Raw genomic sequence first — 57,671 nt, forward strand, 5'->3', positions numbered from 1 at the left:
TAGCGTAGTTAGACGTTTTAGTGCTGAAAAGTAGGCTACCACCGCCCTGGAACGAAATCCAGGGGTGCGCATAATGTATATTATGTTAAATCAGGTGCTATGTCAGATATGTTTATGAGCGTGTTAAACCACTGACTTGCGACTGTGAGAATTTGAGACTTTCCCTTGGGAATTGATCCCATCGCTAAATTACGAGAATCGCATCGCTTTACCCCTATCCCATTGATAATGCTGAGAAACTCTCTCTTAGCGAGAGGACTGGTGCGAATAAATGAGAAAAATGGAGTCAATTCATGGCCCTCTAGCGGGATGCACGGGGTATTCAGGTCCTTGGTGCAGCCTATGACTCTCGAAAAAAGGCTTGCATTAAAAAGGAGAAATTCCCGTTCGAATGTTGCGCTAAAGCGAGAAAAAACCTTTTGACTCTAGCTTACTCTCACGGCAAGCCCGTAATAGATAGGTTTGCTCTTTGCGGCAATTATGAGAAATTCCCGGCTGGATATCGCGCTGTAGGCAATGTCTTCCCGGTAGGACCAATACAGACGCTCAAGATGCAAGGTGAAAAGCTGTCGAAAGCTGGATTCATGATCGCCCAGCAGCTGGTACAACGACGTCGCGATACCGGTGAAAATGAATTTAACGTTGACGCCTCTGTCACCGAGATCTTTGAGGAAATGGGCGAACTTGGCGCGCTCGGAGACAGATTCGATCTGGTCGAACTCATCGATGACCACAACCGGTCGCTCAGAGTGAACCTCCACCACCTCTTCCATGACATCCACGGCGGAAAACATCGAGTCGATGGGCGGAAGGCTGATGCTTTTCACCTGGTCTTTAACCTGTAACTTGTAGAGTTTCAGGTTGACCGTATGTGTGAATTCCAGGCTCCGCCGCCCGCCCGCTCGGCGCAAGATGCGCTCTGCGATTTCCTCGATCGTCTTATAGAAACACGTGTCCTTGCCACAGGGTATCTGGATGGGTTCGTTGTCGCTGCTCTGGTACTGAGCGGCCACCGATGCCGCGAGTGAAGATTTACCTACGCCCCGGTCACCGTAAATGAATACGTGACCGCCTTGATCGAACAAGGCTTCTTCGACCAACTCCAATTCGCGTTCTCGGCCAAACAGCCGTTCAATGGTTTTGATCGGAGAGCGCACTGACAGCTTTGACTGAAGGATCTCGACAAACCGATCCTGGTCCACATTCCGTATAGCCACACACATATCCTTGGTTGATGCCGTTCCTCCGACAGGTATGCGTCTACGGCACCACGTCATGGTGTATGGAACGTCATCCGCTTACCCGAGAGTCATTCAGCCAAGTATGTTGAACCAGAATAGCAATGGCAATACGATGGCTACTTGACGTCGACCTTCGACAGGTTTCTATCGTGCCGAGAAGCCTGGCACTTTCTGGACTCCGTGGATGAGCGTCGCCTGACCGAGGCGAGAGCGTTTGAGCAGGCCTTGAAACCTCAGGTTTGGGTCGCCAGCCAGCGCGTTCATCCTTACGTGTCGAGCCGGCCATATGCTTGGCGACCACAGCGTGACTTAGCCTTGTTGGAAGGGCTCATTTCCTTGAGGTAGCGACCGAGAACTATACGACCCAGGCACCGACCCACTATGGGGCGGTCATTAAATCAAGGCTGAGCAAAGGCTCGAAGGTCTCCTGATATGAAAGCCTCGCATCACGCTCAATGATGATGCCCCCCTGAGACCAGCGAGACTGCGGGCCGTGCCGCGTTCTTCACCGACCGGCTTACTCGTCGGGCGCCTTGTCCTTGTCATCTGGCCACTCCAGTCTTCTCAGTGCGATCGAGGCCTGTGCGTCGCGATTCTCTGCAGAAATCCGTTGCTCCAGGCGGCGGATCAGCTCGCATGCAAAGGTACGGACCGGCTCACGCTCGTCAGTCAGCCATTCATTTAGTCGCGCTTTGCGCTCGTCATACAGCTCAGCGAAGCCATACGCTCCCGACACCACGCCCGAGGCGCTCAGCACACTTTGTGCGCATTTCAGCAAGTCGCTACCCTCTGGCAGCACGGCGACAATCTTTCGAATCAAGGGATACACACTGTCACGCCCCTCATAAGCGTGCAGTAGCGCCAACACAAACGTCAGATTGCTGAGCTCGCGGCCCGCGATTAACACCCGCAGCAGCTCTGCATAGCCACCCGCCACCTCCGGGAAGACCGAGGCCAACAACCTTGCGCCGTCGAATTCAAAGCTGCCTGGAGCGCGGGTGAACCACTCCTGGGCCGCCGTCAGCATCAGGTCAGGCACCAACGCCAGCGGTGCCCGCAACTCGAAGACATTGAACGGTAACCCGTCTGGCCGATCTGGAGCAGCTGCTGGTTCAGCGCCAGGCGCAAATCGACGGCCTGCGCGCGCAGCGCGACGAGCTGCGGACGCAGCGTGACGAATCCCAGGTGCATGCCGCTGAGGCGCGGCAGCATTTGCACGACAGTCGCCAACAGGCAGAGCAGGCGCGCCTTGAGCAACAGCGCTATACCCGCAGCGTGTGAACGGCGCAGCACGGCCCAGGCGCAGAGCGTGGCACTGCCCGAACAGCGGCATCAGGCACGACTCACCGCCCAGCAAACGGGTGAGCAACGGCAGGCCTTGCAGGAGCGTATGCAACGCGTGGAGGAGGAACTGGGGGAGGCGCAGCGTAACGCGGCAGCCCACGAAGCCCGTGCGCAGAACCTGGACGTGCAGTTAGGCCAACTGCGCGATACCCTGCAGCAGAAACGGTGTCAGCGTTCTTGATTGGCGCCACACGATGGGGCGGCTTATCTTCCAGGACTAGCGCCTGTATCCGGAACTCGTTTATGGGACCGAATACATTTGCGCCTCGATCGCCAAGCACTGGCCTGCGGTGGTCGTGCAATTTCTGGGCGACCGGCAGCTCTACGCAAAACGTGAAGACGCACCGTCACGCTACGATGCCTTTCCACGCGTTGCCGTGTGTCAACAGCCTCTGCGGTCTCCTGCTGCGCCTGGATCACTTCCAGGCGGGCGCGGGCTTCCAGTGCCCAGTGCTTCGCGCTTCTCGGCCAGCACCTGCCGCTGGCTATCCAGGCCCCGCTCGGCGACACTTTGAGCCATCAGCGTGACCTGCTGCCAGATGGCCACGAAGGCTTGCGGCACTTCCGCCTCCAGGCCCAATGGCCGACTTTGCCGCGCCGCCGCCCCACTGCTGCTCAAGCAAGGCTCGCGCCCCACGCAGCCGCAGCGCTCCTCAACGCGAAACCCGTCAATGCCTGCCGCTTTACGCGAGCCAACCGCGCATCTGTTGCGACCAATACACCCTTTTCCCGGTACACCTACTACAACCTTGCCCCGCCCTACTCCACATTAGGTCTGATAAGGGAACGTTATCTGACCTTGGGAGTGCCATGGGCGGCAGATACGCTGGCTCACGCCACCACTGTGGCAGCCGAAGCGCTTACCGACGCCTATACGGCGTGGACATTTAAATGGGTCAGTACCGCCCGGCTATCTGCCCATCCTGGAGAGCAGCTCTTCCCTGAGCACAAGCCAAGGCCCGGACGCTCGCTTTGTCTCATCAGCAAGGGGAAAGAAATTAGCTTTGCCGATCACTCGGGCATTCTGGAGGGGGGGGCGCGGAGATGAGCTGACTAAGCTCACGATCGAGAACACGTATGCCGAGCGCTACGTCGAGATCGGGTTCTATCTGGGGTCGAGCAAAGGAGACCGGCAGAACATCGGCCGCGAGTACAAGACGCCATCGTTGAGCAAGCTCTGCCCGTTGGAGGCGTACCTGAACTGGATCGAAGCTGCCGGCCTAACACACGGTGGTGTGTTCAGGGGCATTGATCGCTGGGGTAACATCAACGATCGCCCGCTTGCGGCCCATAGTCTGATTCCTCTCCTTCGCGACACCCTGGATAGGTGTGGCTTGCCGTCCGAGATTTACAGTTCCCACTCTATACGGCGTGGGTTCGCTACATGGGCAGCGAGCTCTGGCTGGGACATCAAGACGCTGATGGAGTACGTCGACTGGAGTGACATGAAGTCAGCACTGCGCTACGTGGAGCCCGCACAACAACTCGGTGGACTCATTAGAAAGCTGGAGCGATGAAGTGACTGGATCTGGCGGGCAGCCGACCTCCATTCGGCTTGGCTGCACCGCGTGCCCATTCAGCGGCAGGGACGAGACGGCCTGAGGCTGATCACCTCGAGTCGCGAAGTCGGTACGGCAAGCAGCGAGTCGCTGGCTGGTCGGCAGCTAGCACTAGAGGCCGCGCCACCTTAAGTCGCGCGACCTACTCCCTCAAATCCAATGTAACCACCTTAGATGGCCGATCAGAGCTTGCAATGCGATCGTGACTCAATCATAGCTAGAGCAAAGCGCTCCCGGTGCTTAACGGATACCCGCATTGCGCAGCGCCGCCGGGGTAAAGTCGGTCATCGTCGGCCGGTAGCTATAGTCCTGGCCACGTTTGTTCTCGTTCTGCAGGTTCGACACGATGTAGCGACCGGCAATCAAGTCGTACACCGTTATGGCGGCATAGTTGGCGGTGCCTTGCACGTAGTCGTTGATCAGGAACCCCTCGCCTACCCGCCACAGTTGGCCTCGCGAATCGTAGTGGTCGATCTCGACGGCTGCCCAAGTGTCTTCGTCGAAGTACATGCGTCGCTTGGCGTAGATGTTGCGCTCATTTGGTCTTACCGTGGCTTCCACCTCCCACACGCGGTGGAGTTCGTAGCGGGTCAGGTCCTGGTTCAGATGGCCGGGCTTGATGATGTCGGCGTATTTGAGTTGCGGCGAGAACAGTTGGTAGTTGTTGTAGGGAATGTAGACTTCCTTCTTGCCAATCAACTTCCAGTCGTAGCGATCAGGAGCGCCGTTATACATGTCGTTCTGGTCGGCCACTCGCAAACCATCGGCAGCGGTGCCCGGGCCGTCGTAGGCAACCTGCGGGGCACGGCGTACGCGGCGCTGGCCGGCGTTATAGGCCCAGGCCATGCGCGGATCCTTGACCTGGTCGATGGTCTCGTGAACCAGCAATACGTTGCCGGCCATGCGCGCTGGCGCCGTTACCGTCTGTTTGGCGTAGAACAGGATATTGGCACTCTTTTCGGGGTTGGCATCCTTCATTTGCCACGGAAACCCGGCACTCTGCTCAATGTTGACGATGGTGTAGCTGCCATTGACCTGCGGCGTGGCCTGGGCCAGGTGCTGGATGAAACTGGTACCGCGATAACGGGTCAGGTGGTTCCACACCACCTCCAGGCCGTTCTTGGGGATCGGGAACGCATAGTAGTGGGACTTTTCGAAATCCTTCAGGCCATAGCCGTTGTTCACCGCCACTGTATTCAAGGCGCTGCTCTTGGCAGCGTCATACACCGACTGCGGTGCAGAGGCGGTTCTTTGGCTCTTGTACACCGGCATGCGGTAGCTGTCGGGATAGCGCTTGAACATCGCCAGCTGGCCGGCGGTGAGTTTATCCTTGTACTGCTCGGCGGTGGCTGCAGTGATGATGAACTGTGGCTTTTCACCGTCGAAGGGGTTGCCGATAAAGTCGTTCTGCACGGGGGCGGCATTGCTCTTCAGCCCGCCGGTCCAGGCCGGGATGCTGCCATCGGCATTGCCCGCCTTTTCGCCGCCCAAGGGGGTCAATGTGGTGCCAAGCGTGGCCGCCTCCTCTGGGCCAACGGCTGCCATGACGCTGCCGGCCAATAAAGAAAAGGTCAACGTGCCTAGGTGCATCATTGTTCTTGTATTCATGCTGTTCTCACCTTGTTTATCGGGTATCAGAAGTTCACACCGAAACTGAGCGCAACGTAGTCGCGATCACCGTTGGTGTTGAAATCACCACCGAAGAAGTCCGTGTAGCTGAGGCTTGCGGTGTAGCGGTTGGCATAATCGGCATCGACGCCAAGGCTGATGGCTTTGAGGCCTTCTTCGAAGTTCGGCCCATTGCCATCGACGTCATGGGACCAGGCGATGTTGGGCGCCAGGTTCACGCCGGCGAACACGTTGGGGTAGTCGAGCCTGCCGCGCAGGCGATAGCCCCAAGAACTGGTGGTATAAAAGCCATGGCTGTTGCATTTTTGCTGCGGGTTGCTCGGCCGCGTTTCCCCGGCCGCCCCACCGGGCACCTGACTGGGCGAGCCGATACAGGTTTGTGGTCCGGTGGGGCCGACACCCTCGCCGGTCTGCAGTTCGCCAGCACCGAAAATCGTGCTGCGACCAAAGCGCAAATCACTGCCATCGCTGTCGCCCAGGCCGTTGATGCGGTTGTAGCCCACCTCACCGACCACGGTCAGGCGGCTGGCCCCCATGACCTGGTCGAAGAACTGCGTGGCCGTCATCTGCGCCTGCAGCACCGGCATGCGTCTATAGCCCTGCAGCGGCGCGCCGGCGTCATTGCTGGCGTCACCGGTGATAAACAGCGGCGAGTTCTTGTTGCCGATTGCCGCCAGGTTGATGTCGGCGCCGTTGAGCTGCAGCGGCATGTTCGGCCGATAGCTGACCTCCCCACCCAACGACGTACCCGCCAGGTTGGTCGAGAAGCTCACACCGTACAGATGGATGTCTTCGGGGTAGACCACGTGGTAGCTGGCAGTACGGATGGAATTGATGATGCCTGGCACCGTCGCCGCCCCAGCGCCCGTGGTGGCAAGTGTGCTCGCACGGGTGAAGTCGAGGTTGGGGTTGCGGCTGTGGTAGTTGAGGAAGTAGGCACCGAACTCAGTGTCGTAGAAGTCGGGGGTGAACCAGTGCACGGCAATACCGAACTGGCCACTGTCCTTGGCATCCTTGGTCTTGGTGCGTGGAATGTAGGCGTTATCCACCCCGCCCCCTTGTGCTGCCGAACCGCCTACGGCCAGGCCCGGACCGCTGTTGCCCGCCACGCCGGGCGGCAAGTCCAGGCCGGCAATCACGGCGCGGTCATAGCAACCTTCCGGGGTGATGTCGTTGCCAAAGAAGGTGCCGCAGTTGTCGATCACCGAACTCTTCCACTCCAACTGGTAGAAGGCATCCATGGTCAGGTTCTCGGAAACTCCCTGGGACACATACAACAGGTTGACCGGGATCAGGCCCTCCTTCACTTCAGCACCCGGACGGCGCAAGGCGGCGACGTCGATGGGGTTGATGCTGTTGATCGAGTTGCCGATGAAGGTACTTTCCCCCCAACTGACCACCTGCTTGCCGAGGCGGACATTGCCCGGCAGTTGGCCGATGCTGTAGTTGTGGTAGACGAAGCTGTCCAGGAACATGGCGCCGGAGGATTTCGCCGCCCGGTCACGACCATGGTCGTCGATGTCGTAGAACGGGCGGCTCTCGTCCATCAGTTCAAAGTCGTACCAGTATTTGCCCCGCACGAAGGCACCACTGTCACCGTACTTGAGCTCAAGGTCATGGACACCCTTGAAGATTTTCGAGAAGGTCTCCCCCTTCTTGAAGTTCAGGCGGTTATCGTCGCTGGTACGCGCCGATGCATTGCCCCGAACCCCTTGTGAGTTGAAATTGGAGATGTAGTCCGGATCGGGGGCGCGCACCGACCAGCTGGCGCCGACCGATAATGCCGAATCGAAACTTCCCTCGATCTCGCCCACGGTGAAGTTGACGGCCTGGGTCTGCGCGCTTATCCCTGCGGCAATTGCAGCGGCTAATAGCTGCGGTCGAAAAACTCCGCGCGTTGTTGTTATTGTCATGCGGCGCTCCACATACGGTTGAAAAAACACCCGCCATCAAGTGCTGGCGCATGACCGATGCTATGAGTCCTGACCGTTCATTTCGCCTACTCATGGGGAGGGGAAAAGGAGTGGGTGGGGTAGTCGCGCTGCATGCTTGCAGACGCAAACGCAAAAGGCCCACTCTGCAGCGGGCCTTTTGCGTGGGGGGGGTAAGCTTTTTTAACGACCGGTGAACTGCGCTGGCCGCTTGTCGATGAACGCCTGGACCCCTTCGGCGGCATCGGCACTTTGTGCGCAAGCCAGCAGCGCGGCGGCTTCTAGATCGAGGTGGGGGGCAATGTCATGACCTGCCGCGCCATCGCACAAGCGCTTGATTCGCCCCAGCGCGCCAGTGGCGCTGCCTGCAAGGCGCCTTGCCAGACGCTCGGCGGCCGCTGGTAGTTCGTGCGCAGGGTACAACTCATCGAACAAACCGAGCGCCTGGCACGCTTGAGCGGTCAGGCTCTCGTTGAGCATCAGGATGCGCTTGGCCGCGGTGGCATTCGCTCGCCTGCTGAGGTAATAGGATGCACCCAGGTCGGGGCTCAGACCGATGGCCGAGTAGCCACCGCGCAGCTTGGCCGTATCACTGGCAAGAACGAAGTCGGCGCAACAGGCGAAGGCGATACCGGCTCCGCCCAGGCTTGCATGCACCACACTGAGCAGCGGCACCGACAGGTTCGCCAGGCGGTTCATCGACGGGTTGAGGATGGCCAGCATTGCGCCAATATGGGCATCGAGGCGGGCACGGTTTTCGACGAACTCGCCGATATCACCGCCAGCGCAGAACAACGGGCCGTTCGCATCCAGCACGACCACCCGTGGCCGCGCCTCAATGACCTGTTCGACCGCGTCATGCCACGCCTGGCAGAACGCCACGCTGAGCGCATTCCCATGCTCTGGACGATTGAGTGTAAGACGGCCTATCCCGTCCTCGACGCGATGGAGTACCAGTGCTTCAGGCTGCATCATTCATGCTCCAAACAAGGGTCAGTCCACGCGCTTCACAGCAGGTAGACGGTAAGTACCGTCAAGCACCGACGAGGCCGGACCATAAAAGCGCAGGGTCAAGTTGAACGGCCCTGGTGGTGCAGGTAGCCAATTGGCGGTGTCTTGCGGTTTGTCTTTCTGGATCAGCACGGTCAGGGAACCGTCGGCCGCAGGTTTCAGGCCAGCCGTTTGGTTGCCGATGCTGTAGCGGCCAAAGCTGTTCTCGACAAACAGCATGTCGCTGCCATACATCGACAGGTTCCAGAACAACGAGGTCGGTGGCTGCTGGTCCTTGGCAAAATGCAGCACATACTTATAGCGACCCTCGAGGGCCGCACCGCCTTCGTCCACCTGGGTATTGGGATAAACCACTTGGTCGGCCAGTTGGGCACCGACAACGTGTTTGGCCAGGGCAGCACGCAAGGCGAAGTCATGCCCTGCGCGGCCGCCTTCGAGGAAGTAGCGCCAGCCGTTGGTGGTTTCGCCCAGGTTGCGCCAGCGCTGGGCAACGATCTGCTCGCCCGCGGCAACCGCACGCGTCAGGCCACGCAGGGTGGACTCATCCAGGGCGCGCCAGTCGAAGCCATTTTGCGGGCTCAAGCCGATCAGGCGTAGCTGCGTCAGCAGTGCATCGTCGCCACCGCCACTGGCCGGAAGGTACTGCTGCATGGCGTGGCCGAGTTGCTCGAAGAACTGCACACTTTCCGGTGCGCTGCCTGCGAATGGCTCAGGGGCCTGCTGCTTGACCGGTTGGTAGCGAAGGCCGTCCTTCTGATAGGCGGACAACGGCATGACCTGAAAACCTTTTTGCGCCTGGACGGCAGCGGCGACATCCTGCTCGTCATTGACAAAAATGCGCACCGCCACCACGCCAGCGGTGGTACGCAGCGGCACCTGGGTCATCTCGTTGGGTACGCTGCCGCGATAATCGGGCCCCGTCACCAGATAGTCACCCGGCGCCGGTCCCTTGATGCCACCCACGTTGTACGTGATCTCATCGAACATGTTGCCGATCTGCGTCAGATACCAACGCGGCTCGGCCAATGCCGGAACGTGGACCACCACCGGCTCCTGGGCAACCTCGATACGTGCATAGGCGTCGATGGTCACGTTGTTCGGGGTGACCACCGTACGATCCTTGGCCGTCTTCAGCGCGTCGTACTTGCGCAAGGTATTCAAACCCACGGCCCCGGCCTTAACCGACTTGGGCGCAGACATCGCGTAGTGGTACAGCGGGTAGCCCCACAGGAACGCCTGAACCCCCAGGGTATAGGCGTTTTCCTCACGCGCTTGGTCGGCGCTCAGGGCTTGCGCTGATTGTGCTGTCGTTTGCGCCTGCGCCAGGGCGGCACAGAGGGAAAATCCAAGGGCAATGGCTGGCAAGCATCGTGCTTTCATACGTACATGTCCTCCATAGGCAGCAACACCTGCGCCGGGGTGGGCACAGGTGCGCGACAGCTTCAAAGCGAACGGGCGATGATTTCCTTCATGATCTCGCTGGTGCCGGCATAGATACGCTGCACCCGTGCATCGGCGTACATGCGAGTGATGGGGTATTCCATCATGTAGCCATAGCCCCCAAACATCTGCAGGCACTCATCCACCACCTGGCACAGGGTTTCCGTAGTCCAGAGCTTGGCCTTGGAGGCGGTAACGGCGTCCATGTTGCCCTCGACCATGCGCTGGATGCAGTGGTCGACGAATACCCGGGCCAGGGTGGCCTGGGTAGCGGCATCGGCCAGCCGGAAGCGGATGTTCTGTTGTTCCAACAAGGGCTTGCCGAAGGTCTTGCGCTCGCGCACGTACTCGGTGGTCAGGCGCACGGCGCGTTCGATCGAGGCGCACGCACCGACCGCACAGCCGACCCGCTCATAGCTCAGGTCGGACATCAGCTGGCGCATGCCGTTGCCCTCCTCGCCGCCGAGCAGATTGGCCGCAGGCACGCGGACATCCTGGAAAGCCAATTCGGCGGTATCGGCATTGTGCTGGCCGAGCTTTTCCAGCACCCGCCCGACACTGAAGCCCTCGGCGTCGGCGGTTTCCACCAGGAACAGCGACATGCCCTTGCTGCCGGCCGCAGGATCGGTCTTGGTCACCAGCATGATCAGGTCGGCCATGCCGCCATTGGAGATGAAGGTCTTCGAGCCGTTGATCACATAGTGGTCGCCCTCGCGCACCGCACGGGTGCGGATACCCTGCAGGTCAGAGCCGCCACCGGGCTCGGTCATGCCGATGGCACCGATCATCTCACCCGAGGCCATCTTGGGCAGGTACTTCTGTTTCTGCTCTTCGGTGCCGTGGTTGAGGATGTAGTGGGCGGCGATATGGTGCACCTGCACACCGAACCCCCAATCGCCCACGGCTGCCTGCTCCTCGAAAAACACCGAGAGGTGGGCAAAGTTGCCGCCACTGCCACCATAGGTTTCCGGCAAGTCGAGGGCCAGCAGCCCAAGCTCACCGGCCTTGTACCACAGCTCGCGGTCGACCCGGTGTTGGGCGTACCAGCGCTCCTGGTGGGGGACCATTTCTTCGGCGAAGAAGCGCCTTACATTGTCACGAAAAAATTCCAGCTCCGGATTCATCCAGGGCGAGTTATAGGGTTGGGTCATCGTCACACAGCCTCTAAACAAGGGGGGTAAAGGGGGCCTCAGGCGCGTTGCCACACCGACGCATGGGCGTCCAGTGCCGCCTGGATCTGCGCCGTATGCTCACCCGCCTGCGGCACCGCACCGGGTGTCACTACTTGATTGTTGAAGCGCGGCGCCACGCGGGTTTGCAGCAGGTCGTCGCGGGTGAAGTAGGTTTCACGGGCAACCAGGTGCGGATGCTCGGCGGCCTCGTGAGGTGCAAGCACCGGGGCGAAGCACGCATCGGTGCCTTCCATCAAGGCGCACCAGAACGCACGTGGCCGGCTGGCGAACAGCTCGGTGAAATGCTGACGCTGCTCGGGCCAGCGCTTGCGGTCCCACTGTGTGGTAAAGCGCGCATCACCTTGCAGGCCGAGCTTTTCCAGCAGTAGCGCATAGAACTGCGGCTCGATCGAGCCGAGGGTAATGAACCCATCGTCTGCACAGCGGTAAGTGGCATAGAACGGCGAGCTGTCATGAATGTTCTGGCCACGTTGCCCGGTGGTGTAACCCACATTGCAGGTCGACAGCATCAACTGCAGCATGTGCGCCGAACCATCGACGATGGCGGCATCGACCACTGCGCCCTTGCCCGTCGTACGGGCGTTGAGGATGGCGCTGAGCAAACCGATGGTCAGGTACAACGCGCCGCCGGCAATATCGCCCAGGGTGGCAAACAACGACGACGGCGGGGTGTCGGGCGTGCCGTTGTGAAACAAGGCGCCCGACAGCGCTGCATAGTTGTTGTCGTGGCCGGCCGCACTGGCCATCGGCCCGTGCTGGCCCCAGCCGGTCATGCGCCCGTACACCAGCCTTGGGTTACGTGCCTGGCACACCTCGGGGCCCAGGTCCAGGCGCTCCATCACCCCCGGGCGCATGCCTTCGACCAGGGCGTCGGCATCCTCGATCAGGCGCAACACCAGCTCGCGACCTTCGGCGGTCTTGAGGTCGGCTATCACCGAGCGCTTGCCACGGTTGAGCAGGTTGACCCGCCCTTCACTGCCGCGCTCGACAGCGATCACCTCGGCACCCAGGTCAGCCAGGTGCATGGCGCAGAACGGCCCTGGGCCGATCCCGCAGATTTCAACAATCTTGATACCCTGGAGCATAAGCCACCTCTGGGTCATGGGAGGAAAGGTCTCAAACACCCCGGAACACAGGTGCCCGCTTTTCTTCAAAGGCCTTGATCGCCTCTTTGTGGTCGGCGCTCAAGAAGTTCTCCTTTTCCAGGGCCAACGAGGTGTCGAGCACCAGGTTCACGGTGTCGCGCAGGATCTTGTTGACCGAGGCCTTGCTGGCCTTGATGGCCAGGCGCGGGCCGTCGGCCATGCGCCGAGCCATTGCCGTGGCGACTGCCAACGTCTCGTCCCCCGCCACCACCTGGTTGACCAGGCCAATGCGCTCCGCTTCGGTAGCGCTCAGGCTGTCACCGGTAAACAGGTACTGCTTGGCGCGTGCTGGACCGACCAACAGCGGCCAAATCGCCGCGCCGCCATCACCGGCAGCAATGCCGACCCGCACGTGTGGGTCAGCGATCTTGGCTGACTCGGCCACATAGATCATGTCGCAAAACAGTGCCAGGGTGGCCCCCAGGCCGGCCGCGTGGCCATTTACTGCAGCGATGATTGGCTGCGGCAGCTCAAGCATGTCGATAACGATCTTGCGTGCCTCGCGAAACAGCTGGTCAAGGCCTTGCTGGTCGATATCGCGGAACCACGCCAGGTCGCCGCCGCCACAAAAGCCCCGACCCTCGCCGGTCAGCACCACAGCATGCACTTCAGGGTCGGCGGCGACATCGGCGAACACCCGCGAGAGTTCTTCATGCAAACCGGCGTTGATTGCATTCATGGCTTCGGGACGGTTCAGGCGCAGAGTGAGTACGCCGCGGTCGAGGTCGAACTTGATGAAGCGGTAGCCTTCGGTATTCATTGTTGTTTTCCTTTCTAGGGCTGGAAGGTTGAGTTGCAATTCAGGCAGTGACACCCGCATCGACCACGAAGTGGCCACCGGTGGCATAGGAGGACTTGTCGGACGCGAGCCAGAGCACCATTTGCGCCTGCTCCTCGGGCTCGCCAAAACGGCGTAGCGCGGTGGTCTTCACCAGGGCCTGGGTGGCCTGTTCGTCAAAGTGGCTGTCGGGGCCGACCACCATCGGGGTCGCGACAAAACCTGGACACAGGGCATTGATGCGAATTCCGTACTTGCCATATTCCAGCGCGGCACTGCGGGTCAGGCCGATAACCCCATGCTTAGACGCCGAGTAGGCAGCGCCCCCGGGCGTTCCCTGTAACCCCATGATCGAAGCAGTATTGATGATCGAACCGCCACGTGCCTTCATCACCCGCAATTGATGGACCATGCAGTTGAAGACTCCGGTCAGGTTGATGTCCAGCACCTTGCGCCATTCTTCCAGCGCGATGTTTTGGGTAAGGCCGACCGTACCGCTGACACCGGCGTTGTTGAAGGCGATGTCCAACTGGCCGTAGCGGTCCAGTGCAGCATCGACCAACTCGGCACAGGCAACCTCGTGCCTGACGTCGGTACGCTGGAAAAACGCCTGGCCGCCGGCTTGCTCTATCTGGGCAACGACCGCAAGGCCTGCGGCCTCGTTCATGTCGGCAACCGCCACGCGGGCGCCTTCCTGGGCGAACAACAGCGCGGTGGCGCGACCAATGCCGGAAGCGCCGCCGGTAACGATTGCCACTTTGTTGTGCAAAAGCGTCATATCACTCTTCTCTCTGGCTACGGATCATGGGGTGCCGGTGTGTGTCAGGCCGAGAACCCGCCATCGACTACAAAATGTGCGCCGGTAGTGTAGGCAGCCCGTGGACCGGCCAGCCACAGGACCATTTCGGCCATCTCCTCGGGGCTTCCCTGGCGACGCAAGGGCGTACTGCGCACGGCGCCGTTGATCATCTGTTCGCTGAAGCCGCTGCCCGGTCCCGCCGTCATCGGCGTCTCGATCAAGCCGGGGCACAAAGCGTTGATGCGCACGCCGTACTTGCCGTACTCCAGCGCCGCACTGCGGGTCAGGCCGATAACCCCATGCTTGGAGGCCGAGTACGCCGCAGCTCCGAACGTGCCCCTGATGCCGGCGACCGACGCGGTGTTGATGATCGAGCCACCGCTGGCTTTCATCGCCTGCAGCTCATGGACCATGCAATTGAACACCCCGGTCAAGTTCACCTCGAGCATTTGCTGCCAGAGGGCCAGGCCCTGGTCTTGCGTCAGGCTCGGCGAGGCGAAGATGCCGGCGTTGTTGAAGGCGATGTCCAACTGACCGAAATGCCGCAGTGTTTCGGCCACCAGCGCTGCGCAGCTCTCGTCGCTGCGTACATCCAGGGCTTGGTAACGGGCAATGCCCCCGGCCTGCTCGATTTCAGCCACCACGTCACGCCCGGCGCGCTCGCTCATGTCAGCCACCATCACTTTGGCGCCTTCCCGGGCCATAAGCAGCGCACTGGCCCGGCCGATACCCGACGCCCCACCTGTCACGATTGCAACCTTGTTGTGTAGATCCGCCATATGCGCTCCTGAGTACGTCAGCGATCGAGCAAGGCTACGGCAGTGGTCAGGGCAGCCCACCCACTCTCGGGGAGTGGACGTCGAGGGGGCCGCGGCTCAACCACGCTGCAGCCTGGGCAGGGCTCAAGACAGCAGCGCCGGCCCTCCCCCCTCCACCCCACTCCCCATGGGCAGGTCCGGCACCGGGGCTGGGTACGTATCTTGGAACGGTGAGTCGGCCTAGCCGCCATTGCCACGCCCTGCCGTGAGCGGGGCATGACCAACCCGTATGGAGAAAGCGATGTCTAAAGCATATGTAGCCGGCGTGGGGATGATCCCCTTCCTCAAGCCTGGGGCCAGCGGTTCCTACATCGACATGGGTGCAGAGGCCTCGCGCCTGGCACTCAAGGATGCCGGCCTGGACTACCCACTGGTACAGCAGGCCTATGTCGGTTATGTATATGGTGATTCCACCTCGGGTCAGTCGGCGCTGTATGAAGTCGGCCTGAGCGGTATCCCGGTGGTCAACGTCAACAACAATTGCTCCACCGGCTCCAGCGCCCTGTTCCTGGCACGCCAGGCCGTGGAAAGCGGTGCAGTGGAATGCGCCCTGGCCCTGGGTTTCGAGCAGATGCAACCCGGCGCCCTGAAAAACCAGTGGGAAGACCGTCCGGGTGTGATGGGCATGTGCACCCAGGTTGCCAACCAACTGACCGCCGACGCCGTGGGCATTCCGATGGCCCTGCAGATGTTTGGCGGTGCCGGTCGCGAACACATGCAACAGTACGGCACCCAGATGAGCACCTTCGCGGCAATTCGTGCCAAGGCCAGCCGCCACGCCGCCAACAACCCCCTGGCGCTGTTTCGCAAGGTGGTGTCGACCGACGACGTCATGAACGACCAGGTGATCTGGCCGGGCGTCATGACTCGCCTGATGGCCTGCCCGCCAACCTGCGGCGCGGCAGCAGCGATTATCTGCAGCGAAGCCTTTGCCAAGAAGCATGGCCTGCGCACCGACGTGGTGATCCTCGCCCAGTCGATGACCACCGACCGACCGGCGTCGTATGAGCCTGCCTCGATGATCCAGATGGTCGGCTTCGACATGGCCCAACGTGCCGCCCGTGAAGTCTACGAGAAAGCCGGTGTCGACCCGCTGGACATTCGTGTGGCCGAAATGCACGACTGTTTCGCCCACAACGAGCTGCTCACTTATGAGTCCCTGGGTTTCTGCCCGGTGGGTGGTGCCGAACGCTTCGTGCTCGATGGCGACAACACCTACGGCGGCCAAGTGGTCACCAACCCGTCCGGCGGCCTGCTCTCCAAGGGCCATCCCTTGGGCGCCACCGGCCTGGCCCAATGCTACGAGCTGACCCATCAGCTGCGCGGCAGCGCCGAGGCCCGTCAGGTCGAAGGTGTCAGCCTGGCCCTGCAACATAACCTCGGCCTTGGCGGCGCCTGCGTCGTGACCCTGTACGGACGTGCTTGATTCACCCCCTATAACCCAGGAGTCAGCTTCATGGCAGACAAAAGTCTGATCGGTCGTTCCCTCGGCGTTACCCACGTCGACGTTGAAAAAGGCCGTTTGCGTTTTTTCGCCAAGGCCATTGGCGAAACCGACCCGATCTACACCGACGAAGCCGCTGCACAGGCAGCCGGTTACCGCTCCTTGCCGGTGCCGCCCACCTTCCTCATGTGCTTGCAAGGTGAAGGTCGCGACGTCGTTGAGCTACTGAATATCTACGGTTTTGACCTGGGGCGCATCCTGCACGCCGAACAAAGCTTCGTGTACCACACCCCCGCCGTTGCCGGCGACGTGCTGACCTTCGACACACGCGTTGTCGATGTCTACGAAAAAAAGGGCGGCGCCCTACAATTCGTGGTCAACGAGACCCGTGTCACCAACCAGGATGGCGTGCACATTGCCGACGTCCGTTCATCTCTTGTCCAGCGCTAAGGAGCCGCCGATGACTACCCTGCTCTATTCGGATATCCAGGTTGGCCAACAGATCCCACAGCTCAAGCTGCAACCGGTCAATCGCACCACCCTCGCGCTCTATTGCGGTGCCTCCGGGGACCACAACCCGATCCACATCGACCTCGATTTCGCCCGCAAGGCACGCATGCCCGATGTGTTCGCCCACGGCATGTTGTCGGCGGCCTACCTCGGTCGCCTGCTGACCAACTGGGCACCGCAGGCGCAGTTACGCGAGTTTTCCATGCGCTTTACCGGCATCACCCAGCTGGGCCACGTGCCGACCTGCACCGGCACCGTTATCGAAAAATTCGAGGCCGCGGGTGAAAAACGCCTGCGCCTGCACATTCGTTGCAGCAACCAGTACGGCGAAGAGAAGCTCGCTGGCGAAGCTGTCGTGGCCCTGGCCTGATCCCCCTACTAACAAGAAACGAGAACAGCACAATGAATAAGCTTGAAGGTAAAGTCGCTCTGGTAACCGGTTCAGGTCGTGGCATTGGCCGCAGTGTCGCGCTGCAACTGGCCGCCTACGGCGCCAAGGTAGTGGTCAATGACCTCGACGCAGGCCCTGCCGAAGAAGTGGTCGCCGAAATTCGCAATGCCGGTGGCGATGCCGTGGCCTGCGTGGGCAGCGTGACCGCAGTCGACTTCGCCGACCGTTTTGTGCGCACGGCAGTCGAGAGCTTCGGTGGCATCGACATCATCATCAACAACGCCGGTTACACGTGGGACAACGTGATCCAGAAGATGACCGACGAGCAGTGGTACGCGATCATCGACTGCCACCTGACCGCTCCGTTCCGCATCCTGCGTGCCGCCCAGCCGGTGATCAGCGCCCAGGCTAAGAAAGATGCCGCCGAAGGCCGTGAAGTGTTCCGCAAGGTGGTCAACATTTCCTCGGTCGCTGCCGGCGGCAACGCAGGCCAGGCCAACTATTCCTCGGCCAAGGCCGGTATCCTCGGGATGACCAAGACCCTGGCCAGGGAATGGGGCCGCCTGAAGGTCAACGTCAATGCCGTGGCCTTCGGTTTTATCGACACCCGCCTGACCCAGGCTCTGGCCGGCAGCGAAAGCAAAACCGTGAGCATCGAAGGCCGCGAGATCAAGGTCGGCGTGCAACAGGCGATGATCGACGGCGCCAGCCAGATGATTCCGCTGGGCCGCCCGGGCACCCCTGACGAGGCGGCAGGTTCCGTGGTAATGCTGTGCCTGCCCGAGGCCAACTATGTGTCCGGCCAGACGCTGGTCTGCGGCGGCGGCCACGGCAGCCTGTAAAGTACCCTCCCTGCGCAGGCTTGCTCAGGCCTGTGCAGGGCACACATAACAACAAGATTCCGAGGTATTCGCCATGCTGGATAATTACCGTTCGCCCTGGCTCGATGACGATGTCGCGCCCTTCGCCGACAGCGTCCGGCGTTTTGTCACCACCCACCTGGCCCCCCTTGAAGAGAGCTGGCGCGAACAGCACCAGGCTGACCGTGCCTCCTGGCTGGCAGCCGGTGAAATGGGCATGATCCTGCCCGATGTTCCGGTCGAGTACGGGGGCTCGGGCGGCACACCCGCCCACCTGGCGGCGGTCCTCAATGAACTGTCCTATGCCGGTGTGGTCGGCCTGGGTTTGGGGATCAACCATATTGTCGGCCACTACATTCTCGATGACGGCACCGAGGCGCAAAAGCAGCATTGGTTGCCAAAGATCGCCTCAGGTGAGGTCATCTGCTCGGTGGCCATGACCGAACCGGGCACCGGCTCCGACCTGCAAGCCGTACGCACCCGCGCCATCCGCCAAGGCGACAAATACATCATCAATGGCGCCAAGACCTTCATTACCAACGGCCAGACCAGCGACATGGTCGCCGTGGTCGCTAAAACCGACGCGGCAGCCGGGGCCAAGGGTATTTCGATTTTCCTGGTCGATACCGCGTTGGCAGGATTCCGTCGTGGCAAATGCCTGGACAAAATCGGCATGAAGTCCCAGGACACCTCGGAAATGTACTTCGACGATGTCGAGGTTCCGCTTGAGTGCCTGCTCGGCGGCGTCGAGGGCAAAGGCTTCTACACGCTGATGAAGCAACTGCCGTACGAACGTGCGCAAATCGCTATCGCTGCGACCGCGACCATGGAACGCGCCCTGGCGCTGACCATCGAGTACACCAAGGAGCGCACCGTATTCGGCAAGCCGGTGCTGGACTTCCAGAACACCCGCTTCACCCTGGCCGATGTCAAGGCCACGGTGCTGGCCTCGCGCACATTCTGCGACCACATCATCGGCCAGTGGTTGGCCGGCAAGCTCGACCCCACCCTGGCGTCGATGGGCAAGTTCTGGCTGACAGAGCGCCAGAGCGAGGTGCTCGACCAGTGCCTGCAGTTCTTTGGCGGCTATGGCTATATGAACGAGTACCCAATTGCGCGCATGTGGGCCGATGCCCGGGTTGCCCGCATCTATGGTGGTGCCAACGAAATCCAGCGTGAACTGGTCGGTCGTTCTCTGTAAGGTCCGGGACGTTCAACGTTTCGCTGCGGCACCTGGCAGGCAAGCCTGCACTGTAGGTGCCGCACGTTGCAGGGGATTGGAAATGAGCGAGTTGAACACCATGCCTTCGAGCGAGTCGACCAGGCAACCGCTGCACACGCGCCAGGTAACCTGTACGGGCTATTTGCGCGACGATGGCCTGATCGATATCGACGGCTATCTGTTGGATACCAAACATCATGACCACGACGCTCACTACAAAGTGATTGCCGCCGGTACACCGGTGCACCAGATGCACTTGCGCCTGACTACCGACTTGCAGTTCGTGATCCACGATGTTCATGCCCAGACACTCGATGCGCCAACACCGTCCTGTGCGCAGATCGCCGAGGCCTACAAGCGCCTGATCGGCCTCAAGGTCGGACCGGGCTTCAAGAAGCAGGTCGCCCAGCGTGTCGGTGGCACCCAGGGCTGCACGCACTTGACCGAACTGCTGGGGCCGATGGCCACCACCCTCTACCAGAGCACCTTCGACCTGATCTGGGACGCCGAGCGCAAGCGCGCCGCCAGCGAGCCGGGCTACGTGATGCCCAGGCCCTGGGTGATCGGCACCTGCCATGTCTACCATCCAGAAGGCGAAGCCGTGCGCAACCGTTGGCCTGACGATGCGCAGACGCCCGTCAAGGTAATAGACCCCACCGTGTAACGTAGCAGGCAAGCCGTCGGCAACCGAGCGCCTGCAAACCAACAGAACAACAACAATAGGGAGTTAGCGATGTACATCACTCAAGGGCTCCACCGTCACTTGCAGAGCCGCCCCGAGGCGATTGCGATCGAAACTAACGGACACAGCATCACCTACGCACAATTCGGCGAGCGCGTCGCCCGCCTGGCCGGTGCATTGCAAGCACTGGGCGTGGCCAGCGGCGATCGCGTGGCCATGTTGTCACTCAACTCGCAGCGCTATATCGAGTACTACCAGGCGGTGCCCTGGGCCGATGCCGTACTCAATCCGGTCAACATTCGTTGGAGCGTCGCCGAGATCGTCTATTCGCTGGATGACTCACAGACCAGCGTCTTGATCGTCGATGATACCTTTGCCCCCCTGGCGGCAAAGTTCCGCGATACCGCCAAGACCGTACACACCCTGATCTACGCCGGTGACGGCGAGCCCCCTGCGGGCATGCTCGACTATGAAACCCTGATCCGTACCCACGCTGCGGTAGACGACGCCCGGCGCCAGGGCGATGCATTGCTGGGCATTTTTTATACCGGCGGCACCACCGGCTTTCCCAAGGGTGTGATGCTCAGCCATACCAATGTCTGCAGCTCGTCCCTGTCGGTGGTGGCGTCGCAGTCCTGCCGTGCCCACGAACGCTATCTGCATGTGATGCCGATGTTCCACCTGGCCGACTTTGCTGCCATCACCGCCTTGTTCATCAGCGGTGGCACGCACTTGGTCATGCCCTCGTTCAACCCGCAGAAGGTCCTGCAAGCGATTGCCGAGCAACGTGCCAGCGAGGTGCTGCTGGCGCCGACCATGATCCAGATGCTGTTGGACTGGCGCGATGGCAACCCGCAGGCTGCGGCGCTGGACATGTCATCATTGCAGACCATCGGCTACGGTGCCTCGCCCATCACCCCGGTGTTGCTCCAGCGCGTACGCGATGCATTCCCTGCGGCCGGCTTGCGCCAGGGCTACGGCATGACCGAACTGGCGCCCTTGGCCACCCTGCTGCTGCCCGAGTACCACTGCGAAGCGCACCAGCACAGCGGCAAGATGTACTCCGCCGGCCTGCCTGCCTTCTGCGTGGAAGTGCGTATCGTCGATGCCGAGGATCGCGAACTGCCACGCGGCAGCGTCGGCGAGATCATTGTCCGGGGTCCGAACGTGATGCTCGGCTACTGGAACAATCCAGAGGCCACCGCTGCAGCCATTCGCAATGGCTGGATGCACACCGGCGATGGCGGCTACATGGATGAGCACGGCTTCGTGCATGTCTGCGACCGGCTCAAAGACATGATCGTCAGCGGCGGCGAAAACATCTACAGCGCTGAAGTGGAAACCGCCATCGCCAGCCACCCGGCGGTTGCCCAGGTCGCGGTAATCGGCATCCCGTGCCAGAAATGGGGCGAAACCGTCCACGCGGTGATCATTCGCAAACCCGAGGCGGGCGTCAGCGAGGCCGACATCGTCGCTCATTGCCGCGAACGCATCGCCGGTTACAAGTGCCCGCGTAGTATCGAGTTCCGCGAAAGCCTGCCCCTGTCGAGTGTCGGCAAGGTGCTCAAGGCCGACCTGCGGGCACCGTTCTGGGAAGGCCACACCCGCGGCGTGGCCTGAAGCACCAGCTACCCCAGCCCTTTTTGTGCCGGCAAGCCTTGCTGCGCACAAAACACGAGTGAGGACAGATCGACATGCAACCAGACCGTAAATCTGCAACCGGACGCAGTAAGTTACTTGCTGCCGGCCTGCTATGCCTGCTCTTGGCGATTGCCGCCTTCGTACCCCTGAAGCCGGTCACGGCGCTGACAGCCGATACACTGCAAACGCGCATGCTGGAACGCCGGGCGACCGAGGCCGCGATCTGGGGCATGCCACTGGCCAACTTCGACGCCATGCGCCAGGCCTACTTGCGTGATGCCGGTGCGAACTACAACGACATCATGTACTGGTCGCGACCTTCGGACTGGAAGAACCAGACCACCACGCCCAACCATTCGACGATCTACGTGATGCTGTTCGTCAACCTCAAGGAGGGGCCGGTGGTGGTCGATATCCCCGCCACCGCCGATGCGGGCCTGTATGGCGCCCTGCTCGACTCCTGGACCATTCCGTTGATCAACGTCGGCAGCATGGGCCAGGACAAAGGCAAGGGCGCACGCTACCTGCTGTTGCCTCCGGGTTACCAGGGTGACGTGCCCGGCGGGTACATACCGGTGCAAAGCACCACTTACAACAACTACAGCCTGTTGCGGGTGATTACCAAGACCACCGAGGCCGCCGACCTAGCCGCCGGTGTCGACTACCTCAAACGACTCAAGGCGTATCCGTTGGCCAACGCCGGCGCGCCGGTCGCCAACCGCTACCTGGACATGGCCGACAAGGTCTACGACGCCATCACACCCTTCGATGGCCGCCTGTTCGACTCGATTGCGCGGATGGTCGCCGAAGAACCGGTGCAACCGCGCGACTTGAGCATCATGGGCCAGTTCAAGGCCCTGCAGATCGGCAAGGGCCTGGACTTCAAGCCAGACGCGCAGCGCCAGCAGTTGCTCGGCAAAGCGGCCAGCGAGGCCCATACCTACCTCAAGGAAGGCTACGCCGCGTCGGGTGAGGCGATCTGGGGCGAGCAACGCCAGTGGCGTTCCTTGGCGGCTCGAAACGTTTCGTACGGCACCAAGCTGACCTTTGTCGACCCGGACAAGGGTTTGTACCTGGATGACCGCGCCTTCGCCTGGTTTGCCATGTTCGGCCCCATCGTGCCGCCGGGCCCGCATGTGTACATGAAGAGCTACACGACCGACCAGGGCATCCGCCTGGATGGCAGCCGCACCTACAAGCTGACCATCCCGGCCAATGCGCCGGTACGCGACTTCTGGGCAGTTGATGTGTACGACGCCAATACCGCAGGCTTCATCCGCGAGGCCAAGGTGGTCGGGCTGGACTCCTACAACCAGCAAATGCGCACCAACAGCGACGGCAGTGTCGACCTGTACCTCGGTCCCAAGCCACCGGAGGGGCTTGAACACAACTGGATCAGCACCCGTGCTGGCCAGCCCTTCTTCACCCTGTTCCGTATCTACGGACCCACGGAAGGCATCGTCAATCGCAGCTGGGTGCTCAATGACATCCAGCAAATCGACTGATAACCGTCAATCTGGTGGTGGGCGCCTTCACCACCCCAACAAGGAAGCCCTCATATGCCAACGCCCCGCACCCTCGCCGCGCTGCTGTGCCTGATGCCCTTGAGCATGACTGTCCAGGCCCAAGGCGCCGATGCGCCCTATGCCTTCAGCAACGGCTACCCCACCGCACAGACCGTGCAGCGGGTCTATGACGACGTCGACTTAAACCGGGCCCTGCAGAGCTACCGGTTCTTCTACCCCAACGTCTCCATGATGCACCTATGGAACGTCAACCTGGCCTTGGGGCAGGTGCCCAACAAGGTCTTCACCCTGTTGCAAGGTACACCGAAAAAACAGGTGTTCACCGCTAACTCGGATACGCCCTATGCGGGTCTGATGATGGACCTGTCCAATGGTCCGATGGTGGTCGAATTGCCCGCCGGGCCGATCATGAGTGTGGTCAACGACCTCAACCAGCGCTGGGTCGCCGACCTTGGCCTGCCAGGGCCGGACAAAGGCCAGGGTGGCAAGTACCTGTTCTTGCCACCGGGCTTCGACGGGCAGGTCCCTGAAGGCTATTTTGTCGCGACACCGACCACCCGGCGCCTGTTGCTGATGCTGCGTGCGCTGCCCAAGGGCGGCGACGAGGCGGCGTTCGCGCTCATGAAGTCGGTCAAGGTCTACCCGCTCGACCACTCCGCCGATTGGCCTGCGCCGCAGTGGATCGACCAGGCAGGCAAAAGCAGCGACATCTCGCCCGTGGCCATTGAAAGCACGCTTGAATACTGGCGTGAACTGCACCAGTTGATCGACAGCGAACCGGCCTTGCCCGAGTACCAAAACTACTACGGTGAGTTGGCTGCACTGGGCATCGTCAAAGGCAAGCCGTTTGCTCCCGATGCGCGCATGCAGCGGATTCTCATCGAGGCGGCGCAACGCGGTAACCAGCAAATGCGCGTGCAGTCGCTGGCAGACCGACGCGACGACCGCCTGGCCTGGCCGGATCGGCGTTGGGAATGGGCAGTATTGCGCCCGGAAAACGGCGCGTTCGAGATCGATGGGCGGGTCGACCTAGAAGCGCGGGAGAAATGGTTCTACCAGGCCTTGATCGCCTCGCCGGCGATGTTTCGCCGTGCTCCCGGTGCCGGCTCGCTGTACTGGCTGGGGAGTCGCGATGACCAAGGCGCATTTCTCGACGGCAGCAAAACCTACCGGCTAAAAGTGCCACAGCCGGTCCCCGCTAGGTTGTTCTGGTCGGTCACCGTGTATGACAGCCAGACGCGCTCGCAGATCCAGAACTCACAGAACCTGGCCGCCTTGCGCTCGATGGTCGAGCTGCAAGGCGCCTCCAACGCTGGCGTGAGCGAATTGTACTTCGGGCCGAGCGCCCCGCCGGGTTACGAGAAGCAATGGATCAAGACCGAGCCGGGAAAAGGTTGGTTCTCGTACTTTCGCATCTACGGCCCCGAGGCGGTTGCATTCAATGGCGGCTGGAAGCCGGGTGATTTCGAGGAGGTGAAATAGAGTGCCTGGGCGCCGCATCGCCGGCGCCCTTATCACACACCTGCCGGATCGTGCGGCAGTTCACCGGCAATGCGTTGTGCATCATCCGCCAGGGATTCGCCAAACAACGGCAGCAGATTACTGGGCTGCACTGCAGGCGCCTCCTCGTGCCCTGCACAACTGTCGATACGGCTCACCTGCCGGTAGATACGCGCTGCCGTGTCGGCCGCCAGCAAGCGTGCCCGCCGGGCCAGACTGTCAATGCACTGGCCCGCTTGCACATACTCGAAACCAAGCTTGTACATCAGCCGCGCCGCCTCCAGTTGCGTGGACAGTTCGGCAAACTGCTGGGCAACCAGGTGTTGTGCGGCAAGCGGCTGGCCAAACTGGCGGGTGTGACGGGCCCGCTTGATCGATGCGTCGAGCGCCACCTGGCCATGGGCCACCCACGCCACCGACTGGTGCAGCTTGACCAGGGCGTCAAGGTCCACCCCCACGGACACCGGATCTTGCGCCCCCGTCAGCCCGCGCTCCTCACGCAGCAGCACCTGGGTGACTTGCACATACATGTGCTTGCGCCCGACAGGCTGGTGGCGGTGACGCAGCTCGACCTGGTCCTTGCCGCGGTCAAGCAGCACCAAATCGGGATGGTGTATGTCGTGTTGCACCGCACACAGCAACACGTCGGCCTGTGGGTGACTGAACGCCAAGGCGCACTCGCCATCCACTTGCCATCCGCCCGCCTGCAGGCTGACCTTCAGGCCTTCCGTGCCGGGCGCCATCCCTACCAGCAAGCGGCCTTCCAGCAGTTGGGCCAGGTAACACGGCGAGACCTTTGGCTGCTTCGCCAGCCAGACAGCGGCCAGGGTGTTGATCAACACCTGCTCTGCCAGCTCGACACTGCCCCTCACCAGTTCCTCGAACAACAGGCCCTGCGTCACCCAATCCACGCCCAGGCCGCCCTGCTCCCGGGCAACGGCCACACCCGGCAGGCCGAATTCGGCCACCGATTGGGTCAGCCCGAGCAACTGGCCGTGATCGATAGCACCGCTGCGCAGCAGGTTGGCCATAGGTCGTATTTCAAACTGGACAAAAGTGCGCATGCTTTGGACCGGAAGTCGCTGTGCTTCAGTCATGTATGGACATGCCATTGGAGATTCCCTCATAGTCTTGATGCTCAAATTAGCGCAGCGACAATCGTGCCCGCCCCACTCTCGTGGAGTGGGGCCGACTTGGATGTGGTCCACCCATAAAAACGACAATCTGATGAAACCGACCTCCATGCTCGTTACCACCAAATTCGCCCCACCTCGGGTATCACGCCACGCCATGCTGCGCGAAGCGCTGATGGCCCGTCTGCACGATGCCCGCAACCACTGCCTAGTGCTGATTACCAGCAGCGCCGGATTTGGCAAGACCACCCTGATGACTCAGTGGCGACTTGAACTGCTCAAGCGAGGCGCCCTGGTGTCCTGGCTCTCGCTCAATGCTGAGGACGACACCCCGGAAACCTTCTGTGCGGGCCTTATCGGGGCCTTGCAAAGGATGGGTGTGGCGCTGGAAGACGATTTGCCGCTGCCCAATCACGGCGACGCCAGTTGGCTTCAGGCGATCTGTACGGCATTGATCAACTCACTTGATCGCGACGGCGCCGAGCAGTACCTGATGATCGATGATTTTCACCACATCAGCAGCCCGACGATCCACGCCCTGGTGCAGGTGCTGTTCGATAACGCGCCGGCGAATTTCCACCTCATCCTGGCCTCGCGCCAGGCTTCTCCGCTGTTGCTCGGCCGGGTGCGGGCCATGGGCGAATTATGCGAGATCGACAGCAGCGAGCTGTCGTTCGCCTTCCGTGAGTCGTTCGACTTTCTCAAGGCGCACCTGGACACTAGCATCGACCTGGACACCGCCCACTCTATGCACGATATGACCAGTGGCTGGCCAATCGGCCTGCAACTGTTGGCGATTGCCATGAAGGCCAAGCCGGGCAAGCAACCGGGTCAACCTTTGCTCAGCGGTACCAACCTCGGCGCCTACCTCTCCGAAGACGTTATCAGCGACCTGTCACCCGTCTTGCTCGCGTTCATGTACAAAACCTCGATCCTGCGCCGCTTCAACAGTGCATTGGTCGCGGAGGTGTGCGAAGTCGACGACGCTGGCGAACTGATCGCGACCCTGGAAGCGCACAACCTGTTCCTATTTGCCGTCGATATGCAGGATCACTTCCAGTGGTACCGCTGGCATCCGATGTTCGCCGAGTTCCTTGGTCAGCGCCTGGCCGACAGCCAGGTCGACGTCCGCCAGCTGCACCTGCGCGCGGCTGCGTGGTTCAACCGTGAAGGGCTCTACCCGGAGGCCATTCGCCATGCCCTGCTCAGTGAAGATTTCGACAATGTAGTGCAGATCATCCAGAACGCCTTGCCCACCGTCAGCAGCCTCAGCCACATGGGCATGTTCATGCGCTGGATCGACCGCGTACCGACGACGCTGCTCGAACACCATCCGCAGTTGATCCTGATCAGCGCCTGGATCGCCGCCATCACCGGACACCTGGAGCGTGCCAGGGCGTTGAGCCGCTCATTGGATGCGGTGCAGTTGTCACCCTTGCAACGGCGCTACATCACCTTGCTTCATGCCGTCATTGCGCTGTTCAGCGAAGATATCGAAACCGCCTTGGCACTGGTGCAGTCAGTGGGCGACGCGCCGTTGCGCCACCCTTTTTTCGATGGCTTTCGTATCGGCATCACAGTGGGAACGCTGGCATTTCTCGGCCGTTTCGGTGAAGCACGTAGTGAATTCAATGCGCCGAATGCGCGTTTCCTGCACACCCATGACAACGAGCTTACACTGATCAACCGTGCAACAATCGCCAGTGTCGCCTGGCTCGAGGGCAACATGCTCGAAGCCGAACGTACCAGCGCCAGTATCCTGGCTGCCGCCGAGACCATGTACGGGCGCCGCTCACTCAGCGCTAGCACCATCGCGACCATTTCGGCGGCCGTGCTGTACGAGAGCGATCGCATCGATGATGCCCGCGAAACATTGGCCAATCGCTTGAATGTGCTGCACTTCTCCGCACCCGAATACATGTACTGCGCCACATTGACCTATGCTCGGCTGCAGTGCCTGCAGGAAAGCGCGCAAGCCGCGCTGGATTACCTGGTGACGCAGGAAGCGCACTTTCGCAACCTGGGCCGGGACCACGGCATCGCCCTGATGCTCGCCGAACAGGTCAGGGTGACCTTGACCACTGGCGATTGGCGCCATGCCCAATCCCTGCAGGCCAATCTAAATGAAGTGGCTTGCCTACCCCAGCCGTCGACACTCTGCCAGTTGAACATCCAGGGCGTGACCGCCTTGTCGCGTGCACGCCTAGCGCTCGCCCGGCAGCGCGCCGAGCAGGCCCTGGAAGACCTCGAGCAGGTACAGGCTATCGCCAATCAGCTGAACCGTGGCGCACTGCTGGTCAAGGTAGACATCCTCATGGCCCTCGCCGTGGCTGAACTTGGCCGCGAGGATGCCGTGCGCGAACACCTCCAGGGCGCCCTCGCCTGCGGCTATCGCCTCGGACTGCTTCGCACCTTCATCGACGAAGGCGATGCGCTGCGGGTATTGCTTCAAGACCTGGGTGAACTGGCCGCCAAGGACGCCGAACTGTACCGGCAACAGCTCCTGTCATGCATGACGCGGGGAAACCCTGCGCGCCCCTGCACCCCGCCCTCTACCCCTGTGCCTAGCGTGTTATTGACCAAGCGCGAGCAGGAGATTCTCGCACTGGTCGAACAGTCGATGTCGAACAAGCGCATTGCTCTAGCCCTTAACATCAGCGTGCAGACTGTCAAATGGAACCTGAAGAACATTTTCATCAAGTTGAATGTATCGAGTCGCTATGAGGCAATCATCGCGACTCGGAAAATCAATCGCTCTGGCTAACGCTGCCCGACCGTAATCGTAATTTCGATCTGCGCCCAGGACAGCTGGCTCAAAGCTTGGCACCTTTTTACAGCAATCAACCCCATGGTGATGGATTTCAAGAAGTTCTCAGAGATCTCGGTACGATGCGGCTTCAGCGAGCTGGTCTCTGTGCTCCATGAGCTTCAACGCCAAGAGCACGAGCGGATCAGATCTGTTGGTTTCTGGATGGAAACAATCATCGCCCCCTTTATTTCATTCACACTTCATGCCCTTGGCCGTCGAAGCAAAATGGAGGAACACCCTCCTCTCTGCCTGAACTGTGGGACTCACTCGCGCCTTTTGTCATTTACCGCTGGAAGACTTCATGAATAAACTGATCCTACCTGTCGCCATCTTCGTTAGCGTGATCATCACTGGAAAAATATCCGAGCACTTCGAGGTGGAGGGCAGCTGGAAAGTCGGCCTGCTTTGCCTGGTGGCCGCCGCCGTCCAGATCGCAGTTACTCGTTACCAGCGCACACAGCGGTCAAAAGCTCAAGGCTAATGAACCCCTTGTATAGCGACATCGACCGCCTCGACAAGAATCTGCGCATGCTCCTGCGTAAACGCCAATAGCGGTCGTATCTTGAGTACGTTTTCGAGCGGGCCGGCGGCACTGATCAGCACACCCTGTTCACGCATTGCATTGACAACTTTGCGCGCCTGCTCGGCTGCGGGTCTCTTCGTCGTACGATCAGTGACGAGCTCAACACCGAGGAACATGCCCGCCCCCCTGACGTCACCGATCAGTTCATGGCGCTGAGCAAGCTTTGTCAGGCCACTCAGCAGATAACTGCCAATGTCATGCGATCGCTGCTGCAGATGTTCTTCCTGGATCACGTCCAGGACAGCCTGGCCTGCGGCACACGAGACTGGGTTGCCTCCAAACGTATTGAAGTAGCGCATGTTCTTTCCGAAATCATCGACCACCTCAGAGCGCCCAACGATACCGGCAATAGGTTGACCATTACCCATGGGTTTACCGAGCGTGACCAGATCCGGACGCACGTTATGCCTCGAATAACCCCACATATTCAGACCGGTACGCGCAAAGCCTGGCTGTACCTCATCGGCGATGTACAGCAGCCCTTCTGCCTGGGCCAATGCAACACCTTCAGCGAGAAAGCCCGCCGGCCCGGGGAGCACGCCATCGCTAGAAAAGATGCCATCGAGCAAAATAGCCGCGGGACGGATGCCGTGCGCTTTCATGTCATCGATCGCGGTACGTACGTCTGCGGCGAAAGTCGACGTCACGTTTTCGGCCCCCAGACGGTAAGCGTCAGGGGCGCGAACGGTACGAACATGCGCCGGGAGCACTATGGCGCGACCGAGCGACGGCGAAAGCTCGGCAATGTCGCCAGTGACACCGTGGTAGGCAAACTGGGTGATGATGACGCCGGTGCCACCGGTGTACTGCTTGGCGATCCGAAGCGCGAGGTCATTCGCTTCACTCCCGGTACAGGTGAACATGACTCGATCCAAATCGCCAGAGAATGTGCCCAACAACTGCTCGGCATAGTCGAGAATCCCCTCCTGCAGGTAGCGGGTGTGCGTGTTCAGCACAAGCGACTGCCGATACATTGCCTCAACCACGCGGGGATGACAGTGACCGATGGACGCGACGTTGTTGTAGGCATCCAGATAACGACGGCCCTGCTCATCGTAGAGCCAAACGCCCTCCCCTCGAACGGTATGGAGCGGTCGTTCGTAGAAAAGACGGTACGCCGGGCCCAACAGACGCTCGCGGCGCTCGATCAAGCGTCGTTCCGTTTCCGAAAGCCGGGCTGCGTCCTCTGAAGTGAAGCCGTTGACCATGCTCATGCTTTGACCTCTCGCAGGCACGCGGAAGAAATTCGATCTTCAATTTCAGATCGAGACAGAGACGACATTGCCTTCAAATTTGCCCACGCGCGCTGGGCGTTTCGCAGGATGTACTGGCGATTCTCAGGATGCAGCTTGGCGCGCCATGAGTTGATGCACAGGGCTAATGCCAACCGCGTGGCCAGCAGTTCCGGCAGCAGCGCCAACTCTTCATGGGTAAGCGGATTGTGTTGGTGGTACGCGCCAATGACATCCAATGCCGGCTCCAGGACATCGCCAACCTGCCCAAGGTGGTATGAAGCGGCCACCGCTACTTCGTTGACCAAGGGTGCGTACACCATGTCACCGAAATCGAGGATGCTGCGCAGAACATCAGGGTTATTGGTATCCACGATAATGTTGTGCGGGTTGGTGTCATTGTGAATCACTTGCTTTCGCAGCTCTGGGATCCAGGGCAAGACGACGGATTCGTACCGGTCAAGACTTTGCTCGACGATGCTTCGCCCCTGACCAGGTTCGATGTGAATCAGCAGCGGCCGAAGGTGCGCGGCATGTTGCATGTCCCAAAGCAGAACATGCCCGGCAGCAGGATGAGTGAAGCCTTCCAGCGCTACGTCAAGCCGGGCAATGGACTGCCCAATTACTCGGCGAAACGCCGTTGTGGTGCGGCTCACGCAATGAAGAGGCATACCGTCTTCAAAAGACAGAAGTCGGGCCAGCATGCGCTGCCCATCAATCTCAACAAAGGTAGCGTATTGGCCTTCAAGCGACGGATGCACGCGTTGAACTGCAAGGTCGGGATCTCGAAGCTCGATTCTTCGCATCGCCTGGTTGTGGAAGTCGACCACATCGGGGTTCTCAAGCGGATGGGAGAGCTTGAGCAAACGAGATGACCCGTCTTTAAGCATCACGCGAAAATTGAGGTCTCGCTCTCCGCCCAATTTCTCGAGTTTGCCGCTTAAACCAAATTGCTGCTGGAGTACTGCGCACGCTTGCGCATCCGAGACCTGCGCTGGAGCAACCTCCAGTAAGCTGTCATCAACCGCTAAATTTTCAAGTGGCATGACTCACGTCCTTATCCGGCAAATCGAATGGCGCCCCGGTTTTAAAGGGCGCCATGTATCACTTATTGGCCCAAGCGTTGAATCGTTCCTCCAGATCCTCTCCATGATCGATCCAAAACTCGGCGTCGGTAGCCCGGGCGTTTTTTAGATTTTCGGGTGCCGTCGGGAGTTTTTCGCCAACACGCTTATCTACCAAGCTCATCGCGTTGGTGTTGCTTGGCCCGTAAGGAATGGCTTCGACGAAATTTTTCTGTTGAACAGGTTCGCTAGCGAACGCGATGAAGCGCTCTGCCAATGCCTTTTTCGCAGAGCCTTTGACAATCGCCCAGTGGTCGAGGTCGTAAAGGCTGCCATTCCATTGCATTGCAAATGACTGGCCTTCCTCCTGGGCAGAGGTCACGCGACCGTTGTAGGCGGAGGTCATGACCACGTCACCGGCTGCCAGCCATTGCAGAGGCTGCGCACCGGAATCCCACCATTGGATGTTGGATTTGATTTCGTCGAGCTTTTTGAACGCGCGTTGGATACCCGCTTCAGTGCCCAGAAGCGTGTAGACGTCCTGGTTGCTTACTCCGTCCGCAAGCAGCGCGAACTCCAGCGTGAACTTCGCTCCGCGCCGAAGGCCGCGCTTACCGGGAAATTTCTTCATGTCCCAAAAGTCGGCCCAGCCTTGCGGGCTAGCGGCGAGCTTAGTGGGATCATAGGTAAGCACAGTCGACCAGATGAAAATACCGACACCACAGTCGCTGACTGCGGCAGGAATGAAATCCTCCTTCTTCCCTATCCGGCTCCAGTCCAACGGCTCGAACAGCCCCTCACTGCAACCCCGGATGAGCTCGGGAGATTCGACCTCCACAACATCCCAACTGGTTTTACCGGTGTCGGCCATCACCTTGATCTTGGCCATTTCGCCATTGTAGTCATCAGCCGTGATGGTCGTGGCGCTCTGGGCTGTAAAGGGTTTGTAGAACGCCTTTTCTTGCGCTTGGCGATTGTTCCCGCCAAAGGAAACAACGGTTAGCTTTTCAGCGGCACTCAGCGGGCCAGCAATTGTTGCAAGTAAAAGTACAGCTGCGATTTTCTTATTCATGCGTATCTCCAGGTCAGCTACGGATCATGGGCAGCTTTAAAGGGATGGCAGTTTTCTTGTAGTGGCAGCAATCGATCGAACGTGACGCATCCCCGGTGGGGACAAAATCCATTAAAACACATAAAAAATATGATGCATCATATTTTGATCTACACTCCTTTCACCAACGACAGGGATTGCGCCATGACTGATCAACGTACTTTGCTTCTCACCGGTGCCAGCCGGGGCATTGGCCACGCGACCGTGAAACATTTCAGCGCCGCGGGTTGGCGAGTCTTTACCGCTTCGAGGCAGGATCTGGGTGAAGGCTGCCCGTGGGCCGAAGGGCTGGCCAACCACATTCACCTCGACCTTGGGAACGTGGAGGATGTACGGAATAGACTTCCAGAAATCAGGGAGAAGCTCGGTGGCCGACTTGATGCGCTAGTCAACAATGCCGGCATTTCACCGAAAGGCTCAGATGGGGAGCGACTGGGGGTTTTGGAATCCGACTATTCGACCTGGCTGAACGTTTTCAATGTGAACATCTTCTCCACAGCACTGCTGGCTCAGGGGCTTTTCGAGGAGCTCAAGACAGCCAGAGGCTCAGTCATTAACGTCACCTCCATCGCCGGTTCACGCGTCCACCCGTTTGCAGGTGTCGCTTACGCCTGCTCGAAAGCGGCGCTATCGGCCCTGACTCGCGAGATGGCGCATGACTTCGGGCCCCACGGTGTTCGCGTAAACGCGATCGCTCCCGGGGAAATCGATACCTCCATCCTATCCGCCGGCACCGCGCAGATAGTTGAGCGCTCGATTCCAATGAAACGCCTGGGTAAGCCCGAGGAAGTCGCCGCACTTGTGCATTTCCTCTGCACGCACGGTGCTTCGTATGTCAATGGCGCAGAAATCCACGTAAACGGTGGGCAACATGTTTGAGTTACTCGATAATCGCTGCTGGTAGCCTCCCCTATCCAGCCGGGCATGTGCCGCACACGAGTACGCGATGAATTACCCTATTGAGAACCTAAAGCACTCCTATCTTGGCAGCGGTATCTACGGCTTGCTCCGCGAAGCGTTGATCACAGGCCGCTTCCAGCCTAACGACCGGCTGCGCATACGCGACCTTGCTGAACAATTGGGTACAAGTGTCACGCCTGTACGGGACGCCATTCTTCAATTGGCGAAGGAGCAGGCGCTGGTTCTCACAACACCGAGAGACATTCGCGTACCCGTGCTGACCTCCAAGCAGTACCTGGAGATTAGAAGCATCCGGCTCTCGCTCGAAGGATTGGCAGCCGAGACCGCCGCGTCGTTAGCGACCCCGCAGCAATTAATGCGGCTGGAAACCTGTATTCAAAACAACCTCGCCGCGATTAAAGACAATGATTTGACCTCAGCATTGACCTTCAACCACGAGTTTCACTTCAACTTGACGCAAATCGCTGACATGCCGGTACTTGCCAGCCTGCTGGACGGCTTGTGGATGCGTACCGGGCCGCTCATTGCTCGCGCCTATGGAAGCTTCAACGAGCGCATGGCGATTGACCATCACTGGGATGTACTCGAAGCACTCAAGAAGCGGGATGGCGCAGGAGCTCGCAATGCCATCTGTAGTGACATCCTTGATGGAAGTCAGAAAATGTTGGAATACGTACAACTTGAGCATGATTGATTACCCTGGATTCTTTGATGCTGGGTAATGGCAGCCTGTACAGGTAACCGCTGCTCAAAAAGCGAGCTGCTGCACGCCAGCGGGCCGCGCACAGGCACACGGCGTGCAGTCCCGCTCCGTCGCCCTGCCAGCGGTGAGTATTGCTGTATGTCCCAGCCAAGCACCCAACCTGCTTGGCCTCCCCTGATGACAACCACTCCTCGAAACCTGTCTGCCCACTTTGCTGGCCTTCACGATACTCGCACATGTAAAGCAACCTGTTCTCGCCGGGTTGCAAAATATTCGATTTTACGTATATTCGAAATAACATATATCTAGGTGCTACGAGATCCACAATCTAATACCTCGTGACAACCCAACACCGAGAACGACCATGACTGAATCGCTGACCCCAACCAAGGTCTTCAAATGCCTCGCCGACGAGAACCGCATTCGGATGATGCTGATGATCGCTCGCGAGGAAGAACTGTGCGTCTGTGAACTCATTTGTGCCCTGGAAGAAAGCCAGCCCAAGGTTTCCCGCCACCTGGCGCAACTTCGCACTTGCGGTTTGCTGGAAGACCGCCGGCAAGGCCAGTGGGTCTACTACCGGTTGCATCCAGCGCTGCCCGTCTGGGTGCGCGAGATTCTGACAACAACGCTGGACGCCAATCGCGAATGGTTGAGCACCAGCGCCAAACGCCTGGACAGTATGGGTGAGCGCCCACTGCGCGTCGCCACCTGCTGCTGATCACTGCCAAGTGGGTAGGCATCGCAACGCTCTGACGCTAAGGTAGATTCACCATGAGCAAAAGCCGACTTTCATTCCTCGACCGCTACCTGACGGTCTGGATATTTCTGGCCATGGGGCTTGGCATCGGCCTGGGCAGCCTGTTCCAGGGGCTGCCAGCATGGCTGAATAGCCTGTCAGTAGGCTCGACGAACATTCCCATTGCGATCGGCCTGATCGTCATGATGTACCCGCCACTGGCGAAGGTGAAATACGAGGAGTTACCACAAGTTTTCAAGGACAAACGCATCCTCACCCTGTCGCTGATTCAGAATTGGGTGATCGGCCCGGTACTGATGTTCGGGCTGGCTGTCGTGTTCCTCTGCGACAAGCCTGAGTACATGACCGGGCTGATCCTTATCGGCTTGGCGCGCTGCATCGCCATGGTGCTGGTGTGGAACCAGATCGCGGGCGGCAACAACCAGTACGTGGCGGGCTTGGTCGCCTTCAATAGCATTTTTCAAATTCTGTTCTTTAGCCTGTACGCCTGGATCTTTCTGGGCCTTTTGCCTCCACTGTTCGGCCTGCAGGGTAGCGTCATCGAGATTAGCTTCCTCGAAATTGCCCAGTCAGTGCTGATCTATCTGGGTATCCCGTTTCTGGCTGGTTTCCTGACCCGCAAGATCCTGATCAGTCGCAAAGGCTCGACTTGGTACCAGGAGCGCTTCATTGCCAAGATCAGCCCACTGACACTCGTGGCGTTGTTGCTGACCATCGTCGCCATGTTCAGTCTCAAAGGCGACAAGGTGGTGCAACTGCCACTGGATGTACTGCGCATCGCCATCCCGCTGACCCTCTACTTCGTGGTGATGTTCTTCGTCAGCTTCGGGATGGGCAAGCTGCTGAAGGCCGACTACCCACGGACCACTGCGCTGGCCTTTACCGCCGCGAGCAACAACTTCGAACTGGCCATCGCCGTGGCCATTGCTACCTTCGGGCTCGCCTCACCGGTAGCCTTTGCCACCGTGATCGGGCCGCTGGTGGAAGTCCCTGTACTGATCTCGCTGGTTGGCGTCGCCTTGTGGCTCAAACGTCGCTGGTTCGACCAAGCATCTGTACCCCTGCCCCAGGAGTAAAATCATGACCGATGACTGTATCCCCAATATCGAACCAGAACTGGTCGATCTGCCATCGCCTGACAAAATGGCGATAGAGCAGACGTCCACACACAAACCGCGCATCCTGCTCCTGTATGGATCGACCCGTGAGCGCGCCTTCAGCCGTTTGCTGACGGAGGAAGCGGCCCGGCTGTTGCAGCACTTCGGTGCCGAGACACGAATCTTCAACCCGTCAGGCCTGCCGCTGCCGGATGACGCGGCCGACGACCACCCCATGGTCAAAGAGCTACGGGACATGGTGCTCTGGTCAGAAGGCATGGTCTGGTGCTCACCGGAACGCCACGGTGCAATGACCGGCGTGTTCAAGTCGCAGATCGACTGGATTCCGCTGAGCATGGGCGCTGTGCGTCCGACGCAGGGCAAGACCCTCGCGGTGATGCAGGTCTGTGGCGGCTCGCAATCGTTCAACGTGGTCAACCAACTGCGCGTGCTCGGTCGCTGGATGCGTATGTTCACCATCCCTAACCAGTCGTCAGTGCCGAAAGCCTATCTGGAGTTCGACGAGGCGGGCCGCATGAAGCCCTCGGCGTACTATGACCGAGTCGTCGACGTGATGGAGGAGTTGGTGAAGTTCACCCTGCTGCTTCGTGACCGTGCCGACTACCTCGTCGATCGCTACTCCGAACGTAAGGAGTCGGCTGAAGAACTGTCGAAACGCGTCAATCAACGATCCATTTGAGCCTTACATCAATCCGTTCAGCACCATCCCCTGCCCCCTTACTAACCGCAATTCGAGAAACACAACATGGCAATCAAAGTAGGCATCAATGGGTTTGGACGTATCGGACGACTGGTTCTGCGCGCGTCCTGGGATTGGCCGGAATTCGAATTCGTACAGATCAATGACCCGGCCGGGGACGCTGAGACCCACGCCCACCTGATCAACTTCGACTCGATCCACGGACGCTGGCACCGTGAAGCCGGTGCAGCAGGCGATTCGGTGGTAATCGATGGCAAGCACATCAAGGTCACGGCCAACAAGGCCATCGCCGACACCGATTGGTCGAGTTGCGACCTGGTCATCGAGGCCAGCGGTAAGATGAAGTCGGTTGCCGTGCTCCAGGCTTACCTGGATCAAGGCGTCAAACGCGTGGTGGTCTGCGCCCCGGTGAAAGAAAAGGGTGCGCTGAATGTGGTGATGGGCGTCAACCAGCACCTGTTCGACCCAACCCAGCACCGCCTCGTCACCGCCGCCTCCTGCACCACCAACTGCCTGGCTCCGGTGGTCAAGGTGATTCACGAGAGCCTGGGTATCCGTCACGGCTCGATCACCACTATCCACGACCTGACCAACACCCAGAGCATCCTCGATACACCACACAAGGACCTGCGACGCGCCCGTGCCTCGGGCATGAGCCTGATCCCCACCACAACCGGTTCAGCTACAGCAATCGCCGAAATCTTCCCCGAGCTGCGCGGGAAGCTGAATGGTCACGCCGTGCGCGTACCGCTGGCCAACGCCTCGCTGACCGACTGCGTGTTCGAGGTGGCGCGTGCAACCACAGCTGAGGAGGTCAACTCGCTACTCCAGGCTGCTGCCGAAGGCCCGTTGAAGGGGATCCTGGGTTATGAAGCGCGCCCATTGGTGTCCATCGATTACCGCACCGATCCACGGTCCTCGATCATCGATGCGCTGTCGACCTTGGTAGTGAATGGTACCCAGGTGAAGATCTACGCCTGGTACGACAATGAGTGGGGCTACGCCAATCGTGCCGCGGAGCTGGCCCGACTGGTCGGCGCGGCGGAGTAAACGGCGATCATGAAAGCGTTGTCAGCCCTGTCTACGCAAGTGCGTCAGTACCTGCTGGTTACCGTTAACTATTGGGCCTTCACCCTCACCGACGGTGCGTTGCGCATGTTGGTGGTTTTGCACTTCCATACGCTGGGCTACACGCCGCTGCAGATCGCAGCGCTGTTTTTGTTCTACGAAATGTTTGGCGTCATCACCAACCTGGTGGGCGGCTACCTCGGCGCCCGTCTGGGCCTCAATCGCACCATGAACATCGGCCTGAGCATGCAGGTACTGGCCTTGTTGATGCTCACGGTGCCGGGAACCTGGCTGACTGCACCTTGGGTGATGGCGGCCCAAGCGTTGTCCGGCATCGCCAAGGACCTCAACAAGATGAGTGCCAAAAGCGCCATCAAACTCTTGGTACCGGATAGCCAGCAAGGCACCCTCTACACGTGGGTGGCCATCCTTACAGGCTCGAAAAACGCGCTCAAAGGGGTGGGTTTTTTCCTCGGAGGTGCACTGCTCGCGCTGCTCGGTTTCAGCATGGCGGTCCTGGCTATGGCGGCAGCGCTCGCATTGATTTGGGCAGGCAGCTTGCTGATGCTGAAAAAGGACCTGGGCAAAGCCAAAGCCAAACCGAAGTTCCGCGATATGTTGTCTAAAAGCCGAGCGATCAACATCCTCTCGGCCGCACGACTGTTTCTCTTTGGCGCGCGTGACGTCTGGTTTGTCGTAGCCCTTCCGGTGTACCTGAGCAGCGCATTAGGCTGGGATTTCTGGCTGGTTGGTAGCTTTCTTGCTACTTGGATCATCGGCTACGGCATCGTACAGTCATTTGCCCCCCGCATTACCGGCAACAAGCGTGGCCAGGTACCGGACGGCCGAGCCGCCTTTTCCTGGGCCATCGCGCTGGCCGGGCTGCCCGCACTGATTGCGCTGGGGCTGACCGCAGGTTGGTCGGCTAAAGTAGTGCTGCTCGGTGGGCTTATGCTATTCGGCGTGCTGTTTGCAGTGAATTCCGCGCTGCACAGCTACCTGATTGTCAGTTATGCCAAGGAAGATGGGGTATCCCTGGACGTGGGTTTTTACTACATGTCCAACGCGTTGGGCCGGCTCGTCGGCACGTTGCTTTCGGGTTGGGTATTCCAAGCCTATAGCCTGCAAGCCTGTTTGTTAGTATCGAGCGCTTTTGTACTGGCTGCCGCGCTTATCTCCATTGCCTTGCCCAAGCACAGTGACACTACACAGCAACCAAGCTGACCAGCGTCCACCGATAACGATCAAATTCGACCGATTTTTCACCACTTCGTTGCGTCAGCGTGGAACTCCTGGCAAATCAACGTCTATGCTGCCTAAGCGTATCCCGATCCTGGTGACGAACCGCGAGGAGCTAGACAATGTTGCGCACGAACATTTCTGCAAGGGCGCTGTCCGGTGGGTTGCTCGATGTGTTGATTCGCGCCGGGCTTATCACGGTGCTGGTGCTGTTCTGCTTCCAGATCTTTCATCCCTTCCTCAATCTGATGCTCTGGGCAGTGATCCTGGCCATTACCATCTACCCGCTGCACAACATGCTTAAAGGCAAGCTGGGTAACAAGGACGGTCGAACCGCGACCCTAATCATCGTTGTCGCCCTGGCCTTGCTGATGGTACCGATATACCTGCTGGGCACTTCGGTCAGTGATTCGATCGAAGGCGCTCTGGCCATACTCAAGTCCGACAGCCTGGAAATTCCGCTGCCGAACGAAAAAATCGCCACCCTGCCGCTCATTGGCAAACCGCTCTACAACTTCTGGATGCAGTCGGCGACCGACATGAGCAGCGTGCTGATGAAGTTGATGCCTTACATCAAGACGATCGGCTTGACCTTGCTGGGCAAGATGGCCGGTGTTGGCGTGGGCTTTCTGTTGTTCATCGGTGCCCTGATCATTGCCGGTGTGCTGATGGCCTACGGCGAAAACGGCGAACGCAGCGCCATCGCCATCACCACTCGCCTTTCCGGCCCCGAGCGCGGCCCGCGCATTACCGAACTGTGTACCGCGACCATCCGCGCGGTTGCCCAGGGCGTGGTGGGTATCGCCTTCATCCAGATGCTGCTGGTGGGGGTTGGTTTCGTACTCATGGGGGTGCCCGGCGCCGGGCTGCTGGCCATGGTCGCGTTGTTGATGGGGATCATGCAGTTGCCGGTGATTCTCGTGACTTTGCCGGTAGTCGCCTATGTATTTGCCACTGAAGGCGCCACGTTTGCCACTATCGTGTTCGGCATCTACAGCCTGATTGCCGGCATGGCCGACAACATCCTCAAGCCATTGATGCTGGGCCGTGGCGTCGATGTGCCGATGCCGGTGATCCTGATTGGCGCCTTGGGCGGTATGGTCAGCGGCGGTTTCATCGGCCTGTTCATCGGGCCGGTGGCACTGGCGGTCGCCTATCAACTGTTCTGGCAATGGGTCGAGGACCAACCGCATATCGATGTACTGGATGAACTCCCGCGCGATGAGCAACCGCGAATTGAGGAAACGAGCGAGCATCCACCAGTCTGAGGAGGGTGCGCTTGATGTCGTGCCCTGCTCGCATGAGCCGACTGCTGCTGTGTGGCGCCCTGGGCCTGAGCGGCTGTGTGCGCTTGGGCCCGGACTTCCAGTCACCGACCCAGCCCTGGGTCGAACACTGGAACACCCAAGCCTTGCAGCTTGCCAGCCAGCAACGTACGCAACCCGATAGCCGGCAGTGGTGGCACGTATTTACCGACCCGGTGCTCGACCATCTGATTGCCGAGGCCGATGCCCACAACGCCGACCTGGAAATCGCCGGCCTGCGGGTGATGGAAGCCCGCGCCCAATTGGGCATCGCGTTAAGTAATCGCTACCCGCAGTTCCAACAGCTCAGCGCCGACAGCTTGTACCTCAAACGTCGCCAATGGGGCGGCGACAATCCGCAGGACAGCCATCTGTGGCAACACAGCGCGGGTTTCGACATCGGCTGGGAACTGGATTTCTGGGGCCGATTCAGCCGCGCCATCGAGTCGGCCGATGCTGCCTGGTTCGCCGCCCAGAGCAATTATGAGAACGTTCTGGTGCTGCTTCGCGCGCAAGTGGCGCAAACCTACTACGCGCTGCGTACCGCCGAAGCGCGCCTGCTCATCGCCAAGAACAACGCCAGACTGCAAAAGCGCAGCTATGAGATCACCGAGCGCCTGTTCACCAGCGGTGATAATGCCGAGCTCGATCTGCAACAGGCCAAGACCCAGTACCTGGGAACCCTGAGCACCCTCCCCGACTTCGAAGCGCAGGTCGCAAGCACACGCAATGCGTTGTCCACCCTGATAGGTCGCCCGCCTGGTGCGATACCGGAACTCTTTACCAATACCGGTGTGGTGCCCCTCGTCGACCGTGCCGTGCTGCAGGCGGTACCGGTCGACCTGCTGTTGCGTCGCCCGGATGTGCGTACCGCAGAAGCGCAAGTCGCGGCTCAGTCGGCGCTGATCGGTGTCGCCGAGGCCGACCTGTACCCCTCGATCAGCCTGTTGGGCAGCATCGTCTGGTCCGCGAGTTCCCTCGACGGCACGTCCAACACCCTGGACTTGATCGGCGGGCCGAGCCTGCGCTGGGACGTGTTCGATCATGGCCGAATCACCAACAACGTGCGCATCCAGGATGCCCGCCTGCAGCAATTGATCATTGTCTACCAAGACAGCGTTCGCCAGGCGGCACGTGAGGCCGACGATGCCGCGACCGGTCTGGTCAAGGCCCTGGAGCGCGACCGTATCCTCAGCGAAGCGTCGATTGCCGCCGAGCGCTCGGTATCCCTGGCCAATACCCAGTACCGTGAAGGCTATTCGGATTTCCAGCGGGTACTGGATGCCCAAGCGGCCTTGTTTGCCCAGCAGGATAACTACCTGGTCAATCGCAACACGGCCGTCAACAGCCTGATCGCGCTGTACAAGGCCCTCGGCGGTGGTTGGTACAGTGACCGTCCGCTGCTCGATCCCGCCACCCGCCAACAGATGCAGCAACGCACCGACTGGGGCGACCTGCTCGATGAAGCGAAGGAAGGTGTCAATTGAGTGACCGCCAACAAGAGACGGAAGAAACCGCACCGTCGCCTGCGCCCGATCCGGCCAAAAAAGCGGTGAATTGGGTTGCCGTGCTGATCCTCCTGAGCCTGGTCTGGTACCTGCTGGCCGACCGCTACACCCCCTACACGCAACAGGCGCGGGTGCAGACCTTTGTCGTTCCGGTGGCGTCGGAGGTTGCTGGCATGGTCACCAAAGTCAATGTGCGCAACAACCAGGACGTCAAGGCTGGCGAAGTGCTGTTCGAAGTGAACCCGCAGCACTACCAGATCGCTGTTGACCGCGCGCGTGCCGACTTACAGACCACCCGCAAGCAGATTGGTGCCAACACCGCAGGCATAGACTCCAAGGTGGCATCCTTGAAAGCAGCCCAGGCCAACGAAGTCATGTCCCGTCAGGACCTGCAACGCCTGGAGCGCCTGTACAAGGAAGATCCCGGAACCATCTCCCTGCGCCGCCTGGAGGTTTCCCGATCCACCCTCGATGCAGCCGTCGCCCACGTTGCCGCCGCGCGGGCAGAAGTAGAACGCGCCCGCGAAACCCAAGGTGGCAGCGACGAGAAAAATGCCCAGTTGCTCGCCGCCATCGCCAATGTCGACAAGGCCGAACTGGACCTGGCCAACAGCATCGTACGTGCCCGCTCGGACGGCCTTGTCACCGACCTGCGCACCGATGTCGGCCAGTTCGCCGCAGCCGGTGCGCCCTTGATGACCTTGATCGCCATTCACGATGTGTGGGTCACGGCCGACATGACCGAGAACAACCTGGGCAAGGTCAGACCCGGGACCCCGGTCCGCATCGTGCTGGATACCCTGCCCGGTACGATATTCGAAGGCCATGTGCGCAGCATCGGCTATGGCGTCAGTACCGGCCAGAGCACGCCAGCCGGAACCTTGCCCACGGTGCAGAACAGCCGTGACTGGCTGCGCCCGGCCCAACGTTTTCCAGTGATCATTGAGCTTGTGCCCGGCCAGTTGGCCGACATCAGTGGCATCCGTGTCGGTGGCCAGGCCGAGGTCATGGCGTTCCCCAGCGAAGGTAACCCGCTGAACCTGCTCGGCCGCCTGTTCCTGCGGGTGATGAGCTGGATGTCGTATGTCTACTGAGCAACAAGTCCGTGCCAGGCGAGCCCTGCGCCTGGCCACTGGCACTGCGCTGTGCCTGGCTGCAAGCTTCGGCCTGGCCCTGCCGATCCCTTTCATTGCACCGATGCTGGCGCTGACGATGCTGGCGGCAATGAATCGACCGCTGCCGTTCAAGGCCAGCCTAGGCCTGGCCGTGGTGCTGATGCTGACCACCGGCAGCGGCTTGCTGCTGATACCGCTGTTGCACTACTACGCGGCAACCGGTGTGATGCTGGTCGGTCTGTGCCTGTTTATGGTCTTTCGCTATGGCATGAGTGGCGGCAACTCGCTGGTCGCCACCTTCATGGTGGTTGGCTTGACGATGATCAGCGCCGCCGGCGCTACCGAATTCGACCTGGCGCTGCAGGTGATCGTATCGCTGGTCAAGGGCTTACTCCTGGCCGTCACTGCGGTGTCGATCAGCCACTGGCTGTTCCCGGACCCGATCGGCACCCAGCCGCCCCCCCCCACACCTGCGCTATCGGCTGATGAAATCAGCTGGCTGGCATTGCGCGCAGCGCTGGTGGTGATGCCCGCCTTCTTGTTAGCGCTGATCGATCCGGCCAGCTACATGCCGATCATCATGAAGGCGGTCAACCTTGGCCAACAGAGCACCGCCACTAATGCGCGCACTGCAGGCCGGGAGCTGCTCGGCTCAACCCTGCTCGGCGGCCTGATGGCGATTGTCTTCTGGTTCGCCCTGGGCCTGTTCGTCAACCTGTGGATGTTCTTCCTGTGGATGCTGCTGTTTGGCCTGGTGCTGGCCCGAAAGCTCTACGGGCTGAGCCCAGGCAACTACAAGCCGGGCTTTTGGCTCAACAGCCTGACGACCATGATCATTTTGCTTGGCCAGTCGGTGCAGGACAGCGCCGCCGGCAAGGATGTCTACACCGCCTTCGCCATCCGCATGGGCCTGTTCATTCTGGTCACCCTGTATGCCTGTGCGATGGTGTATCTGCTCGATAAGCGCCGGCAACGTCGAAACATGTCCAACCCAACCGCTGAAGAGGGTCACCCATGCTGATCAACTTTCTGGTAGGCCTACCGGTGATCGTGCTCTGCGTAGTGTTGCAGGCGTGGTTTTTAGCCCTGTGTGCGCGTCGCTATGTGTCGCTGCGACGCAAAATGAACGCAAACCCTGCCTGGAGCGATGACGTGCGCTTGCTGTCGATGGTCATGGTGGTGATGCTCATCGGCAACTATGTGCAAATGGCCCTGTGGGCAGTGCTGTTCCTGCTGCTGGGCGAGTTCGAGGATTTCATCACCGCGCTGTACTTTTCCGGCGTGACCTTCGCCACCCTGGGCTATGGCGATGTGGTCCTGAGCCAGCAATGGCGCCTGCTCAGTCCCCTGGAGGCGGCCAATGGCATTCTCATGTTCGGCGTTTCCACCGCGATCATGACCGCTGCGGTAATGGACATCATTAAACAGCACACGCCTGGTGAGCATGAAGAACGATAAGGACAATCATCTGCCGCCCTCTCTCTCAATGGGCCATGTACGCCGTTTTCATGGCGAGTCTCGGCAGACAGGGTTAGCCAGCGTAACGGCACAAACTAGCCCCAACGCCGCGGGAAGGTTGCAATGAATTTGGTCCCCGACTCTGCGGTAGAACTAACCGTAATCTCACCATGATGGGCTCTTACGATTTCACGGACGATAAACAGCCCCAGCCCGACACTACGCAACTCTGCATTGTCGTGACTCCCACGGATCATCGGGTCGAACAGATTGTTTAACAGTGCCGCAGGAATCGGTGTCCCGAAGTTATGCACGGAAATGCTCACTGTGTGGTCTTTAATATAGGTAGACACGGTCACAGTTGAGCACTCTGCACCATAGGCGATAGCGTTGGCCGCAAGATTGCCCACTAATTGATACAACCGATCGCTGTCTGCGCAGAATTCCCCCAGGCCGCTACGTAGATGGACCAGATCGCTCTTGGGAAATGAAAGCCGAATTTCTTCAAGGCAGTCAGCAACCACCTCATGGAAGCTAACCGGCGTGCGCGCCACCGTAATCCCGCGCCCTACCTGAACCAGCGTAAAGTCCAACAGGTCAGCTACCAATCGCTGAGCACGCTCGACTGAATGGCTGATATGGCCCAACATCTGGATAGTCCTAGTGTCCGGATCACGACGCGACAGAATTTCCGCCGCCATTCTTATTGCCGAAAGCGGATTGCGTAAATCGTGGCTGACAATTCGAATCATCTGCTCAGCAAACAGCGCGCGATCTTCCGCGGCAGCATAGATAGTGCGTAGCTTGCCTTGCGCGATCTCCCGGGAACGCTGGGCCTTCAGGTTCTTGGCTAAGTGCCCCTGCGCAAGCAAGCGAGCATTGACCAGCCCCCGCTCATATTTGTGCCGATCCTCTGTCTTGAAAAGGGCTAATTCATGAAAAACACCATTGGAGTGCGCACAGCTTATAGCACTCAACATGATCGGCATCTTGTGGCCATCATGGTGCATAAGGTCGAATTTGACATTGGCTACGCCTCCCTGAAGTTGCATGAGTGGCTGCCAGTACGCCTGATGAAAAGTCCTGGCTTCCGGGCTCATCAGCTCTTGGATGCGCATGCCAAGCAGTGTTTGCTGCGAGTAGCCCATCCAGCGGCAGAACGTCAGGTTCGCACTTACGATGAACCCGTCTTCCGCCGTCAGAAGCAACCCTTGATCGGCGTCGCCATAGGGTAGCTCTGCTGCAGGATCAGGGTCATTGTGATTTGACATCACTGTGCCGCCCAAGAAGAGCTTCATGCTTCCTCTATCTGGAAAGCAACGAAGGACCTCAATGACTGTTTCATGACGTACTCCGGCACCGGCGTCTGCCTGCTGACTGTAAATGACAGGTTCTAGAGTGAGGCCAAAGGTGTAAAGGGTCTGTTCGCTACCGAACAGACCCTCGCGCGAGGTATCGGCAAACTGACTTTTCCGCCCGACCTCGTTCAGCAAGGACACTATGGATAACCCTTGGCCACGCGCACTTGCATCGCTTCAACGGCTGTCGTCCATCCTGCGTCGCTGGCCCCCTAGACCCCGCAGGTTTGAGTACGAAAGCCTACTGCGTTCAGAGTTGTTCAGCGCCGAACAGATGGCCGAGCATGGCACCTTCCTGGCCAGCCAGCACCAGCTCAGTCCGTTATCTGCCGCCGATACCCTGCTCGCCCGCTTGGCGGACAACGAATCCACCCTCGCCATCACGTGTGCTGCGTTCGCCAGTGCCCTGCCCACCTCAGGAAGGGTGACGCCAGCGGCAGAATGGTTGCTGGACAACTACTACCTGATCGAAGCGCACATTCGTATTGCCAAGACGCATTTGCCGGCCGGCTACAGCCGCGAGCTGCCCCGCTTGGCCAACGGCCCGTCCAGCACCTTGCCGCGCGTTTATGACATCGCTCTGGAGACTATCGCCCATGGTGATGGCCGCGTTGACGGCGAGAGCCTGAGCCGCTTCGTCGAGTCCTATCAAACGGTGACCCCACTGACCCTGGGTGAGTTGTGGGCGATTCCGATCATGTTGCGCCTGGCACTGATCGAGAACCTGCGGCGTGTTGCCGCGCGGGTCATGGCCAACTGGGGCGACCGCAACCTGGCAAACGACTGGGCCGATCGTCTGAGCGAAATCGCTGAGCGCGACGTCAAGAATGTGGTCTTGGTGGTCGCTGACATGGCCCGCTCCAAGCCCCCGATGACAGCTGGCTTCGTCGCCGAGCTGGCCAGACGCCTTCAGGGCCAGAGTGCGATACTCAGCCAGCCACTGGCGTGGATCGAGCAAATGCTCGCCGAGTCCGGGCTCAGTATCGAACGTCAGGTGCAGCTCGATGCGCAGCTGCAGGCGGCAGACCAGGTATCGATCAGCAACAGCATCGGTAGTTTGCGCATGCTGTCGACCAGCGACTGGCGGGAGTTCGTCGAGCGCATGAGCCATGTCGAACGGCTCCTGAGCCAGGACCCGGCAGCGGTCTATCCAGCCATGGACTTTGCCAGCCGCGATCATTATCGCCATGTCGTCGAACGCCTTGCACGCCACTGCACGTACAGCGAAGCGGACATCGCCCAAATCGCTATCGAGTTGGCCAGCTCCCCCTCCGCTGCCCTAGAGGAGCCAGCAGACCATGTAGGCTTTTACCTGATCGGGCCGGGGCTGGCGCTGCTCGAACAACGCCTGACAGCTACAGTGCCGCTTGGCGAACGCTGGCAACGGCTATTGCGCAAAGCCCCCCTGACTTTTTACCTGAGCCCTGTGCTGCTGCTGTCGTTGATCTTTGCCGGGGTCTTCCTCCAGGCGATATACGATGACGGCTGGTCCACGCCAGTCCTGGCAGGGCTCACCGTCCCCATACTGCTGATGACCAGCCGCCTGGCAATCGGTCTGGTCAACTGGCTGGTGACGCTGACCGTCGTGCCCTGTTTTCTGCCGCGCCTGGACTATCGGCAAGGGATTCCTGCCCAAGCCCGCAGCCTGGTTGCGATCCCTTGCCTGATGGCCAGCGCCAGCGATGTCGAGGAACTGGTCGAAGGGCTGGAGGTACGCTTTCTGGCCAACCGCGACGAGCACCTGCACTTCGCGCTCCTCAGTGACTTCATTGACGCTGCTCAGGAGTCGCTGCCCGAGGATGACGCTTTACTGCAGCTGGCTGCCGAGCAGGTCGTTGCCTTGAACCATAAATACCCGGCCGCCGGGGCCGAACGGTTTTTCCTCTTGCATCGCCCAAGACGCTGGAACGCAGTCGAGCAGGTGTGGATGGGCTACGAGCGCAAACGCGGCAAGCTCGCCGAGCTCAATGCCTTGCTACGAAGCCGGGGCCAGGATCGCTTTCTGCTGATCGTCGGGGATGTCAGCAAGCTGCACGACGTTCAATACGTTATCACCTTGGACACCGATACCCAGCTGCCTCGTGATGCGGCGCGGCAGTTCATCGGCGCCTTGCAACATCCATTGAACCGCCCTCGTCTGAATGTGCAAACGGGGCGTATTAGTGCTGGTTATGCCATTTTGCAGCCGCGGGTGGGCATCAGCCTGCCCAGCGCCTCGCGCTCGGCCTACGCCCGGCTATTTGGCAGCGATGCCGGGGTCGATCCCTACACTCGGGCGGTTTCTGACGTTTATCAGGACCTGTTTCTGCAGGGTTCATTCATTGGCAAGGGCATCTACAGCGTGGACGCGTTTGAGCAGGCGCTGGACGGTTGCTTTGCCGATAACCGCATTCTCAGTCATGACCTGATCGAGGGCTGCTATGCCCGCTCCGGGCTGCTCAGCGATGTCGAACTGTTCGAGGAGTATCCGGCGCACTACAGCGCGGACGTCAAACGTCGCCACCGCTGGATACGCGGCGACTGGCAGTTGCTACCCTGGTTGCTGCCGTGGACGGCACCTGCGGCTGACGGGCTGGCATATCAGCGTCTAAGCGCCCTCTCGCGCTGGAAAATTTTTGACAACCTGCGTCGTAGTCTTGAGCCTGCGGCCTTTCTATCGGTGCTGCTGTGGGGATGGCTGGCGTCATCGGCACCGTTGCTGTGGATGCTCGCGGTGCTGGTGCTGTTACTGTTCCAGCCGCTCCTGAGCTCGCTGCTGGAGCTACGTGCAAGAACGCTTGAGGTGCCCCTGCATCAGCATATTGCGGCGGCACTGCGCAGTTCGGGCCTGCACTTCCTTCGCGCCAGTCTTTCCCTGGCGTGGTTACCCTTTGAAGCCTATTACAGCCTGGATGCGGTCGTGCGCACCCTCTGGCGTATGTTTGTCAGCAAGCGGCGGTTGCTGCAGTGGAGTCCCTCGCGCCACGTCGAGCGCACCAGTGTCAACGACCTGAATGGCTTGTACCGAAACCTATGGGTCGCGCCGGCGCTTGCGCTGCTGCTAGTCGGCCTGTTGTCGTTCAAACCGCTGGTGTTGGTCCTCGCCTCGCCGGTTCTGCTGCTCTGGCTGGCCAGCCCGGCACTCGCCTGGTGGCTCAGTCGCACCAGTGCTGGTGTCGCCTTCAATCCTTCGACTGCGGAGCTGGCCTTCCTGCATCGCCTGGCGCGCCGCAACTGGGCCTTTTTCGATCAGTATCTGGGCCCCGACGATAACTGGCTGCCACCCGATAACATCCAGGAGGCGCCCTATACCAGTGTCGCCCACCGTACCTCGCCGACCAACATGGGCATGGCGTTGCTCTCACACCTGGCCGCACAGGATTTCGGCTACCTCAGTGCCGAGCGGTTGCTTGAGCGCTTAACACTGATGCTCGACAGCATGAGCCGGCTGGAGCGCTACCAAGGCCACTTTTACAACTGGTACGACACCCAGGCCCTGAAGCCACTGTCGCCCTTGTACGTGTCAACCGTGGACAGTGGGAATCTGGTGGGGCTGCTGCTGACTTTGAAGCCTGGCTTATTGGCGCTGGCCGACGCCCCCTTGCTCGATAGTCGACTGACTCGCGGGCTTGTGGATACGCTGGATGTGTGGCTGCACGCCTTGGAGGACGAAGGCGCAAGCGCTGGCGAGGTGCAGTCCCTGTACCACGACACCTTGCAACTGCAGCAACTGCCGGCCAACTCGCCGGCTCACACATCGCAGTTGCTTGAACTGTTGCAGCGTGTCGTTTCCCTGTCGAGCCCTGTGTCTATTGCCCCCGCCGCGAACAGCGAAGCAGACTTCTGGCGCCAGGCCCTACAGGCGCAGTGTCTGGATCTGAAGGCCGAAGTTCTGCGCTTTCAGCTGCCACTTGGCAATGATCGACCTGCGCAAACGCCAAAGAGCTGGCGGCAATTGGCGCAACTGGAGCTGTGCGAGTGGCTCCCGGGCGACCAGTCTGCTGTCGCCGCTGTCAAAGCGCTAGCCCTGGAGCGTATGGCTACCTGTTCGCGCCTGGCCAGCCAGATTGCAGTGATTGCGCAAATGGATTTCAGATTCCTGTATGACCCCCAGCGCGATCTTTTCGTGGTTGGCTACAACGCTGACGAGCATCGCCTCGATGCCGCCTTCTATGACTTGCTCGCTTCGGAGATGCGCCTGACCAACTTTGTGCTGATCGCCCAGGGCCAAGTGCCCCAGGACAGCTGGTTTGCCCTAGGCCGCCTGCTCACTAGCAATGCTGGGGTGCCGGTGCTGCTGTCCTGGTCGGGCTCGATGTTTGAGTACCTGATGCCCATGCTGGTGATGCCCAGCTATGAGGGCACCCTACTCGATCAGACCTGCCAGGCTGCCGTCACCCGGCAGATCGATTACGGCAATCAGTTAGGCATTGCGTGGGGCGTGTCCGAGTCGGCCTATAATGCCCTCGATGCCCATTTCAATTATCAGTACCGTGGCTTTGGGGTGCCGGGCCTGGGCCTTAAACGGGGCCTGGGCGAAGACCGGGTAGTGGCTCCTTACGCCAGCGCTTTGGCCTTGATGGTGGCACCGACTGCCGCCTGCCATAACCTGCAGCGCTTGGCTGCTCAAGGCTTGAGCGGACGCTTCGGGCTTTACGAGGCGGTGGACTACAGCGAAGCACGGCTGCCACCTGGGCAAAGCGCGGTGATCGTGCGCTCGTTCATGGCGCATCATCAGGGCATGAGCTTCCTCGCCCTGACCTCGCTGCTGTTGGACAGGCCAATGCAGCGCCGCTTCGAATCCGATCCGCAGTTTCAGGCCAGTGCTCTGTTGCTGCAGGAGCGAGTGCCAAAAACCGCTGCACAATACCTGCATGCATCCCAGGCACCACCAACAGATGAGGCAGTGAAAGCCAACGAGACCCGTTTGCGGGTCTTCAGCGAGCCGGATCGACGGCGCCCGGCAGTGCAATTACTGTCCAATGGCCGCTACCATGTAATGGTCAACAACGCAGGCGGTGGTTACAGCCGTTGCAATGATCTGGCCGTGACGCGTTGGCGTGAGGATATCGCCAGTGACAATCTTGGAATATTCTGTTACTTGCGCGATGTGGCCAGCGGTGTCTACTGGTCTACCGCCCATCAGCCGACCCTGCACAAGCCTAAGAACCAGGAAGCAATCTTTAGTGATGCCCGGGCAGAGTTTAAGGTGCGTGAGCTCGACTTCGATTGCCACACCGAGATCGTTGTATCTCCCGAAGACGACATCGAGCTGCGCCGCCTGCATCTGACAAATCATGGAGGCAATCGCCGCACCCTGGAGTTGACCAGTTACGCCGAGGTGGTACTGGCGCCAGCCATCAGCGACGCACTGCACCCGGCCTTCAGCAAGCTTTTTGTACAGACCGAACTGCTACCGGCGCTGCAAGCGATCGTTTGTAGCCGCCGCCCGCGTTCGCAACAGGAACCCGCGCCGTGGATGTGTCATCTGCTGGCAGCCCATGGCATCGACATTGATGCCATTTCCTATGAAACCGATCGCGCCCAGTTCATCGGCCGAGGCCGTACCCTGGTCGCCCCGGCGGCCCTGGCACCAGAGCTTGTACAGCTCAGTGGCAGCGCCGGTGCGGTTCTCGACCCGATCGTCTCGATCCGTTGTCGTATCAGCCTGGAGCCCGGACAAACGGCGACCATCGATCTGGTCACCGGCATAGCTGGCAGCCGTGAAGCCTGCCTGCAACAGATTGCCAAATACCGCGACCGTCATCTGGCCGACCGGGTCTTCGACCTGGCCTGGACCCACAGCCAGGTGCTGCTGCGTCAGCTCAACGGAGCTCTGACCGATGCGCGATTGTTCGAGCAGATGGCCGCCTCGCTGATATACGCCAACGCCACCCTGCGGGCCAACAGGACACTGCTGGCCAGCAACCGGCGCAATCAGTCCGGCCTGTGGGGCCAGGCGATTTCCGGCGATCTGCCGATTGCGCTGGTAAAAATCAGCGATCCCGGCAACATCCAGTTGGTCAAACAAATGGTCAATGCCCATGCTTACTGGCGGCAAAAAGGTCTGGTGGTCGATCTGGTGATCTGGAACGAAGACCAGGCCGGCTACCGCCAGCAGCTGCAGGAGCTGATCATGGGCGTGGTGACTTCTGGCAGCGAAGCCGCCCTGCTCGATCGGCCCGGAGGCCTGTTCGTACGCCCTGCACAGCAATTGTCCAGCGAGGACCGCACTTTGATGCTCGCGGCTGCACGGCTGGTGCTAAGCGACAGCCACGGCAGTCTTGCCGAACAATTGCACCGCCACCGCGCCGAACCCTTACTGGCGGCGTTCGAACCCGCTCCCTCCTACAGTGCGCCGCCCAATACCACGCCCAAACAGGTGCGCCAGCCGGCCCTGAAACTCGCCAACCCCTATGGCGGTTTCAGTGCCGATGGCAGTGAGTACATCATCTCCCATATCCCTGGTCAGCCAACGCCAGCGCCGTGGGTCAATGTGCTGGCCAATCCCCAGTTTGGCAGCATCGTGTCGGAGGCTGGCAGCGCCTACACGTGGAGTGAGAATGCGCATGAGTTCCGACTCACGCCCTGGCACAACGACCCGGTAAGCGATCCCAGTGGCGAAGCCTTGTACCTGCGCGACGAGGACAGCGGTCAATACTGGTCACCCACTGCGCAACCCTGCCCGGGCCCAGGCATTTATCGCACCCGTCACGGCTTTGGCTATAGCGTCTTCGAATATGTCCATGACGGTTTGAGCTGCGAGCTGTGGGTTTTTGTCGCGTTGGACGCACCGGTCAAATTCTCCCGGCTCAAGGTGACTAACACCTGCGGACGATTACGGCGGCTGTCAGCAACCTGCTTTGTGGAATGGGTACTGGGCGACCTGCGTAGCAAGTCGGCCATGCACGTGGTCAGTGAAGCGGATCCCTTCAGCGGTGCACTGTTCGCACGTAATGCCTATTCCATCGAGTTTTCCGAGCGAGTGGCGTTTCTTGACAGTGAGTTGCCCTACCGCAGTATCACCTGCGATCGCAGTGAGTTCCTAGGACGCAACGGCACGTTGCAGGCACCCGCTGCCTTGAGCCGGGCGCGGCTGTCTGGCCGTACCGGTGGAGGGCTGGACCCCTGTGCGGCACTGCAAGTCAACCTGACACTGGACGATGGTGAAAGCCGCGAAGTGGTGTTCCGTTTAGGCGCCGAACAAGACGCCACCGCCGCCACCCGCCGGGTACAGCAATATCGCGGGCTAAGAGCGGCAGCCGTGGAACTGGAACGAGTGCGAGCACATTGGCGCCATACCCTGGACAGCGTGCGCATCGAAACCCCGGAGCCAGCGCTGGACGTCCTCACCAACGGCTGGTTGATGTACCAAGTGATTGCTTGCCGCTTTCAGGCGCGCAGTGGCTTCTATCAATCAGGTGGCGCCATCGGCTTTCGGGACCAGTTGCAAGACAGCATGGCCATGCTCTACGCCGATCCGGCGGGTGCGCGCCAGCACTTGCTGGAGTGCGCCGCCCATCAATATGCCGCAGGCGACGTGCAGCACTGGTGGCATCCACCGCTGCAGCGCGGGGTGCGCACCCGCTGTTCCGATGACCTGCTGTGGTTGCCGCTGGCTACCTGCCGTTACCTGCAGATTACCGGCGACAGCAGCGTACTGGATGAACGGGTCGGCTATCTCGAAGGCCGCCTGCTCAATGCTGGCGAGGAGTCTTACTACGACTTGCCCGGCCGCTCGTCGTTGGTTGAGAGCCTCTATCAGCATTGTCAGCGCGCCCTGGACCAAGGGCTCAAATGCGGGCGCCATGGCTTACCGCTGATTGGTAGTGGCGACTGGAACGACGGCATGAATCGGGTGGGTGAACAGGGACAGGGCGAATCGGTCTGGCTGGGCTTCTTCGGCATAGAGGTGCTACAGCAATTCGCAGGTACCGCCGAGCGCCACGGTGATAGTGAATCCGCATTGCACTACACCCGGCAGGCGGTCACCCTGGCCGCCAACCTTGAGGCGCATGCCTGGGATGGAGGCTGGTACCGCCGAGCCTGGTTCGATGATGGTCAGTTGCTGGGCTCGGCGAGCAACCAGGAGTGCCGGATCGACTCCATCGTCCAGAGCTGGGCAGTACTGTCCCAAGCCGCCCCATTGCAACGCAGCCGCATGGCCATGAGCGCCGTGGACCGTTACCTGGTACGTCGCGATATTGGCATTGTGCAACTGCTGGACCCACCCTTCGACAATGGCACGCTCGACCCTGGCTATATCAAGGGGTATGTGCCAGGTGTGCGCGAAAACGGCGGGCAATACAGCCACGCTGCGGTGTGGGCCAGCATGGCTTTCGCCCGTCTGGGCGACAGGGCCAAGGCCTGGGAGCTAATGCGCTTGATCAATCCGGTGCGCCAGGGCGCCGAAGGGTTGATCGACACCTATAAGGTCGAGCCCTACGTGATGGCCGCCGATGTCTATGCCGTGCCACCCCATGCCGGGCGAGGAGGCTGGAGCTGGTACACGGGTTCGGCAGGCTGGATGTACCGACTGATCGTGGAGGACCTGCTGGGACTACAGCGTACGGGCGATACCTTGCGCCTCCAGCCGCTGTTGCCGGCTGACTGGCCTGGTTACACCCTCCACTACCGCTTCGGCGGTACGTACTATCACATCGAGGTGATCAACGGCGAAGGCGACGAACTTAGGTTGAGCCTTGATGGGCTAATGCTCACCGAGCCATGCCTGCAGTTGCACGATGATGGCCAGCAACATCGCGTGATTGCCCAGTATCAGGGGTGCGCGTTACCGGTGCCTTAGGTCTGTAGTTCTCTGCTGTTGAAATCCTCCAGCACCTGGGAGGCGTGGATAAGATTTCTTCCGGATGCAAAGAAGTCCGCATAACGGTCACGGTGCCATATTGATGCACTACGGTGGATCAGCGTGCGAGTGTTGGCTGGACGGCTGTCGCGCTGGATCACCCGAATCACGTTGCCAGTGTCCCGAGCGATGACGAAATAGAACGGGTTCATTGGCGTATCCCAATCGTGGCTCATGGCCGTGGCCGCTCGCGGCGAGGGGGTTCGTTGCCGCTCTGGGTGGAGTGCAGCGACTCATTGGCAGATTGTCCGCGATTGAATACATACTCGCCGGGAATGGGCAGGGATTGGGGGTGGCGGGCAAGCGGTTTGCCTGGCCCCTGGACCAGGTTCGGATCATTGTGTCTGTTCATGCTGATCTCCGGAGTTCACCGCAACAAAGCTTACGTATCCTCTGGATCATCGTCGATCGGTGCCTGCGAGTCGGTGCGCCAGACCGCTTAGCGCAAGCGATCCGTCCGGCGCGATAACGTCACTATCGACATTGGAGTAGTCTTGGCTGTCAGCCAACTGAATCTCGCATGGTGGTGAATATGCCTGCTGCACCCGAGCCGCGCCACAACCACCTGCTGGCAGCGCTCTCTCTGCCAGCGCTGGAGCGTCTGCGACCGCACTTAGAGTTAGCTCCCCTGCCCTTGGGCAAAGTGCTCTACGAATCCGGCGATGCCTTGCGCCACGTCTACTTTCCCACCGACTCCATCGTCTCTTTGCTGTATGTCATGGAAAACGGTGCTTCAGCGGAAATTTCCGTGGTAGGTAATGAGGGCCTGATCGGCATCGCGGTGTTTATGGGCGGTGAAAGCACGCCAAGTCGTGCAATTGTTCAAAGTGCCGGATATGCCTACCGCTTGCCGGGGCAACGTCTCAAAGACGAATTCAATCGCCATGGCGAGCTGCTGCTGTTGATGTTGCGCTACACCCAGGCGCTGATCACCCAAATGGCGCAGACCGCCGTCTGCAACCGCCATCATTCCATCGATCAGCAACTGTGCCGTTGGTTGCTGTTGTCATTGGACCGTCTGCAAGGTGATCAACTTTGCATGACCCAGGAACTGATCGCCAACATGCTGGGGGTTCGCCGCGAAGGGGTAACCGACGCTGCTGGTAAGCTGCAGCGCCTGGGTGTCATCGAATACAGTCGCGGACATATCAAGGTGCTGGACAGAACCCGCCTAGAGCAGCTCAGTTGCGAATGCTATGCCGTTGTGAAGAAGGAAACTGAGCGTCTGCTGCCCTATTTACCCCCACGACCATCCTCTAGCGGCCTGGCCAGCTAGGTGCTCTAGCGAACAGACTCATGCCCATACAGCCCTCACACTATTGGTAAAGGGCGGCAAGGTAGCTGTTATCACCCTGCCCAATATTCTCGGTGCCACAGGAATTGCATGTGTCAGTCAACCTGCCTAACACGATAGAAAACCAATTACTTCTTCGCCTGTCGCCAACGGGTCGCGACAGGATCGGCGCTCAAAGCGACTGCATTGAACTATTGTCCGGTAGTGTGCTGTATGAGCCTGGGCACATGATTGAACACGCCTACTTCCCTCTCAGTACTGTCATCTGCCTGATGGCGACCCTACCCGACCACCATCCTCTGGAGATGAGCCTTGTTGGCAACGAAGGTATGGTGGGTGCCAGCCTGGTCTTGGGTGTGCCGACCGCTGCGATGCAGGCTTCGGTCCATAATCCCGGCAGTTGCCTACGCCTGAGCTGTGTGCAGTTGCAAGCCGCGATGATCGAAATTCCCGAGCTTCGCACCACCCTCAATCACTATCTGCATCGGCAGGTCATGCAGTTGGCCCAGTCCGCGGCGTGCATTCATTTTCACGACATTGAACAGCGCTTGGCGCGCTGGTTGTTGATGACCCACGACCGAGTCCATTGCGATCACTTCCACTTCACCCATGAATGTTTGGCAAACATGTTGGGGGTACGTCGCAGCGGGGTGACACTAGCTGCCGGGTTGCTACAGCATCAGGGGCTAATTCAATACACAAGAGGTGAGATTACGATCGTCGACCGCCAGGGGCTGGAGGCAGTTTCGTGCCTGTGCTACAGCGCTTCATCAATGTGAACTTCATGGTGATCCATCGAATACTGCTGAACTTCGCAGCAGTCCCCTGCACGCAAGCAAGCGAATGCGTACGATATGATCGCTTCGGTTTTACGTTGCCTACAGGGCATCAAAGCAGTCTGTAGATCTCAGCAATCACCTGCAACGTCGCGTCTTCGATCGTTCCTTCATTACGGCACAAAAACCAGCCGTGATCTGAAATCGCTTGCTCGAACGCTATGGTAGAAGCGACATGCTCTTCCAGCTTATGCATCACCGTACTGCCCAGCCCACGTGATCGTGCCGCTGCCCTCGCCCATGAAGTATCAGGGGCGGTGACAACCCCGACATGCAGGTCTGGCGCTCGCACGTTTCGATCAATGTTCATCTGCAAAATCTCTGCAAACGGGACCAGCCGGCGAAACGCGGCATCAGACGGGTACCAGCGATCAATCAACACGATGCTGTCGCGTGGTTGTTTGGTCAGTACATGCTGGGAAATCCAGGCACGGCTATCAGCAAAACGCTGACAAACCCCCAACTCAAGATCCCGGCTGGGATTTCTGACGAGCTGGTTAACGAGGGCCATTGTCTCCCCCCGGTAGGGGTCGCTTTTTTTCTCGCAAAGGCGGATCACCTTCTTGTTGTCTGCCCTCAGCGCTTTCGTGACGGCTTCCAACAGTGTGGTTTTGCCGGTGCCCTTGGGCCCATCCAGAGAAACAAAAAACGGACGATTCATTCTTAAACTAACGATTGATGATTGATGCACACTCTAACCTAGTTTTCTGGCTAGCGGCCCCCAAACCCAGGAAGGCAGCCACCTATGATCATCAGTTATCGCCGATGAACCTTTGCTACCCTGCGCCACGAGCGCTAATTTTCTGTATACAAAAATAAATACTTCTGGTTACATTGCGCCACGCCTA

General features: G+C 59.9%; 49 protein-coding genes. 28 read left to right on the forward strand and 21 right to left on the reverse strand.

Annotated elements, in window-relative coordinates; all coding sequences use genetic code 11:
- Positions 1–425 precede the first annotated feature (425 nt).
- The 3 genes from ACQRAX_RS03805 to ACQRAX_RS03815 all read right to left on the reverse strand — a co-directional run bounded on the left by ACQRAX_RS03805 (position 426) and on the right by ACQRAX_RS03815 (position 2,498).
- Positions 426–1,217, reverse strand: a complete 792-nt coding sequence (locus ACQRAX_RS03805; RefSeq protein ID WP_412039374.1) for an ATP-binding protein — start codon at positions 1,215–1,217, stop codon at positions 426–428.
- A gap of 541 nt (positions 1,218–1,758) precedes the next feature.
- Positions 1,759–2,268 carry a hypothetical protein gene (locus tag ACQRAX_RS03810; protein WP_412039373.1) on the reverse strand — a complete coding sequence of 170 codons (510 nt, stop codon included), beginning with the start codon at positions 2,266–2,268 and terminating at the stop codon, positions 1,759–1,761.
- Positions 2,268–2,498 carry a hypothetical protein gene (locus tag ACQRAX_RS03815; protein ID WP_412039372.1) on the reverse strand — a complete coding sequence of 77 codons (231 nt, stop codon included), beginning with the start codon at positions 2,496–2,498 and terminating at the stop codon, positions 2,268–2,270. Before ACQRAX_RS03815 ends, ACQRAX_RS03810 begins: the two co-directional genes overlap by 1 nt.
- On the opposite strand from ACQRAX_RS03815, the gene ACQRAX_RS03820 reads away from it, so the two are divergent.
- Positions 2,491–2,766, forward strand: coding sequence for a hypothetical protein (locus ACQRAX_RS03820; protein ID WP_412039371.1), 276 nt, complete (start codon positions 2,491–2,493; stop codon positions 2,764–2,766). The genes ACQRAX_RS03815 and ACQRAX_RS03820 overlap by 8 nt on opposite strands.
- A 201-nt stretch (positions 2,767–2,967) precedes the next feature.
- On the opposite strand, the gene ACQRAX_RS03825 is transcribed toward ACQRAX_RS03820, so the two are convergent.
- The gene (locus tag ACQRAX_RS03825; protein WP_412039370.1) at positions 2,968–3,204 is read right to left on the reverse strand and encodes a hypothetical protein; all 237 of its coding nucleotides are present in this window, start codon (positions 3,202–3,204) and stop codon (positions 2,968–2,970) included.
- Between the two features lie 385 nt (positions 3,205–3,589).
- Here ACQRAX_RS03825 and ACQRAX_RS03830 point away from each other — a divergent pair, with 385 nt between their 5' ends.
- Positions 3,590–4,102 (forward strand): tyrosine-type recombinase/integrase, encoded by a 513-nt coding sequence (locus tag ACQRAX_RS03830; protein ID WP_412039369.1) that lies wholly within the window; start codon positions 3,590–3,592, stop codon positions 4,100–4,102.
- Positions 4,103–4,384: 282 nt separating this feature from the next.
- On the opposite strand, the gene ACQRAX_RS03835 is transcribed toward ACQRAX_RS03830, so the two are convergent.
- From ACQRAX_RS03835 to ACQRAX_RS03875, 9 genes are all read right to left on the reverse strand, one after another.
- Entirely contained in the window at positions 4,385–5,752 is a 1,368-nt protein-coding gene (locus ACQRAX_RS03835; protein ID WP_412039368.1) for a DUF1329 domain-containing protein, read from the reverse strand.
- Between the two features lie 26 nt (positions 5,753–5,778).
- A complete protein-coding gene (locus tag ACQRAX_RS03840) occupies positions 5,779–7,686 on the reverse strand; it encodes a DUF1302 domain-containing protein (RefSeq protein WP_412039367.1) in 1,908 nt (635 codons plus the stop codon).
- Positions 7,687–7,887: 201 nt separating this feature from the next.
- Positions 7,888–8,679 (reverse strand): enoyl-CoA hydratase/isomerase family protein, encoded by a 792-nt coding sequence (locus tag ACQRAX_RS03845; protein WP_412039366.1) that lies wholly within the window; start codon positions 8,677–8,679, stop codon positions 7,888–7,890.
- Between the two features lie 18 nt (positions 8,680–8,697).
- Complete coding sequence (locus ACQRAX_RS03850) at positions 8,698–10,095, reverse strand: DUF1254 domain-containing protein (protein WP_412039365.1); 1,398 nt, start codon at positions 10,093–10,095, stop codon at positions 8,698–8,700.
- Positions 10,096–10,157: 62 nt separating this feature from the next.
- Complete coding sequence (locus tag ACQRAX_RS03855; RefSeq protein ID WP_412039364.1) at positions 10,158–11,306, reverse strand: acyl-CoA dehydrogenase family protein; 1,149 nt, start codon at positions 11,304–11,306, stop codon at positions 10,158–10,160.
- Between the two features lie 38 nt (positions 11,307–11,344).
- On the reverse strand, positions 11,345–12,433 hold the full coding sequence (locus ACQRAX_RS03860; RefSeq protein ID WP_412039363.1) for a CaiB/BaiF CoA transferase family protein: 1,089 nt from the start codon (positions 12,431–12,433) through the stop codon (positions 11,345–11,347).
- 31 nt (positions 12,434–12,464) lie between these two features.
- Positions 12,465–13,253, reverse strand: a complete 789-nt coding sequence (locus ACQRAX_RS03865; protein WP_412039362.1) for an enoyl-CoA hydratase/isomerase family protein — start codon at positions 13,251–13,253, stop codon at positions 12,465–12,467.
- Positions 13,254–13,293: 40 nt separating this feature from the next.
- Positions 13,294–14,049, reverse strand: a complete 756-nt coding sequence (locus tag ACQRAX_RS03870) for an SDR family NAD(P)-dependent oxidoreductase (protein WP_412039361.1) — start codon at positions 14,047–14,049, stop codon at positions 13,294–13,296.
- Positions 14,050–14,093: 44 nt separating this feature from the next.
- Positions 14,094–14,849, reverse strand: a complete 756-nt coding sequence (locus tag ACQRAX_RS03875) for an SDR family NAD(P)-dependent oxidoreductase (protein ID WP_412039360.1) — start codon at positions 14,847–14,849, stop codon at positions 14,094–14,096.
- Between the two features lie 280 nt (positions 14,850–15,129).
- On the opposite strand from ACQRAX_RS03875, the gene ACQRAX_RS03880 reads away from it, so the two are divergent.
- The 9 genes from ACQRAX_RS03880 (at position 15,130) to ACQRAX_RS03920 (ending at position 24,646) form a co-directional block, all read left to right on the forward strand.
- Complete coding sequence (locus ACQRAX_RS03880; RefSeq protein WP_412039359.1) at positions 15,130–16,314, forward strand: lipid-transfer protein; 1,185 nt, start codon at positions 15,130–15,132, stop codon at positions 16,312–16,314.
- Between the two features lie 30 nt (positions 16,315–16,344).
- The gene (locus ACQRAX_RS03885; protein ID WP_412039358.1) at positions 16,345–16,782 is read left to right on the forward strand and encodes a MaoC family dehydratase N-terminal domain-containing protein; all 438 of its coding nucleotides are present in this window, start codon (positions 16,345–16,347) and stop codon (positions 16,780–16,782) included.
- A gap of 10 nt (positions 16,783–16,792) precedes the next feature.
- Positions 16,793–17,212, forward strand: a complete 420-nt coding sequence (locus ACQRAX_RS03890; RefSeq protein WP_412039357.1) for a MaoC family dehydratase — start codon at positions 16,793–16,795, stop codon at positions 17,210–17,212.
- Between the two features lie 32 nt (positions 17,213–17,244).
- The gene (locus ACQRAX_RS03895; protein WP_412039356.1) at positions 17,245–18,075 is read left to right on the forward strand and encodes an SDR family NAD(P)-dependent oxidoreductase; all 831 of its coding nucleotides are present in this window, start codon (positions 17,245–17,247) and stop codon (positions 18,073–18,075) included.
- Positions 18,076–18,148: 73 nt separating this feature from the next.
- On the forward strand, positions 18,149–19,294 hold the full coding sequence (locus tag ACQRAX_RS03900; RefSeq protein ID WP_412039355.1) for an acyl-CoA dehydrogenase family protein: 1,146 nt from the start codon (positions 18,149–18,151) through the stop codon (positions 19,292–19,294).
- 82 nt (positions 19,295–19,376) lie between these two features.
- Positions 19,377–19,979, forward strand: coding sequence for a DUF2889 domain-containing protein (locus ACQRAX_RS03905; protein WP_412039354.1), 603 nt, complete (start codon positions 19,377–19,379; stop codon positions 19,977–19,979).
- A 69-nt stretch (positions 19,980–20,048) separates the two neighbouring features.
- Complete coding sequence (locus ACQRAX_RS03910; RefSeq protein ID WP_412039353.1) at positions 20,049–21,617, forward strand: long-chain-fatty-acid--CoA ligase; 1,569 nt, start codon at positions 20,049–20,051, stop codon at positions 21,615–21,617.
- Positions 21,618–21,691: 74 nt separating this feature from the next.
- On the forward strand, positions 21,692–23,143 hold the full coding sequence (locus ACQRAX_RS03915; protein WP_412039352.1) for a DUF1214 domain-containing protein: 1,452 nt from the start codon (positions 21,692–21,694) through the stop codon (positions 23,141–23,143).
- 54 nt (positions 23,144–23,197) lie between these two features.
- On the forward strand, positions 23,198–24,646 hold the full coding sequence (locus ACQRAX_RS03920; protein ID WP_412039351.1) for a DUF1254 domain-containing protein: 1,449 nt from the start codon (positions 23,198–23,200) through the stop codon (positions 24,644–24,646).
- 32 nt (positions 24,647–24,678) lie between these two features.
- Here ACQRAX_RS03920 and ACQRAX_RS03925 read toward each other — a convergent pair whose 3' ends face one another.
- The gene (locus ACQRAX_RS03925) at positions 24,679–25,956 is read right to left on the reverse strand and encodes an acyl-CoA dehydrogenase family protein (RefSeq protein WP_427867725.1); all 1,278 of its coding nucleotides are present in this window, start codon (positions 25,954–25,956) and stop codon (positions 24,679–24,681) included.
- Here ACQRAX_RS03925 and ACQRAX_RS03930 point away from each other — a divergent pair.
- Positions 25,892–28,561, forward strand: coding sequence for a LuxR C-terminal-related transcriptional regulator (locus ACQRAX_RS03930; RefSeq protein WP_412039350.1), 2,670 nt, complete (start codon positions 25,892–25,894; stop codon positions 28,559–28,561). The genes ACQRAX_RS03925 and ACQRAX_RS03930 overlap by 65 nt on opposite strands.
- A gap of 346 nt (positions 28,562–28,907) precedes the next feature.
- Positions 28,908–29,087 carry a hypothetical protein gene (locus ACQRAX_RS03935; RefSeq protein ID WP_412039349.1) on the forward strand — a complete coding sequence of 60 codons (180 nt, stop codon included), beginning with the start codon at positions 28,908–28,910 and terminating at the stop codon, positions 29,085–29,087.
- On the opposite strand, the gene ACQRAX_RS03940 is transcribed toward ACQRAX_RS03935, so the two are convergent.
- Genes ACQRAX_RS03940 through ACQRAX_RS03950 form a run of 3 tightly spaced genes read right to left on the reverse strand, consistent with a single transcriptional unit; the run spans position 29,084 to position 32,557 of the window.
- The gene (locus ACQRAX_RS03940) at positions 29,084–30,403 is read right to left on the reverse strand and encodes an aspartate aminotransferase family protein (protein WP_412039348.1); all 1,320 of its coding nucleotides are present in this window, start codon (positions 30,401–30,403) and stop codon (positions 29,084–29,086) included. The two genes, ACQRAX_RS03935 and ACQRAX_RS03940, sit on opposite strands and share 4 nt — an antisense overlap.
- Entirely contained in the window at positions 30,400–31,467 is a 1,068-nt protein-coding gene (locus ACQRAX_RS03945; RefSeq protein ID WP_412039347.1) for a phosphotransferase, read from the reverse strand. Before ACQRAX_RS03945 ends, ACQRAX_RS03940 begins: the two co-directional genes overlap by 4 nt.
- 58 nt (positions 31,468–31,525) lie before the next feature.
- Entirely contained in the window at positions 31,526–32,557 is a 1,032-nt protein-coding gene (locus ACQRAX_RS03950; RefSeq protein WP_412039346.1) for an ABC transporter substrate-binding protein, read from the reverse strand.
- A gap of 183 nt (positions 32,558–32,740) precedes the next feature.
- Between ACQRAX_RS03950 and ACQRAX_RS03955 the strand changes: the two genes are divergently transcribed.
- From ACQRAX_RS03955 to ACQRAX_RS04010, 12 genes are all read left to right on the forward strand, one after another.
- Positions 32,741–33,475 carry an SDR family NAD(P)-dependent oxidoreductase gene (locus tag ACQRAX_RS03955; RefSeq protein ID WP_412039345.1) on the forward strand — a complete coding sequence of 245 codons (735 nt, stop codon included), beginning with the start codon at positions 32,741–32,743 and terminating at the stop codon, positions 33,473–33,475.
- A 67-nt stretch (positions 33,476–33,542) separates the two neighbouring features.
- On the forward strand, positions 33,543–34,211 hold the full coding sequence (locus ACQRAX_RS03960) for a GntR family transcriptional regulator (RefSeq protein ID WP_412039344.1): 669 nt from the start codon (positions 33,543–33,545) through the stop codon (positions 34,209–34,211).
- A gap of 373 nt (positions 34,212–34,584) precedes the next feature.
- Positions 34,585–34,941 (forward strand): metalloregulator ArsR/SmtB family transcription factor, encoded by a 357-nt coding sequence (locus tag ACQRAX_RS03965; RefSeq protein ID WP_045185136.1) that lies wholly within the window; start codon positions 34,585–34,587, stop codon positions 34,939–34,941.
- A 53-nt stretch (positions 34,942–34,994) separates the two neighbouring features.
- Positions 34,995–36,056 (forward strand): ACR3 family arsenite efflux transporter, encoded by a 1,062-nt coding sequence (gene arsB / locus ACQRAX_RS03970; RefSeq protein WP_412039343.1) that lies wholly within the window; start codon positions 34,995–34,997, stop codon positions 36,054–36,056.
- A 4-nt stretch (positions 36,057–36,060) separates the two neighbouring features.
- Complete coding sequence (arsH, locus tag ACQRAX_RS03975; RefSeq protein ID WP_412039342.1) at positions 36,061–36,777, forward strand: arsenical resistance protein ArsH; 717 nt, start codon at positions 36,061–36,063, stop codon at positions 36,775–36,777.
- 66 nt (positions 36,778–36,843) lie between these two features.
- Positions 36,844–37,848, forward strand: a complete 1,005-nt coding sequence (locus tag ACQRAX_RS03980; protein ID WP_412039341.1) for an ArsJ-associated glyceraldehyde-3-phosphate dehydrogenase — start codon at positions 36,844–36,846, stop codon at positions 37,846–37,848.
- A gap of 9 nt (positions 37,849–37,857) precedes the next feature.
- Entirely contained in the window at positions 37,858–39,090 is a 1,233-nt protein-coding gene (gene arsJ, locus ACQRAX_RS03985) for an organoarsenical effux MFS transporter ArsJ (protein WP_412039340.1), read from the forward strand.
- 137 nt (positions 39,091–39,227) lie between these two features.
- Entirely contained in the window at positions 39,228–40,373 is a 1,146-nt protein-coding gene (locus tag ACQRAX_RS03990; RefSeq protein WP_412039339.1) for an AI-2E family transporter, read from the forward strand.
- 14 nt (positions 40,374–40,387) lie between these two features.
- Positions 40,388–41,896, forward strand: coding sequence for an efflux transporter outer membrane subunit (locus ACQRAX_RS03995; protein WP_412039338.1), 1,509 nt, complete (start codon positions 40,388–40,390; stop codon positions 41,894–41,896).
- Positions 41,893–43,011 (forward strand): HlyD family secretion protein, encoded by a 1,119-nt coding sequence (locus tag ACQRAX_RS04000; RefSeq protein ID WP_412039337.1) that lies wholly within the window; start codon positions 41,893–41,895, stop codon positions 43,009–43,011. The genes ACQRAX_RS03995 and ACQRAX_RS04000 overlap by 4 nt, the downstream gene beginning before the upstream one ends.
- On the forward strand, positions 43,001–44,053 hold the full coding sequence (locus ACQRAX_RS04005; RefSeq protein ID WP_412039336.1) for a DUF2955 domain-containing protein: 1,053 nt from the start codon (positions 43,001–43,003) through the stop codon (positions 44,051–44,053). The genes ACQRAX_RS04000 and ACQRAX_RS04005 overlap by 11 nt, the downstream gene beginning before the upstream one ends.
- Complete coding sequence (locus ACQRAX_RS04010; RefSeq protein ID WP_412039335.1) at positions 44,047–44,490, forward strand: potassium channel family protein; 444 nt, start codon at positions 44,047–44,049, stop codon at positions 44,488–44,490. Before ACQRAX_RS04005 ends, ACQRAX_RS04010 begins: the two co-directional genes overlap by 7 nt.
- A 95-nt stretch (positions 44,491–44,585) precedes the next feature.
- Here the strand turns inward: ACQRAX_RS04010 and ACQRAX_RS04015 are convergent, their stop codons facing one another.
- Complete coding sequence (locus ACQRAX_RS04015) at positions 44,586–45,989, reverse strand: ATP-binding protein (protein WP_412039334.1); 1,404 nt, start codon at positions 45,987–45,989, stop codon at positions 44,586–44,588.
- Position 45,990: 1 nt separating this feature from the next.
- On the opposite strand from ACQRAX_RS04015, the gene ACQRAX_RS04020 reads away from it, so the two are divergent.
- Positions 45,991–54,633, forward strand: a complete 8,643-nt coding sequence (locus ACQRAX_RS04020; protein ID WP_412039333.1) for a GH36-type glycosyl hydrolase domain-containing protein — start codon at positions 45,991–45,993, stop codon at positions 54,631–54,633.
- Here ACQRAX_RS04020 and ACQRAX_RS04025 read toward each other — a convergent pair.
- Both ACQRAX_RS04025 and ACQRAX_RS04030 read right to left on the reverse strand, forming a co-directional pair.
- Complete coding sequence (locus tag ACQRAX_RS04025; RefSeq protein ID WP_412039332.1) at positions 54,630–54,845, reverse strand: hypothetical protein; 216 nt, start codon at positions 54,843–54,845, stop codon at positions 54,630–54,632. The two genes, ACQRAX_RS04020 and ACQRAX_RS04025, sit on opposite strands and share 4 nt — an antisense overlap.
- A gap of 20 nt (positions 54,846–54,865) precedes the next feature.
- Positions 54,866–55,045, reverse strand: coding sequence for a hypothetical protein (locus ACQRAX_RS04030; RefSeq protein ID WP_412039331.1), 180 nt, complete (start codon positions 55,043–55,045; stop codon positions 54,866–54,868).
- A 180-nt stretch (positions 55,046–55,225) separates the two neighbouring features.
- Between ACQRAX_RS04030 and ACQRAX_RS04035 the strand changes: the two genes are divergently transcribed.
- On the forward strand, positions 55,226–55,969 hold the full coding sequence (locus ACQRAX_RS04035) for a Crp/Fnr family transcriptional regulator (RefSeq protein ID WP_412039330.1): 744 nt from the start codon (positions 55,226–55,228) through the stop codon (positions 55,967–55,969).
- 110 nt (positions 55,970–56,079) lie between these two features.
- Positions 56,080–56,766, forward strand: coding sequence for a Crp/Fnr family transcriptional regulator (locus ACQRAX_RS04040; protein WP_412039329.1), 687 nt, complete (start codon positions 56,080–56,082; stop codon positions 56,764–56,766).
- Positions 56,767–56,875: 109 nt separating this feature from the next.
- Here the strand turns inward: ACQRAX_RS04040 and ACQRAX_RS04045 are convergent, their stop codons facing one another.
- Positions 56,876–57,484 carry a dTMP kinase gene (locus ACQRAX_RS04045; protein ID WP_412039328.1) on the reverse strand — a complete coding sequence of 203 codons (609 nt, stop codon included), beginning with the start codon at positions 57,482–57,484 and terminating at the stop codon, positions 56,876–56,878.
- Positions 57,485–57,671 lie beyond the last annotated feature (187 nt).

Origin of the sequence: Pseudomonas sp. UM16 (assembly GCF_050312595.1) — a bacterium.
In the GTDB taxonomy this organism is placed as follows: Bacteria; Pseudomonadota; Gammaproteobacteria; order Pseudomonadales; family Pseudomonadaceae; genus Aquipseudomonas.

Bases quoted from the DNA above. Each gene is read 5' to 3' on its own strand.
- ACQRAX_RS03810 (WP_412039373.1), bottom strand. From the start codon at position 2,268: ATGCTGACGGCGGCCCAGGAGTGGTTCACCCGCGCTCCAGGCAGCTTT.
- ACQRAX_RS03835 (WP_412039368.1), bottom strand. From the start codon at position 5,752: ATGAATACAAGAACAATGATGCACCTAGGCACGTTGACCTTTTCTTTA.
- ACQRAX_RS03840 (WP_412039367.1), bottom strand. From the start codon at position 7,686: ATGACAATAACAACAACGCGCGGAGTTTTTCGACCGCAGCTATTAGCC.
- ACQRAX_RS03845 (WP_412039366.1), bottom strand. From the start codon at position 8,679: ATGATGCAGCCTGAAGCACTGGTACTCCATCGCGTCGAGGACGGGATA.
- ACQRAX_RS03850 (WP_412039365.1), bottom strand. From the start codon at position 10,095: ATGAAAGCACGATGCTTGCCAGCCATTGCCCTTGGATTTTCCCTCTGT.
- ACQRAX_RS03855 (WP_412039364.1), bottom strand. From the start codon at position 11,306: ATGACCCAACCCTATAACTCGCCCTGGATGAATCCGGAGCTGGAATTT.
- ACQRAX_RS03860 (WP_412039363.1), bottom strand. From the start codon at position 12,433: ATGCTCCAGGGTATCAAGATTGTTGAAATCTGCGGGATCGGCCCAGGG.
- ACQRAX_RS03865 (WP_412039362.1), bottom strand. From the start codon at position 13,253: ATGAATACCGAAGGCTACCGCTTCATCAAGTTCGACCTCGACCGCGGC.
- ACQRAX_RS03870 (WP_412039361.1), bottom strand. From the start codon at position 14,049: ATGACGCTTTTGCACAACAAAGTGGCAATCGTTACCGGCGGCGCTTCC.
- ACQRAX_RS03875 (WP_412039360.1), bottom strand. From the start codon at position 14,849: ATGGCGGATCTACACAACAAGGTTGCAATCGTGACAGGTGGGGCGTCG.
- ACQRAX_RS03880 (WP_412039359.1), top strand. From the start codon at position 15,130: ATGTCTAAAGCATATGTAGCCGGCGTGGGGATGATCCCCTTCCTCAAG.
- ACQRAX_RS03885 (WP_412039358.1), top strand. From the start codon at position 16,345: ATGGCAGACAAAAGTCTGATCGGTCGTTCCCTCGGCGTTACCCACGTC.
- ACQRAX_RS03890 (WP_412039357.1), top strand. From the start codon at position 16,793: ATGACTACCCTGCTCTATTCGGATATCCAGGTTGGCCAACAGATCCCA.
- ACQRAX_RS03895 (WP_412039356.1), top strand. From the start codon at position 17,245: ATGAATAAGCTTGAAGGTAAAGTCGCTCTGGTAACCGGTTCAGGTCGT.
- ACQRAX_RS03900 (WP_412039355.1), top strand. From the start codon at position 18,149: ATGCTGGATAATTACCGTTCGCCCTGGCTCGATGACGATGTCGCGCCC.
- ACQRAX_RS03905 (WP_412039354.1), top strand. From the start codon at position 19,377: ATGAGCGAGTTGAACACCATGCCTTCGAGCGAGTCGACCAGGCAACCG.
- ACQRAX_RS03910 (WP_412039353.1), top strand. From the start codon at position 20,049: ATGTACATCACTCAAGGGCTCCACCGTCACTTGCAGAGCCGCCCCGAG.
- ACQRAX_RS03915 (WP_412039352.1), top strand. From the start codon at position 21,692: ATGCAACCAGACCGTAAATCTGCAACCGGACGCAGTAAGTTACTTGCT.
- ACQRAX_RS03920 (WP_412039351.1), top strand. From the start codon at position 23,198: ATGCCAACGCCCCGCACCCTCGCCGCGCTGCTGTGCCTGATGCCCTTG.
- ACQRAX_RS03930 (WP_412039350.1), top strand. From the start codon at position 25,892: ATGAAACCGACCTCCATGCTCGTTACCACCAAATTCGCCCCACCTCGG.
- ACQRAX_RS03925 (WP_427867725.1), bottom strand. From the start codon at position 25,956: ATGGCGTGGCGTGATACCCGAGGTGGGGCGAATTTGGTGGTAACGAGC.
- ACQRAX_RS03935 (WP_412039349.1), top strand. From the start codon at position 28,908: ATGAATAAACTGATCCTACCTGTCGCCATCTTCGTTAGCGTGATCATC.
- ACQRAX_RS03940 (WP_412039348.1), bottom strand. From the start codon at position 30,403: ATGAGCATGGTCAACGGCTTCACTTCAGAGGACGCAGCCCGGCTTTCG.
- ACQRAX_RS03945 (WP_412039347.1), bottom strand. From the start codon at position 31,467: ATGCCACTTGAAAATTTAGCGGTTGATGACAGCTTACTGGAGGTTGCT.
- ACQRAX_RS03950 (WP_412039346.1), bottom strand. From the start codon at position 32,557: ATGAATAAGAAAATCGCAGCTGTACTTTTACTTGCAACAATTGCTGGC.
- ACQRAX_RS03955 (WP_412039345.1), top strand. From the start codon at position 32,741: ATGACTGATCAACGTACTTTGCTTCTCACCGGTGCCAGCCGGGGCATT.
- ACQRAX_RS03960 (WP_412039344.1), top strand. From the start codon at position 33,543: ATGAATTACCCTATTGAGAACCTAAAGCACTCCTATCTTGGCAGCGGT.
- ACQRAX_RS03965 (WP_045185136.1), top strand. From the start codon at position 34,585: ATGACTGAATCGCTGACCCCAACCAAGGTCTTCAAATGCCTCGCCGAC.
- arsB (WP_412039343.1), top strand. From the start codon at position 34,995: ATGAGCAAAAGCCGACTTTCATTCCTCGACCGCTACCTGACGGTCTGG.
- arsH (WP_412039342.1), top strand. From the start codon at position 36,061: ATGACCGATGACTGTATCCCCAATATCGAACCAGAACTGGTCGATCTG.
- ACQRAX_RS03980 (WP_412039341.1), top strand. From the start codon at position 36,844: ATGGCAATCAAAGTAGGCATCAATGGGTTTGGACGTATCGGACGACTG.
- arsJ (WP_412039340.1), top strand. From the start codon at position 37,858: ATGAAAGCGTTGTCAGCCCTGTCTACGCAAGTGCGTCAGTACCTGCTG.
- ACQRAX_RS03990 (WP_412039339.1), top strand. From the start codon at position 39,228: ATGTTGCGCACGAACATTTCTGCAAGGGCGCTGTCCGGTGGGTTGCTC.
- ACQRAX_RS03995 (WP_412039338.1), top strand. From the start codon at position 40,388: ATGTCGTGCCCTGCTCGCATGAGCCGACTGCTGCTGTGTGGCGCCCTG.
- ACQRAX_RS04005 (WP_412039336.1), top strand. From the start codon at position 43,001: ATGTCTACTGAGCAACAAGTCCGTGCCAGGCGAGCCCTGCGCCTGGCC.
- ACQRAX_RS04010 (WP_412039335.1), top strand. From the start codon at position 44,047: ATGCTGATCAACTTTCTGGTAGGCCTACCGGTGATCGTGCTCTGCGTA.
- ACQRAX_RS04020 (WP_412039333.1), top strand. From the start codon at position 45,991: ATGGATAACCCTTGGCCACGCGCACTTGCATCGCTTCAACGGCTGTCG.
- ACQRAX_RS04025 (WP_412039332.1), bottom strand. From the start codon at position 54,845: ATGAACCCGTTCTATTTCGTCATCGCTCGGGACACTGGCAACGTGATT.
- ACQRAX_RS04030 (WP_412039331.1), bottom strand. From the start codon at position 55,045: ATGAACAGACACAATGATCCGAACCTGGTCCAGGGGCCAGGCAAACCG.
- ACQRAX_RS04035 (WP_412039330.1), top strand. From the start codon at position 55,226: ATGCCTGCTGCACCCGAGCCGCGCCACAACCACCTGCTGGCAGCGCTC.
- ACQRAX_RS04045 (WP_412039328.1), bottom strand. From the start codon at position 57,484: ATGAATCGTCCGTTTTTTGTTTCTCTGGATGGGCCCAAGGGCACCGGC.